At 69.8% G+C, this 57,671-nt stretch carries 50 protein-coding genes and 1 pseudogene (2 of these 51 cut by a window edge); 39 read left to right on the plus strand and 12 right to left on the minus strand.

Annotation, left to right across the window (positions count from 1 at the left end):
- Positions 1-551: the 5' end (the start) of an APC family permease gene (locus tag RM1_RS10795; RefSeq protein WP_083576661.1), read on the minus strand. The gene continues 1,255 nt to the left of window position 1, outside the view; the window shows 551 of its 1,806 coding nt (coding positions 1-551); it begins with the start codon at positions 549-551; its stop codon lies off the left edge, out of view.
- 208 nt (positions 552-759) lie between these two features.
- Positions 760-1,974, minus strand: coding sequence for a calcium:cation antiporter family protein (locus RM1_RS10800; RefSeq protein ID WP_072751293.1), 1,215 nt, complete (start codon positions 1,972-1,974; stop codon positions 760-762).
- Positions 1,975-2,432: 458 nt separating this feature from the next.
- Between RM1_RS10800 and RM1_RS10805 the strand changes: the two genes are divergently transcribed.
- The 17 genes from RM1_RS10805 to RM1_RS10885 all read left to right on the plus strand — a co-directional run bounded on the left by RM1_RS10805 (position 2,433) and on the right by RM1_RS10885 (position 20,184).
- On the plus strand, positions 2,433-2,840 hold the full coding sequence (locus RM1_RS10805) for a YciI family protein (RefSeq protein ID WP_072751294.1): 408 nt from the start codon (positions 2,433-2,435) through the stop codon (positions 2,838-2,840).
- Between the two features lie 8 nt (positions 2,841-2,848).
- Positions 2,849-3,991 carry an RNA polymerase sigma factor gene (locus RM1_RS10810; protein WP_072751295.1) on the plus strand — a complete coding sequence of 381 codons (1,143 nt, stop codon included), beginning with the start codon at positions 2,849-2,851 and terminating at the stop codon, positions 3,989-3,991.
- A gap of 63 nt (positions 3,992-4,054) precedes the next feature.
- The gene (locus tag RM1_RS26105; RefSeq protein WP_143069446.1) at positions 4,055-5,347 is read left to right on the plus strand and encodes a hypothetical protein; all 1,293 of its coding nucleotides are present in this window, start codon (positions 4,055-4,057) and stop codon (positions 5,345-5,347) included.
- 43 nt (positions 5,348-5,390) lie between these two features.
- Positions 5,391-7,448 (plus strand): DUF222 domain-containing protein, encoded by a 2,058-nt coding sequence (locus tag RM1_RS10820; RefSeq protein ID WP_072751297.1) that lies wholly within the window; start codon positions 5,391-5,393, stop codon positions 7,446-7,448.
- A 19-nt stretch (positions 7,449-7,467) separates the two neighbouring features.
- Entirely contained in the window at positions 7,468-7,920 is a 453-nt protein-coding gene (locus RM1_RS10825) for a YbaY family lipoprotein (RefSeq protein WP_092667821.1), read from the plus strand.
- A gap of 8 nt (positions 7,921-7,928) precedes the next feature.
- The gene (pdxT, locus tag RM1_RS10830; RefSeq protein WP_425528696.1) at positions 7,929-8,567 is read left to right on the plus strand and encodes a pyridoxal 5'-phosphate synthase glutaminase subunit PdxT; all 639 of its coding nucleotides are present in this window, start codon (positions 7,929-7,931) and stop codon (positions 8,565-8,567) included.
- 80 nt (positions 8,568-8,647) lie between these two features.
- Positions 8,648-9,400, plus strand: coding sequence for a YebC/PmpR family DNA-binding transcriptional regulator (locus RM1_RS10835; protein WP_027499612.1), 753 nt, complete (start codon positions 8,648-8,650; stop codon positions 9,398-9,400).
- 2 nt (positions 9,401-9,402) lie between these two features.
- The gene (locus tag RM1_RS10840) at positions 9,403-9,813 is read left to right on the plus strand and encodes a hypothetical protein (RefSeq protein WP_072751298.1); all 411 of its coding nucleotides are present in this window, start codon (positions 9,403-9,405) and stop codon (positions 9,811-9,813) included.
- A gap of 93 nt (positions 9,814-9,906) precedes the next feature.
- Entirely contained in the window at positions 9,907-10,491 is a 585-nt protein-coding gene (gene ruvC, locus RM1_RS10845; protein ID WP_072751299.1) for a crossover junction endodeoxyribonuclease RuvC, read from the plus strand.
- Complete coding sequence (gene ruvA / locus RM1_RS10850) at positions 10,488-11,087, plus strand: Holliday junction branch migration protein RuvA (RefSeq protein WP_072751300.1); 600 nt, start codon at positions 10,488-10,490, stop codon at positions 11,085-11,087. Before ruvC ends, ruvA begins: the two co-directional genes overlap by 4 nt.
- An 8-nt stretch (positions 11,088-11,095) precedes the next feature.
- Positions 11,096-12,169: a Holliday junction branch migration DNA helicase RuvB gene (gene ruvB / locus RM1_RS10855; protein WP_072751420.1), complete on the plus strand. Its 1,074-nt coding sequence runs from the start codon at positions 11,096-11,098 to the stop codon at positions 12,167-12,169.
- 73 nt (positions 12,170-12,242) lie between these two features.
- Positions 12,243-12,611 carry a preprotein translocase subunit YajC gene (yajC, locus tag RM1_RS10860; RefSeq protein WP_072751301.1) on the plus strand — a complete coding sequence of 123 codons (369 nt, stop codon included), beginning with the start codon at positions 12,243-12,245 and terminating at the stop codon, positions 12,609-12,611.
- Between the two features lie 105 nt (positions 12,612-12,716).
- Positions 12,717-14,381, plus strand: a complete 1,665-nt coding sequence (gene secD, locus RM1_RS10865) for a protein translocase subunit SecD (protein ID WP_072751302.1) — start codon at positions 12,717-12,719, stop codon at positions 14,379-14,381.
- Positions 14,382-14,383: 2 nt separating this feature from the next.
- Positions 14,384-15,559, plus strand: coding sequence for a protein translocase subunit SecF (gene secF / locus RM1_RS10870; RefSeq protein WP_245816214.1), 1,176 nt, complete (start codon positions 14,384-14,386; stop codon positions 15,557-15,559).
- Position 15,560: 1 nt separating this feature from the next.
- On the plus strand, positions 15,561-17,276 hold the full coding sequence (locus RM1_RS10875; protein WP_072751304.1) for an ABC transporter substrate-binding protein: 1,716 nt from the start codon (positions 15,561-15,563) through the stop codon (positions 17,274-17,276).
- Positions 17,273-17,806, plus strand: coding sequence for an adenine phosphoribosyltransferase (locus tag RM1_RS10880; RefSeq protein WP_245816215.1), 534 nt, complete (start codon positions 17,273-17,275; stop codon positions 17,804-17,806). The genes RM1_RS10875 and RM1_RS10880 overlap by 4 nt, the downstream gene beginning before the upstream one ends.
- Before the next feature lie 47 nt (positions 17,807-17,853).
- Positions 17,854-20,184: a RelA/SpoT family protein gene (locus RM1_RS10885; protein WP_072751306.1), complete on the plus strand. Its 2,331-nt coding sequence runs from the start codon at positions 17,854-17,856 to the stop codon at positions 20,182-20,184.
- Positions 20,185-20,252: 68 nt separating this feature from the next.
- On the opposite strand, the gene RM1_RS10890 is transcribed toward RM1_RS10885, so the two are convergent.
- The gene (locus RM1_RS10890) at positions 20,253-21,053 is read right to left on the minus strand and encodes a peptidylprolyl isomerase (RefSeq protein WP_072751307.1); all 801 of its coding nucleotides are present in this window, start codon (positions 21,051-21,053) and stop codon (positions 20,253-20,255) included.
- A complete protein-coding gene (locus RM1_RS10895) occupies positions 21,050-21,922 on the minus strand; it encodes a peptidylprolyl isomerase (RefSeq protein ID WP_072751308.1) in 873 nt (290 codons plus the stop codon). Before RM1_RS10895 ends, RM1_RS10890 begins: the two co-directional genes overlap by 4 nt.
- A gap of 188 nt (positions 21,923-22,110) precedes the next feature.
- Here RM1_RS10895 and RM1_RS10900 point away from each other — a divergent pair, with 188 nt between their 5' ends.
- From RM1_RS10900 to RM1_RS10915, 4 genes are read left to right on the plus strand one after another with little or no spacing between them, the layout of a single operon-like run.
- Positions 22,111-22,791 carry an MBL fold metallo-hydrolase gene (locus RM1_RS10900; protein WP_072751309.1) on the plus strand — a complete coding sequence of 227 codons (681 nt, stop codon included), beginning with the start codon at positions 22,111-22,113 and terminating at the stop codon, positions 22,789-22,791.
- A 15-nt stretch (positions 22,792-22,806) separates the two neighbouring features.
- Positions 22,807-24,087 (plus strand): histidine--tRNA ligase, encoded by a 1,281-nt coding sequence (hisS, locus tag RM1_RS10905; RefSeq protein WP_072751310.1) that lies wholly within the window; start codon positions 22,807-22,809, stop codon positions 24,085-24,087.
- A gap of 13 nt (positions 24,088-24,100) precedes the next feature.
- Positions 24,101-24,709 (plus strand): hypothetical protein, encoded by a 609-nt coding sequence (locus tag RM1_RS10910; RefSeq protein WP_245816216.1) that lies wholly within the window; start codon positions 24,101-24,103, stop codon positions 24,707-24,709.
- Positions 24,710-24,716: 7 nt separating this feature from the next.
- On the plus strand, positions 24,717-25,313 hold the full coding sequence (locus RM1_RS10915) for a CHAP domain-containing protein (protein WP_072751312.1): 597 nt from the start codon (positions 24,717-24,719) through the stop codon (positions 25,311-25,313).
- Between the two features lie 146 nt (positions 25,314-25,459).
- On the opposite strand, the gene RM1_RS10920 is transcribed toward RM1_RS10915, so the two are convergent.
- The 3 genes from RM1_RS10920 to RM1_RS10930 are packed head-to-tail and all read right to left on the minus strand — an operon-like array spanning position 25,460 to position 28,460.
- Positions 25,460-26,152: a TetR/AcrR family transcriptional regulator gene (locus tag RM1_RS10920; RefSeq protein WP_072751313.1), complete on the minus strand. Its 693-nt coding sequence runs from the start codon at positions 26,150-26,152 to the stop codon at positions 25,460-25,462.
- Complete coding sequence (locus tag RM1_RS10925) at positions 26,149-27,003, minus strand: Fic/DOC family protein (RefSeq protein WP_072751314.1); 855 nt, start codon at positions 27,001-27,003, stop codon at positions 26,149-26,151. Before RM1_RS10925 ends, RM1_RS10920 begins: the two co-directional genes overlap by 4 nt.
- The gene (locus RM1_RS10930; protein WP_245816217.1) at positions 27,000-28,460 is read right to left on the minus strand and encodes a putative nucleotidyltransferase substrate binding domain-containing protein; all 1,461 of its coding nucleotides are present in this window, start codon (positions 28,458-28,460) and stop codon (positions 27,000-27,002) included. The genes RM1_RS10925 and RM1_RS10930 overlap by 4 nt, the downstream gene beginning before the upstream one ends.
- Before the next feature lie 197 nt (positions 28,461-28,657).
- Here RM1_RS10930 and RM1_RS10935 point away from each other — a divergent pair, with 197 nt between their 5' ends.
- From RM1_RS10935 to RM1_RS10960, 6 genes are all read left to right on the plus strand, one after another.
- Positions 28,658-30,175, plus strand: coding sequence for an amino acid permease (locus RM1_RS10935; protein WP_072751315.1), 1,518 nt, complete (start codon positions 28,658-28,660; stop codon positions 30,173-30,175).
- The gene (locus RM1_RS10940; protein WP_072751422.1) at positions 30,172-31,017 is read left to right on the plus strand and encodes an urea amidolyase associated protein UAAP1; all 846 of its coding nucleotides are present in this window, start codon (positions 30,172-30,174) and stop codon (positions 31,015-31,017) included. Before RM1_RS10935 ends, RM1_RS10940 begins: the two co-directional genes overlap by 4 nt.
- Positions 31,014-31,670, plus strand: coding sequence for an urea amidolyase associated protein UAAP2 (locus RM1_RS10945; RefSeq protein ID WP_072751316.1), 657 nt, complete (start codon positions 31,014-31,016; stop codon positions 31,668-31,670). Before RM1_RS10940 ends, RM1_RS10945 begins: the two co-directional genes overlap by 4 nt.
- A gap of 26 nt (positions 31,671-31,696) precedes the next feature.
- Positions 31,697-33,673 carry a 5-oxoprolinase/urea amidolyase family protein gene (locus tag RM1_RS10950; protein ID WP_425528698.1) on the plus strand — a complete coding sequence of 659 codons (1,977 nt, stop codon included), beginning with the start codon at positions 31,697-31,699 and terminating at the stop codon, positions 33,671-33,673.
- Entirely contained in the window at positions 33,619-35,346 is a 1,728-nt protein-coding gene (gene atzF / locus RM1_RS10955; RefSeq protein WP_072751318.1) for an allophanate hydrolase, read from the plus strand. The genes RM1_RS10950 and atzF overlap by 55 nt, the downstream gene beginning before the upstream one ends.
- Before the next feature lie 77 nt (positions 35,347-35,423).
- Positions 35,424-35,690, plus strand: a complete 267-nt coding sequence (locus RM1_RS10960; RefSeq protein ID WP_072751319.1) for a DUF1876 domain-containing protein — start codon at positions 35,424-35,426, stop codon at positions 35,688-35,690.
- Positions 35,691-35,702: 12 nt separating this feature from the next.
- Here the strand turns inward: RM1_RS10960 and RM1_RS10965 are convergent, their stop codons facing one another.
- Together RM1_RS10965 and RM1_RS10970 are read right to left on the minus strand one after the other, a co-directional pair.
- Positions 35,703-37,343 carry an FAD-dependent monooxygenase gene (locus tag RM1_RS10965; protein ID WP_072751320.1) on the minus strand — a complete coding sequence of 547 codons (1,641 nt, stop codon included), beginning with the start codon at positions 37,341-37,343 and terminating at the stop codon, positions 35,703-35,705.
- Between the two features lie 12 nt (positions 37,344-37,355).
- Positions 37,356-38,270, minus strand: coding sequence for a DUF5995 family protein (locus tag RM1_RS10970; protein WP_072751321.1), 915 nt, complete (start codon positions 38,268-38,270; stop codon positions 37,356-37,358).
- Positions 38,271-38,357: 87 nt separating this feature from the next.
- Between RM1_RS10970 and RM1_RS10975 the strand changes: the two genes are divergently transcribed.
- The 3 genes from RM1_RS10975 (at position 38,358) to RM1_RS10985 (ending at position 41,596) form a co-directional block, all read left to right on the plus strand.
- On the plus strand, positions 38,358-39,386 hold the full coding sequence (locus RM1_RS10975) for an Rv2578c family radical SAM protein (RefSeq protein ID WP_072751322.1): 1,029 nt from the start codon (positions 38,358-38,360) through the stop codon (positions 39,384-39,386).
- A 58-nt stretch (positions 39,387-39,444) separates the two neighbouring features.
- Complete coding sequence (locus tag RM1_RS10980) at positions 39,445-40,383, plus strand: hypothetical protein (RefSeq protein ID WP_143069444.1); 939 nt, start codon at positions 39,445-39,447, stop codon at positions 40,381-40,383.
- Positions 40,384-40,525: 142 nt separating this feature from the next.
- The gene (locus tag RM1_RS10985) at positions 40,526-41,596 is read left to right on the plus strand and encodes an AI-2E family transporter (RefSeq protein ID WP_072751423.1); all 1,071 of its coding nucleotides are present in this window, start codon (positions 40,526-40,528) and stop codon (positions 41,594-41,596) included.
- Between the two features lie 25 nt (positions 41,597-41,621).
- On the opposite strand, the gene ypfJ is transcribed toward RM1_RS10985, so the two are convergent.
- A complete protein-coding gene (ypfJ, locus tag RM1_RS10990; protein ID WP_072751324.1) occupies positions 41,622-42,563 on the minus strand; it encodes a KPN_02809 family neutral zinc metallopeptidase in 942 nt (313 codons plus the stop codon).
- Between the two features lie 152 nt (positions 42,564-42,715).
- Here ypfJ and aspS point away from each other — a divergent pair, with 152 nt between their 5' ends.
- Complete coding sequence (aspS, locus tag RM1_RS10995; protein WP_072751325.1) at positions 42,716-44,521, plus strand: aspartate--tRNA ligase; 1,806 nt, start codon at positions 42,716-42,718, stop codon at positions 44,519-44,521.
- A 213-nt stretch (positions 44,522-44,734) separates the two neighbouring features.
- Positions 44,735-45,922: a phosphotransferase family protein gene (locus tag RM1_RS11000; RefSeq protein ID WP_072751326.1), complete on the plus strand. Its 1,188-nt coding sequence runs from the start codon at positions 44,735-44,737 to the stop codon at positions 45,920-45,922.
- Between the two features lie 53 nt (positions 45,923-45,975).
- Here RM1_RS11000 and RM1_RS11005 read toward each other — a convergent pair whose 3' ends face one another.
- Positions 45,976-47,718, minus strand: coding sequence for an alkaline phosphatase D family protein (locus RM1_RS11005; protein ID WP_072751327.1), 1,743 nt, complete (start codon positions 47,716-47,718; stop codon positions 45,976-45,978).
- 89 nt (positions 47,719-47,807) lie between these two features.
- A complete protein-coding gene (locus RM1_RS11010; RefSeq protein ID WP_245816219.1) occupies positions 47,808-49,523 on the minus strand; it encodes an alkaline phosphatase D family protein in 1,716 nt (571 codons plus the stop codon).
- Between the two features lie 139 nt (positions 49,524-49,662).
- On the opposite strand from RM1_RS11010, the gene RM1_RS11015 reads away from it, so the two are divergent.
- The 7 genes and pseudogenes from RM1_RS11015 to aroC form a co-directional block, all read left to right on the plus strand.
- Complete coding sequence (locus tag RM1_RS11015) at positions 49,663-51,063, plus strand: replication-associated recombination protein A (protein ID WP_072751328.1); 1,401 nt, start codon at positions 49,663-49,665, stop codon at positions 51,061-51,063.
- Between the two features lie 88 nt (positions 51,064-51,151).
- Positions 51,152-53,818 carry an alanine--tRNA ligase gene (gene alaS, locus RM1_RS11020; RefSeq protein ID WP_072751329.1) on the plus strand — a complete coding sequence of 889 codons (2,667 nt, stop codon included), beginning with the start codon at positions 51,152-51,154 and terminating at the stop codon, positions 53,816-53,818.
- Positions 53,815-54,324 (plus strand): Holliday junction resolvase RuvX, encoded by a 510-nt coding sequence (gene ruvX, locus RM1_RS11025; protein ID WP_027499653.1) that lies wholly within the window; start codon positions 53,815-53,817, stop codon positions 54,322-54,324. The genes alaS and ruvX overlap by 4 nt, the downstream gene beginning before the upstream one ends.
- 23 nt (positions 54,325-54,347) lie before the next feature.
- Positions 54,348-55,556, plus strand: a pseudogene (locus RM1_RS11030) (endolytic transglycosylase MltG); the annotation flags it as partial.
- A complete protein-coding gene (locus tag RM1_RS11035) occupies positions 55,546-56,370 on the plus strand; it encodes a shikimate dehydrogenase (RefSeq protein WP_072751331.1) in 825 nt (274 codons plus the stop codon). The pseudogene RM1_RS11030 and the gene RM1_RS11035, both read left to right, overlap by 11 nt.
- Before the next feature lie 100 nt (positions 56,371-56,470).
- Entirely contained in the window at positions 56,471-57,052 is a 582-nt protein-coding gene (locus tag RM1_RS11040; protein WP_083576660.1) for a prepilin peptidase, read from the plus strand.
- Positions 57,053-57,098: 46 nt separating this feature from the next.
- Positions 57,099-57,671, plus strand: partial view of a chorismate synthase gene (gene aroC, locus RM1_RS11045; protein ID WP_177188120.1) — the start only. Its footprint extends 627 nt past the window's final position; the window shows 573 of its 1,200 coding nt (coding positions 1-573); it begins with the start codon at positions 57,099-57,101; its stop codon lies off the right edge, out of view.

Genomic DNA, 57,671 nt, shown 5'->3' on the forward strand with positions numbered 1-57,671 from the left:
CTGGAGAATGCCTTGAGCAGCAACAAGACCCCGACGGTCTGGACGTTGGCGGCGACAGCGGTGCCCTCGGTGACGCTCAGTGGTTCCGAGCGGAGGAGGCCGGCGACGATCACGGTGAAGATGCTGACGACGAAGATCGCGGTGGGGATCATGAATGCCCTTGCGCTGTCCGCGATCCCGCGCAGGTTCAGCGCCGTGATCCCGGCCAGGACGGCCAGGCAGATCCAGACGGTGTGGGGGAGCAGGGCGGGAAACGCGGAGGTCAGGGCTGCGACGCCCGCGGCGATGGAGACCGCGACGTTGAGGATGTAGTCGATCACCAGGGAGGCAGCCGCGACGAGCCCGGTGCGGTGGCCCAGTCGGGCCCGGGCCACGGCGTACGCGCCGCCACCGTTCGGGAAGGCGGCGATGAGCTGACGGTAGGACGCGACGAGCACCGCGAGCAGCGCCGCGATGGCGAGGGTGACGGGCAGCGTGAAGCCGAGCCCGGCGCCGCCTGCGACCGCGAGGACGAGCACGATCGCCTCCGGTCCATAGGACACCGACGCCATGGCGTCCAGGGAGAGCCCGGCCAGTCCGGTGGAGACCGAGAGCTTGTGTCGATCGGTCTTTCGCTTGGGGCGTCCGGTGCGGGGTGCCCGGATGAGCAGTGCGTTGGTCACCGAGCGAGTGTGGTCCCGGATCGGATGTGTACCAGCGGTCTTGATGTTTCCCTTATGCCCTCGGCCGGGCTCTTGATGCGGCGTGGACGCCGAAGGGTCAACGGTGACCGTTGCCGTTTCGGGTGAACGGCGCGGTCAAGGTGGGAACGAGCTGCCGGTGGTTGACCGCCAACGCGACCGCCGCGACGACCGCATAGACACCGCACAGGATCATTCGCCCGTGGGTCGAGGTGATCGCGAACTGGATGATGAACAGCGCCAACAGTGTCCAGGCGGACCGGCGGTGGAACCGCAGGGCAAGGATCAGGGCGACCCCCATCATCGTCTGCGTGGCGGTCAGCAACATCTCTTCGATCTGACGCCCGTCGAGCATCAGGGCGGGGCCGCCACCGCCCGCGAGATAAGCCAGCGGTAGTGATCCCACCAGCAGGGTCCACTGGTTGACCTTCGACGAGATCAGCATCGCGATCGCGGCCGTTCCCTTGCCGCGTGCCGCGAAGATGATCGCGATGGTGAACTCGGGCGCCTCGGTGGCGAGTGGGGCGACCCACTGCACGAGCAGGAACTGATCAACGCCGAGTTCGGTACCGGCATGGACGAGGCTGTTCGCGAAGGGTTCCGCGCAGGCGACGATTACCGCGGCCGCGACGGCGAACATCGAGATCACCGTCGTGCGGCGCGTCCGGTCCGGCAATGTGCCGATCGCGGCGGCGGTCCCGATCAGGTCGGGTTCCTCGACGTCCCCGCGGGTCAGTCTGTAGAGGTAGAAGCCGAACCAGGCCAGGAGGGCGGCACCGAACACGAGGTGGATCTGACCGGTCGCCGGGATGACGAACGCCGCGACGCCCGCGACGAGCAGGAACCCGAGCTCCACACGATTGTCGGACTCGAGGGCCAGAGCCGTGACCGGTTTGCCGGTGACCCGCTTTGCGGCCGCGATCGAGATCAGTACGACCAGGGGCCAGCCGATGCCCATCAGCAGCCGGTTCGAGCCGGTCATGTTGGCCGCCGCGTACTGCACGTAGGCGGGGTCGTGCCCGGCGGTATAGGCGAAGTAGAGATCGACCGCGTACTCGGGGAGCACCACGACCAGGGCGAGGACGGCGATCGCAAGGCCGCCTGAGACGTCGATCTGGGCGGCCTCGGCGGCCCAGGCGAGCAGGAAGCTCGCCGCGACCACGGCGGCCCCGTAGATCAGCAGGGCCGCTATCGGATTCGGGTGCATGCCCCAGAGCCGGAGTGCGAGTGCGGGAAGAATGAACACCGCAGTGATTCCCAGTGATCGCGGCAACACGGCGCGGCGGGTCGGAATATCGGGTGTCTCTGTTCTCGTCGAATTCGGTGAAATGGTTCTCAGGCCTTCGGGTCAACGGCCGCGGACTCGCCCGATCGTGAAAGAGAGTCTTCGGCCAACGGTGGAGTCGGTCCGAAGGTCTCGCTCGCCGAACAGCTTTCGCGTGTGCTGTTCGGTGGATGACCGGGCGCGTCGTGGCGCCAGCATGTCGACCATCCGCCTCTGCCCGACCCTGTCGGGATGTTCAGAGTGAACTACTCCCCTTCGTTTTCGAATGCTAGCGGGGTTCTTTCGGAAGGCAAATTCGTGGTATCGGCTGAATTCGGAATTCGGTCGTGCATTCAATTCCGATTCGGTCGCCCGCAAAAGTCCGTCCGGCCGTTGTCCCGCGCCGCGATGTCGAGAACCCGCGAGCGGCTCCGTCCCAGTGGTGAATGCGACCACAATGGGTCGCACCAGCACAGAGGAGAACCACCATGGCCAAGTACCTGTTGCTCAAGCACTACCGCGGCGCCCCGGCTTCGGTCAACGACGTGCCGATGGACCGGTGGACGCCCGACGAGATCTCGGACCACGTGCAGTACATGCAGGACTTCGCGGATCGGCTCGAGGGGACCGGCGAGTTCGTCGACGGTCAGGCGCTCGCCCCCGAGGGGACGTGGGTCCGGTACGACGGCGAGGGTCGTCCGCCCGTCACCGACGGCCCGTTCGCCGAGACCAAGGACCTCATCGCCGGCTGGATGGTGATCGACGTCGACAGTCACGAGCGCGCCGTCGAACTGGCCGGGGAGCTGTCGGCCGCACCCGGGGCGGGCGGCAGGCCGATCCACGAGTGGCTCGAGGTGCGCCCGTTCCTGACCGCGCCGCCCACCATCACGGAGTGACCGGTCCTGTGGACGAGGTCCTGCTCCGGAGCCTCACGCCACACGTCCTCGGGATCCTCGTCCACCGCGGAGCCGACTTCGCGGCGGCCGAGGATGCCGTGCAGGACGCGTTGCTCGAGGCGGTCCGTGTCTGGCCGGCTAACCCTCCGCGGGACCCGAAGGGCTGGCTGGTCACGGTGGCCTGGCGCAAGTTCCTCGATGCGACCCGGGCGGACGCCGCCCGCCGCCGACGCGAGGACGTCGTGGAGGCGGAGGCGGCGCCCGGGTCCGCGCCCGCGGTGGACGACACGCTCCAGCTCTACTTCCTGTGTGCCCACCCGTCGTTGACGCCGTCGTCGGCGGTAGCGCTCACGCTGCGTGCCGTCGGCGGGCTGACCACGCGGCAGATCACCCAGGCCTACCTGGTGCCCGAGGCGACCATGGCGCAGCGCATCAGCCGGGCCAAGCGCACCGTCTCCGGCGTGCGGTTCGACCAGCCCGGCGACGTCGCGACCGTCCTGCGCGTCCTCTACCTGGTCTTCAACGAGGGCTACTCCGGCGATGTCGATCTCGCCGCCGAGGCCATCCGGCTCACCCGGCAGCTCGCCGCCGCGATCGATCACCCCGAGGTGGCCGGGCTGCTCGCGCTCATGCTGCTCCACCACGCCAGGCGCGCAGCCAGGACCGCGCCCGACGGCAGTCTGGTGCCGCTGGCCGAGCAGGACCGCGGCCGGTGGGACACCGCGTCGATCGCCGAGGGCATCGGCATCCTGCAGGCGGCCCTCGCCCGTGACCGGTTGGGGGAGTACCAGGCCCAGGCCGCCATCGCGGCACTGCACGCCGACGCGCCCACCGCCGAGGAGACCGACTGGGTGCAGATCGTCGAGTGGTACGACGAGCTCGTGCGCCTGACCGACAGTCCGGTCGTCCGGCTCAACCGCGCGGTGGCAGTCGGCGAGGCCGACGGGCCGCGTGCCGGCCTGGCGGCGCTCGCGGTGCTGGACGACACTCTGCCCCGGCATGCCGCGGTGGCCGCGTACTTCCACGAGCGCGACGGCGACCTGGCGACGGCGGCACGGCTCTACGTCGAGGCGGCTGGGAAGGCAACCAATCTCGCCGAGCGTGACCATCTGACGCGCCAGGCCGCCCGGCTCAACGCCCGCCCTGGGTAACGTCGGCGGCGATTGCGACGAAATGGACATCGCGAGACGTACTCGCGCTGGGGGGGAGTGTCCGTGGGCAGGCGGGGCGGGGGAGTCGGCGTCGACGTCGTGGTGATCGGTGCGGTGGTCGCCGTCGGGGTGGTGGTGGCCGGGCTCGTGAACGACATTGGCCGTGTGGACTATTCGGCGCAGATCCCCGGTTGCGACGTCGTCGTACCGCCGTCGGAGATCCGGCGCATCAACTTTTCCGCTGTCGGCATGTCGGTTGGCTATGACAACCCGGACTATCCGTGGTTCTCTGGCCCCAAGGCCAGTGCGATGTCGGATGCGCTGAAGGCCGCGCTGCCACCAGGCGTGGATGTCGAATTCGGTACTCCGGCGGACTCGCTTCTCTTTGAGCCGATTCTGGACTGGCACCGGCCGGACTCAGCTGGCGCAGTGGACGGACTCAGCGGTTGGACCAAGGCGGAGGGCACGTTGATCCGGGGTGCGACATCCAGTTCGCTCTCGGTTGAGGTTCGTCTTTCCGACGCGCAGGCGCCGCCTTGTATCGCCGGACATCTCGACCGCCGGGTGAAACGCTCTGACGGAACGATCATCGACGTCCGGGAACAGTGGGTTGAATTCGGCGGTATCGGCAACCCGGCCAGAACTGTCACGGCATACCTCACCGATGGCACGACAATTCAAGCACTGTCCGGATTTGTGATGAGGGATGGAGACGCCGAGAAGGCCTACAGCGGAAGGGAATCGTTAGCCGTTGACGAGCTCACCGCGCTTGTGACGGCACCGGGTTTGCGTGTGACGGCACCAGTCCCGGACGGGATGCCAGCACCTCCGGAGGCCTGCTCAGCGGGTGCAAGTGGGGACGGCCCGGAGATCGACCGGGAGATCATCGATCGACTCAACCGCTCGCTCGATGATCGATGGCGAACCGAACTCGCGGGAATCGCCACTCTCGATCGCCCCCTTGGCTCGTTGCAACTATCGGACTTCGACAACCTGGGTGCGTGCGAAGAGCTGACGGCGGATGTTGCAGGATCCACGAGCCGCATGAACATTTCGATTACGGGTGGGGTGGCGTTGCCGACCGAGGTCGACGCTCCCGACCCAATCGTCGATGGGCTACGGAGGTCAACCAGAGTCCTACCGGATGGATCGGTGGTCCAGCGAGTGGAGAAGTTCCCCACACCTGAGCCGACAGATCCGGGCGACCTGCCCAGTCTTGACGAGGTTCGGTCGGTGACCGTGATTCGGCCCTCCGGCACACAGGTTTCGGTGTCGTCGTCCGCTCAACCACCGGCCGTTCAGCTGACGCTCGACCAGCTCGAATCCCTTGCGACTACTCCCGGATTGGAGCTGTAACTCCTCCTGATTCGTGTCGGTGGCCGCGCGTAGGCTAGTACACATGTTCGATCCCGAGGGGTTTCGAGGTAGTGCGGGTGAGGGTGCCTGCGGCGAACCTGTCGTGGACTTCGAGAACGGGACCGACGCACTGGCTGCGTTGCAGGGGTTTGCGCGGGCGGAGAACGTCGCTGCGGCGCACAAGGTGTTGACGGCGGCGGCGTTTGCGCGGCGGCAGTTCGCCTGCGAGGTGGATCTGTTCGGGGAGGAGTTCGCCTACCGTGCCGGGCGGTCCGCGGAGATGGAGACCGCCCTCGCATTGGGGGTGAGCGCGTGCACGGCGGAACGGTATGTGGCGGTGGGCAATGCACTGGATCTGCGGCTTCCGTTGATCCGTGCGGTGTTCGTGTCGGGTCGGGTGGATTTTCCGCGGGTGTTCGCGATCGTTGACGCTGTCGCGGAGATTTCCGATGCGACCCTTGCCCGGATGGAGCCGCATCTCGCGGATGCGGCTTTGTATCTGACGCCGCGGAAGTTGGTGGCGGAGGTGATGCGGGAGTTGATCCGCATCAACCCGGCCGAGGCGGAGGAACTGCGCAGGCAGCGCGAACGGCATTCTCGGCGGGTGTCGGTGACCGCGGACCTGCACGGCATGGCCCAGGTGTACGCCACACTCACCGCAGCGGAGGGCCGAACCCTCGACAGTCTGATCCGGGAGATGGCGGGCACCGTGTGCCGGGAGGACCCGCGGACGGTCGACAATCTGCGGACGGATGCGTTCATGGCGTTGGTGCATGGCGAGAGCTATCTGCACTGCCGGTGTGGGCGTGATGTTTGCCCGACGGCGCATTTGCCGCGTCCGGAGCGGCCGAAGTCTGAGGTTCATATCCATATCGACCTCGACACGCTGTTGCGGTTGGCCGACAATCCCAGTCACCTCGAGGGCCACGGGCCGATCGATCCGGAGTTGGCGAGGTTGCTGGCGGGTGATGCGACCTGGCAGGCGGTGATCGCCGACGCCAGGCGTATCCACGCCGATCGAAACCACGCTGTGGGCGATGAGAGTGTTACCGGCGGCCAAGGCGACTCCGACAGGGTTGGAGGCACCGATCGTGGCAACGGCGACTGCGGCATCGACTCTGACGGCCATCGTGCAGAGGGGGTGTTCGAGCCGGAGGGCGACGAGCGTCCCCGTGATGCGCGGAGTGCTCGGTATAGGCACGGTGGCCCTGCGGACGTTGATCCACAGGAGCAGGCGAACGGCGATCCGCCCCGAGAACCGAAGAGTGGCAATGGTTCAGGGGACAGCTCTGCCTGGACCTCACCTCCTGGAGCCCCGGCCCGCTATCGACTCCGACGCCGACAGGCGGGGCAACTGCCTCCACGACACGACCCACCGACGCATCGTTCGCAATCGCCTGGTGGTGGCACTCGTGGTCCGCGGGTCGCCGACATCCTCGACGCGATCGCCGCCAAACCCGCGCTCCTCGACGGCCAGTACCCCGACGGGCACGGCGGCTACGACCACCCGCCCCGCGGCGCGCTGACCTACCGACCCAGCAACGCCGTCCGCGCCGCCGTCTTCGACAAGTACGACACCTGCACCTTCCCCGGCTGCACCGTCAAAGCCCGCGACTGCCAGTTCGACCACATCGTCGAGTTCGACCCCGACAACCCCCACGCAGGCGGCTGGACCGTCGAGAGCAACGGCCAACCCGCCTGCACCCGTCACCACCAGGCCAAGACCGACCGACTCTTCCGCGTCGTCCGCCTCGACGGCGATGCCACCGTCTGGATGGGCGCGCACGGCACCATCGGCGTCACCCTGCCGCTCCCGGCCGAACAGCGCCCGAGCGCCCGTGCCGAGAAGGCCGCGGCCCGACCGGCCCCACCAACCTCGAGTCCGGCACCGCCGTCGACCGAACCTCCCGACCTCGGGATCTACGAACCGACCTGGTGGGAAACCCACATGAGGCCCGTGGACCTACCCCCGACGCTCGCCGACCTCGCCGGCATCACCGACCCCGACCACCTCGCCCTGTGCAACCAACTCCGCACCCACCACGCCGAACACCAGGCGATCCTGGGCGAACGCCACCGCCACCAGCCCCCACCGTTCTGACCATCCGTATCCTCGACCTGTGCAGACGAGACGAATTCTGGAACTGACCCTCGGTGCTGCGGCACTGATCGCGGTCGTCGCGGCGGTGGTGGTGTCGATCGGGTCGACGCCGGAGATCGCGCATGCCGAGAGCGTGGACGACACGCTCACCGTCTCCGGGAACGTCTCGTACCGCGAGCGGATCGCCTTCCCTGAGAACGCCGTCGTGACCGTGCGCCTCGAGGACATCTCCCTGGCAGACGCACCGTCGACCCTGCTCGCCGAGCAGCGCATCGAGGACGCAACCGGCGTGCCGGTGCCGTTCGAGCTCGCCGCCTACCGCGGTGCCATCGACCCGAGGGCGCGCCTGGCCGTCCGCGCGCAGATCGAGGTCGACGGCGCGCTGCGCTGGACCACCGACACGGTCCACCCGATCCCGGTCGAGGGTGTCGTCCCCGCGCAGGAGCTCATCCTCGTGGCGGTCCCGCAGTGAGCGTCGACATGATCGAACGGACCTCGGCCACCATGACACCCACCATCGGCGTGCTGGCGCTGCAGGGAGATGTGCGCGAACACCTTGCCGCGCTGGAGGCGTCGGGTGCCCGCGGCATCGGCGTGCGCAGGGTCTCGGAGCTCGACGCGGTGGACGGTCTCGTCATCCCCGGCGGTGAGTCCACCACCATGAGCCGTCTGCTCACGGTGTTCGAGTTGCTCGAACCGCTGCGCGCCCGGCTGCGCGACGGCATGCCCGCATACGGGTCCTGCGCGGGCATGATCCTGTTGGCGGGCGAGGTGCTCGACACCCGCCCGGATGCCCAGTGCCTGAGCGGAATCGACATCACGGTGCGACGCAACGCCTTCGGTCGTCAGGTCGACTCCTTCGAGGAGGACCTCGACTTCGCAGGCATCGAGGGCGCCCCGATGCGGGCGGTGTTCATCCGTGCGCCCTGGGTGGAACGGGTCGGCCCCGGCGTCGAGGTGCTGGCCACGGTGCCAGAGGGCCCGGCCGCGGGACGGGTCGTCGCGGTCCGCGAGGGCAACGTTCTCGCGACCTCATTTCACCCCGAGGTGACCGGCGACAGGCGCGTCCATCAGCTTTTTGTCGACATGGTGCGGGAAGTCGCGGTGGCCCGCGCGTAAACTGGCGCTACTGTGTGCTCCCCGCTGCAGCGTGCTCCGCTGTCGCGTGCGCATCTACGAACGGGAAGAGGGAACTACGCATGAGCGGCCACTCCAAATGGGCCACCACCAAGCACAAGAAGGCTGCGATCGACGCCAAGCGCGGCAAATCCTTCGCGAAGCTGATCAAGAACATCGAGGTGGCGGCGCGGACCGGTGGTGGTGACCCCGCGGGTAACCCGACCCTGTACGACGCCATCCAGAAGGCGAAGAAGACGTCCGTCCCCAACGACAACATCGAGCGTGCCCGCAAGCGCGGCGCGGGCGAAGAGGCCGGCGGCGCGGACTGGCAGACCATCATGTACGAGGGCTACGGGCCCAACGGTGTGGCGCTGCTCGTCGAGTGTCTGACCGACAACCGGAACCGCGCGGCGGGCGAGGTTCGTACCGCGATGACGCGCAACGGCGGCAACCTCGCCGACCCGGGTTCGGTGGCGTACCTGTTCACCCGCAAGGGCGTCGTGGTGCTCGAGAAGAACGGCCGCACCGAGGACGAGATCCTCGAGGTGGTCCTCGAGGCCGGAGCCGAGGAGATCAACGACCTCGGCGACTCCTTCGAGATCGTCTCCGAGGCCGCCGACCTGATCGCCGTCCGGACCGCCCTCGTCGACGCGGGCATCGACTACGAGTCGGCCGACCCCGACTTCCGTGCCTCGGTCGAGGTGGAGGTCGACGCCGACGGCGCTCGCAAGGTGTTCAAGCTCGTCGATGCGCTCGAGGACTCCGACGACGTGCAGAACGTCTACACCAACGTCGACGTCTCCGACGAGGTCCTCGCCGAGCTCGACGCCTGATCGTGCGGTTTCGCGACGACCGCGACGTGAAGTGGCGGGTCGGCAGGCGTTGGCTGCCGTGGCGACGGCGGACGAAGGTCCCCGAATGGGGAAGCAGCCTCGACAGCAACGGGCTGGGTGACGACCTGATCAGCGCGATCATCGCCATCGTCCTCGCGGTGCTGATGCTGCCGGTCCTGCTGCTGGCGTTGCTCGTCGGCCTCGAGTTCCTGCTGCTGCTCCTGCTGGTGCCGGTGTGGGTGGGGGTCCGGGTGCTGTTCGGCCTGCCGTGGACCGTCGTGGTCCGTCGCGACGGCAAGGTCGTGCACGAGGAGCAGATCCGCGGGTGGCGGGCGTCGGAGGCCCGAATCGATGCCATCGGCGCCCAACTGCGGGAAGGTCGCGGCATCGCCGCGATCCGCGCGAACAGGTGATCGCCGGCCGGCCGTGTCGCCACCCGACCGGCCGGCCCACAGCGGCTAGACTCTCGAACAGCTGTTCGTAGTGCTGGGACGAGAGGTGATCGCGTGCGCGTGTTCGGGGTGGATCCAGGCCTGACCCGATGCGGGTTCGGGGTGGTCGACTCCGGTCGCGGCCGGACGGTTGCCCCGGTGGCCGTCGATGTCATCCGTACGCCGCCGGAGATGGAACTGTCGCAGCGGCTGCTGCGGATCTCGAACGCGGCCGAGGAATGGCTGGACCTGTACAAGCCGACGGTCCTCGCCGTCGAGCGGGTCTTCTCGCAGCACAACGTCCGCACCGCGATGGGCACGGCCCAGGCGGGCGGCGTCGTCGCGCTCGCCGCGGCGCGTCGCGGGATCGACGTCTGCTTCCACACGCCCAGCCAGGTGAAATCGGCGGTCGCGGGCAACGGCGCCGCGGACAAGAAGCAGGTCACCGCGATGGTGACGAAGATCCTCGGGCTGGCCGTCGCGCCGAAGCCCGCCGACGCCGCCGACGCGCTCGCGATCGCGATCTGTCATTGCTGGCGTGCCCCGATGCTGTCGCGGATGGCACAGGCGGAGCAGGCCGCCGCCGAGCAGAAGCGGCGCTACGAGGCCAGACTCGCGGAACTGAACAAGACCCGGCTCAAGAAGGCAGGTACCCCATGATCGCCTCCATTCGCGGCGAGGTGCTCGAGATCGCGCTCGATCACGTGGTGCTCGAGGCGGCGGGGGTCGGCTACCGGCTCAACGCCACCCCGGCCACGATCGGCACCCTCCAGCGCGGAACCGAGGTCCGGCTCGTCACCGCGATGATCGTCCGCGAGGACTCGATGACCCTGTACGGGTTCCACGACGTCGAATCGCGGGATCTGTTCGGCCTGCTGCAGACGGTGTCCGGGGTCGGGCCGCGGCTGGCGATGGCGACGCTGGCCGTCCTCGAGCCGGAGGCGCTGCGCAAGGCGCTCGCCGAGGGCAACGTCACCGCCCTGACCCGGGTGCCGGGCATCGGCAAGCGTGGTGCCGAGCGGATGGTCGTGGAGCTCCGGGACAAGGTGGAGGCCGTCGCCGTCTCGTCCGACCCCGGCGCGCCCGCGGTGGTGCCGGGCCTCGTCCGCGAGCAGATCGTCGAGGCCCTGGTCGGCCTCGGCTTCCCGGCGAAGTCCGCCGAACAGGCGACTGACACCGTGTTGGCCGCGGATCCGGAGGCCGGCACCTCGGCGGCGCTGCGCTCGGCGTTGTCCCTGCTGGGTAAGACCCGGTGACCGAGGAGATGGGGGACTCGGCCGGGCTGGAATCGTCCGTCACCGCGAACTTCGTCGCGGCCGACAGCGACATCGAGGCCAGTCTCCGGCCCACCAGCCTGACCGATTTCATCGGCCAGCCGCGGGTGCGTGAGCAGCTCCAGCTCGTGCTCACGGGCGCCAAGCTGCGCGGCGGGACGCCCGACCACATCCTGATGTCCGGGCCTCCCGGTCTCGGCAAGACCAGCATGGCGATGATCATCGCCTCGGAGCTGGGTACCTCGCTTCGGCTCACCTCAGGTCCTGCGCTCGAGCGAGCGGGCGACCTCGCCGCCATGCTGAGCAACCTCGTCGAGGGCGACGTACTGTTCATCGACGAGATCCACCGGATCGCGCGGCCTGCCGAGGAGATGCTCTACCTGGCCATGGAGGACTTCCGGGTGGACGTCGTCGTGGGCAAGGGGCCGGGCGCGACCTCGATCCCGCTGGAGGTCGCACCGTTCACCCTGGTCGGCGCGACCACGCGGTCAGGAGCGCTGACCGGGCCGCTGCGGGACCGGTTCGGATTCACCGCCCACATGGATTTCTACGATCCGCCGGAGTTGCAGCGGATCCTGCTGCGGTCGGCGGGGATCCTCGGCGTCGACCTGGGGGAGGAGGCCAGCGCCGAGATCGCAGGCCGATCCCGTGGCACGCCCCGAATCGCGAACCGGCTGCTGCGCCGGGTTCGGGACTACGCGGACGTGCGGGCCGACGGCGTGATCACCCGCGATGTCGCCAGGGCGGCGCTGGCGGTGTACGACGTCGACCAACTCGGCCTCGACCGCCTCGACCGGTCGGTGCTCAGCGCGCTGGTCCGAAGCTTCGGCGGTGGACCCGTCGGCGTGTCGACCCTCGCCGTCGCGGTCGGCGAGGAGCCGGGCACCGTGGAGGAGGTCTGCGAGCCGTTTCTCGTGCGTGCGGGGATGATCGCCAGGACACCGCGGGGCCGGGTGGCGACCGCGGCGGCGTGGGAACAGCTAGGCCTGACGCCGCCGCCGGAGGCCGCGGCGGGCGGCATCGACGTGCGTGTCAACGAACCGCCGCAAGGTCTGTTTGACTAGTGGCACACTGGAGTACTGCGCCGGTCTGTTCCGGATCGCGCGCGTCGACGACCCTTGAGGACTGAACTCAACGATGGAACTGCTCTTTCCGCTCCTGATTCTCGCCCTGCTCGTGCCCATGTTCCTGGGCATCCGCCGCCAGAAGAAGGAGATGGCGAAGACTGCCGAGCTGCAGGACTCGCTCACCGTCGGTGACCGCGTGCTCACCACCTCCGGGTTGCATGCGACCGTGGTCGCCCTCGGTGACGGCACCGTCGACCTCGAGGTCGCGCCCGGAATCACCACCACCTGGTCGCGGATGGTGATCCGTGAACTCCTCGTCGAGGACGACGAGGAGTTCGAGGAGGACGATGTCGACGAGATCGTCGACGAAATTCCTGACACCGAGGCCCCCGTCGAGGAGACTCCCGAGGAGACCAAGCGTCGCTTGGACAACGAATGAGTTGACTTCCGGACCGCTGCCGAGTGATCCCCGCTCGGCAGCGTTCGCGTGCAGGGCCTCGAACCCGACCATCGCACGACACACGTACTAGGAGAACTACGGATCGTGGCACCTTCGACTGGAGCCGTACGACCAGCACGCTCGCTCGTGATCTTCGGGCTGATCGTCGCTGCGCTGTACGCGCTCGTCTTCTTCACCGGGGACAAGTCCCCGACGCCGAAGCTCGGCATCGACCTGCAGGGTGGCACCCGTGTCACCCTGACCGCGCGCACCCCCGACGGCAGCAAGCCCAGCCAGGACAGTCTGCGTCGCGCGCAGGAGATCATCGAGACCCGAGTGAACGGACTCGGTGTCTCCGGCTCCGAGGTCGTCATCGACGGCGACAACCTGGTGATCACGGTCCCCGGCGACGACAGCTCGCAGGCCCGCACGCTCGGCCAGACGGCTCGGCTGTACATCCGCCCCGTGCAGAGCTCCGCCGTGTCCTCGAACGCGAAGGCACAGGCCCCGCAGGCCGAGACGCCGGCCCCGGCGCCCGCGCCGCAGAACCGGCCCTTCCCGGCCCAGGAACCGGGAACCCCGGCTCCGCCGAGCGAGACCCCCGCGCCCCCCGCGGACCAGGGCGCGGCGTCGACCGAGGATCAGGCGGCCGCCGAGATCGCCGAGGCGAAGAAGACCCGGCAGAGCACGGACCCGGCGGTGCAGCAGCAGGCGATGGCGACGCTCGACTGCAATGCCAGCGACCCGCTGCAGGGCAACGACGATCCGGCGCTGCCGCTGGTGGCCTGCTCGACGGACGGCACCACGGTCTATCTCCTCGGACCGAGCATCATCGACGGCCAGGAGATAGCGGACGCGACCTCTGCCTTCAACTCGCAGCAGTCCCGTAACGAGGTGTCGCTGACCTTCAAGTCGAGCGGCAGCACCACCTGGGCGCAGTTCACCGCCGCCAACATCGGCAAGCAGGCCGCGTTCACGCTCGACTCCAAGGTCGTCAGCGCGCCGGTCGTCCAGGGCGCCACCCCTGCGGGCAGCGCTACCTCGATCACCGGTGACTTCACGTCGGCGTCGGCGAAGGAACTCGCGAACACCCTGAAGTACGGCTCGCTGCCGCTCTCCTTCCAGGCTTCCGAGGCCGAGACCGTCTCCGCGACGCTTGGTCTCGCCTCCCTCGAGGCGGGCCTGATCGCGGGCGCGATCGGCCTCGTGCTGGTGCTGCTCTACTGCCTCATCTACTACCGGATGCTCGGCGTGCTCACCGCGCTCTCGCTGGTGCTGTCCGGCGTGATGGTGTACGCGATCATGGTGCTGCTCGGGCGGTACATCGGCTTCACCCTCGATCTCGCCGGCATCGCGGGTCTGATCATCGGTATCGGCATGACAGCCGACTCGTTCGTCGTGTACTTCGAACGCATCAAGGACGAGATCAGGGAGGGCCGCAGCTTCCGCTCGGCGGTGCCGCGCGGTTGGGCCCGCGCCAAGCGGACCATCCTGTCCGGCAACGCGGTGAGCTTCATTGCGGCCGCCGTGCTGTACGTCCTCGCGGTCGGCCAGGTGCGTGGCTTCGCGTTCACCCTCGGCCTGACGACCATCCTCGACGTCATCGTCGTGTTCCTGGTGACGCATCCGCTGGTCCACCTGGCATCGAAGTCCGACTTCTGGTCGAAGCCGAGCATCAACGGTCTCGGAGCGGTGCAGCAGGTTGCCCGTGAACGCAAGACCGCCGCGTCCGCGCGCACCAGCGTCGGCGCGCAGGCGAAGGAGGCCTGACTGTGACCACATCTGAAGATCTGTCGTTGTCCGATTCCTCGGCCGACCAGGCGAAGCTGCCCAGGCACAGCCTGCTCTCGCGGCTCTACACGGGCACCGGTGCCTTCGAGGTCGTCGGCAGGCGCAAGTTCTACTACGGACTGGTCGGCGTCATCCTGCTGATCTCGATCGCCAGCATCCTGATTCGCGGGTTCACCCTCGGCATCGACTTCGAGGGCGGCACCCGGATCCAGTTCCCGGCCGCCGACAACGTCACGACCGAGCAGGTCGAGCAGGTCTACACGGAGAGCATGGGCGAGCCGCCGGTCTCCGTGCAAACCGTCGGATCCGGCTCCAGCGCCACCATCCAGATCCGCTCGGAAGCGCTCGACGCACGCGAGGTCGTGGTCGTGCAGGACGCGCTGTACGACGCCTTCCAGCCGGAGGACAAGAACGGCACTCCCAGCAAGAACGCGATCAGCGTCGCCGACGTGAGCGAGACCTGGGGCAGCCAGATCACCCAGAAGGCGCTCATCGCGCTTGTGGTGTTCCTGGTCATCGTCAGCATCTACATCGGCATCCGGTTCGAACGCGACATGGCGATCGCCGCCATCGTGGCGCTCTTCTTCGACATGATCGTGACGGCGGGCGTCTACGCGCTGGTCGGCCTCGAGGTCACGCCTGCCACGGTCATCGGCTTGCTCACGATTCTCGGCTTCTCGCTGTACGACACCGTTGTGGTGTTCGACAAGGTGGAGGAGAACACCCGCGGGGTGCTGCACCTGACCAGGCGGACCTATGCCGAGCAGGCCAACCTGGCCGTCAACCAGACGCTGATGCGCTCGATCAACACCACCGTGATCAGCGTGTTGCCGGTGATCGGACTGCTCGTCGTTGCGGTCGGGCTGCTCGGCGTCGGCACGCTCAAGGACCTCGCCGTCGTCCAGCTGGTCGGCATCATCGTCGGCGCCTTCTCCTCGATCTTCTTCGCGACGCCGTTGTTGGTCTCGATCAAGGAGCGTTGGGGACCCGTGGCAGCGCACACCAAGAAGGTGCTCGCCCGTCGGGAGGCCCGGACCGAGGGCGCATCCGCACCCGCCCCGGCCGCGGAGGCCTCCGCCGTCGCGTCCCGTGTCACCGCGTCGGGCCCGCAGCCCGGTGCCCGACCGACGGGGAAGCGCGACAAGAAGAGGCGCTGACATGGGTACCGGCGTACGACGGGCAGGCAAGGCCCGCGGTGTGAGGGTCGGCGCCGCAGGCGTGATCGCGATGATCGCGGCGGCGGCCGTCGGCTGCGGGAGCGCCGAGGATCAGGTCCAGTCCATCGGGTACGCCGTCGACAACGTGTTGACCACCTACAACGCGAACACGGTCGACGGTGCGGCATCGGGTGCGCGGCAAGCGTTCTCGCGGGTACTCACCGGCCTGAGCTACATCGGGCCGGAGGGCAGCGCCCTGTCCGACGGCGACGTCGGCACCGCGGCCCCGGCGCCCGGCGACGCACTCACCATCGCGGTCAAGCTGAACCCGCAGGCCGTGTACTCGGACGGCGTGCCGACGTCCTGCGACGATCTGGTGCTGGCCTGGGCGGCGGGCAGCGGTCGCTTCCCGATGTTCCGGGCGGCGAACAACGCCGGCTACGCGGACATCGACCGGGTCGACTGCCAGTCCGGGTCCAAGGATGCGACCGTCGTGTTCCGGCCCGGCCGGGCGTTCGCCGATTGGCGGGCGCTGTTCGGGGCCACCGCGTTGATGCCTGCGCACGTGGCGGCAAGGGCCGCGGGGGTGCCGGACCTGGTGGGTGCTGTCCACTCGAACGACGTGCCCGCGCTCGAGCGGGTCGCCGAGTTCTGGAACAACGGCTGGAAGCTGGTCCCGGACCAGCTCGATCTCACGCTCTTTCCCTCCTCGGGGCCGTATCGGGTCGAGTCCTTCACGACGGACGGCGGACTCGTGCTGGTCGCGAACGATCGGTGGTGGGGCAACAAGCCGGCAACCCCGCAGATCGTGGTGTGGCCGAAGGGAACCGACCTCGAGTCCAAGACCGCCTCCGGTGAGATCGACGTGATCGACGCGGGCGCGGGGTCGATGCCGGGGCTGTCCCCTGGCGACGGCTTCTCCTCGGTGACGGCGCCGTCCAGGAGCAGTGAGCAGCTGGTGCTCGCGACGTCCGGGGTCTTCGAATCCGCCGATGCGCGCCGGGCGCTCGCCCTGTGCGTGCCCCGTCAGCAGCTCTTCGATCGGCTCGGGCATCCGGACTTCGACAAGCAGTCGGGCCTCGGATCGGGCGTGCTGAGTTCGCGGATCGTGCAGCCGGACATGCTGATCTACCCCTCGGTCGCAGCGACGGAGGGCGGTCGCTATCTGCACCCCGACGTGCCTGCCGCCGTCGCCGCGCGAAATGCGTCTGGCCAGGGCCCGATCACGGTCAGGATCGGCTATCTGGGCCCGGACACCCGCCGTGCCGACACCGTCAAGGCGATCGCCGAGGCGTGCGCACCCGCCGACATCACCGTCGTGGACGCCGGTTCGCCCGAGTTCACCCCGACGGCGCTCGGTGCGGGCGGCCTCGACGCCATCCTCGGCGGAACCGCGTCCGCGCAGGGCGCCGCGGGAACGGACTCGGAGGTGCCGCCGGTGTACTCGCTGGTCGGGGGCAACGGCACGAACTTCGGTGGCTACCGCAACGGCCGCATCACCGCGATCGCGGAGCAATTGGCCGTTGACACGGCGGAGGGCAGCAGGCTGAACCTGTCGACGGAGGCCGAGGGCATCCTGTGGAACGACCTGCCGTCGATCCCGTTGTTCAACGAGCCGAGGACCACGGTCTTCGCGGACGGCCTGCACGCCGCGGTGCCGAACCCGACGGTGTCCGGTGTGGGTTGGAACATGGACAGGTGGATACTTCTCCGGTGACCGCATTGACGACGGCGTCCGAGGATGTCGCACGACTGACCCGTTGGGCCGACGACTTCCCGGAGCCGGGCGTGAGGTTCGCCGATCTGACCCCGGTGTTCGCCGACGCCAAGGCCTTTCGTGATGTCATCGATGCGCTTGTCGAGGTCGGTGACGGCGCCGACCTGGTCGCAGGCATCGATGCAAGGGGATTCCTCCTCGGTGCCGGTGCGGCCCTCGCGCTGGACGCGGGCGTGCTCGCGGTCCGCAAGGCGGGGAAGCTGCCGCCGCCGGTGCTCACCCGGGAGTACCAGCTCGAGTACGGCACAGCGTCCCTGGAGATCCCGGCCGACGGGATCGAGCTCGCCGGTCGCCGGGTGCTGGTGATCGACGACGTCCTGGCCACCGGCGGCACCCTGGCCGCGGCGGCGGACCTGCTCACCACCGCGGGCGCCGAGGTGGTCGGGATCGCGGTGGTGCTCGAGATCGAGTCGCTCGGCGGTCGGTCGCGGCTCGCGGGCCACCCGGTCACGTCGCTGCTGCGGGTCTGAGGACTAAAGTTTCCGGTGAGGCGACCGACAGCGCGGGAGGTGACGCAATGACCCAGAACCTCGACCGGTCGCAGTCCGGGACCGGGGCCCCTGCGGCCCCGCAGGAGGGTGCCGCGCCCGCGGTGCCCACCTCGGCTTCCAGGCGGGTGCGGGCCCGGCTGGCGCGCCGCATGACCGGGCAGCGCAACGCCACCATCAAACCGGTGCTCGAGCCGCTGGTCGGCGTGCACAAGGAGCTGTACCCGAAGGCGAACCTGGCGCCGCTGCAGCGCGCCTATGACGTCGCGGAGGAGCGCCACTCCAGTCAGAAGCGCAAGTCCGGCGATCCCTACATCACGCACCCGCTGGCGGTGGCGAACATCCTCGCCGAGCTCGGCATGGACACCACGACGCTCGTCGCGGCGTTGCTGCACGACACGGTGGAGGACACCGGGTACTCGCTCGATCAGCTCACCGAGGAGTTCGGTGAAGAGGTAGCGCACCTGGTCGACGGCGTCACCAAGCTCGACAAGGTGGTGCTCGGCAGCGCCGCGGAGGGCGAGACCATCCGCAAGATGATCATCGCGATGGCCCGCGACCCGCGGGTGCTGGTGATCAAGGTCGCCGACCGGCTGCACAACATGCGCACCATGCGCTTCCTGCCTCCCGAGAAGCAGGCGCGCAAGGCCAAGGAGACCCTGGAAGTCATTGCGCCGCTTGCGCATCGGCTCGGCATGGCCACGGTCAAGTGGGAACTCGAGGACCTCTCGTTCGCGATCCTGCACCCGAAGAAGTATGAGGAGATCGTGCGCCTCGTCGCGGACCGGGCGCCGTCTCGCGACACCTACCTGGCGAAGGTACGGGCGGAGATCAACGCCACCCTCGCCGCGTCACGGATCAACGCCGTCGTCGAGGGCAGGCCCAAGCACTACTGGTCGATCTATCAGAAGATGATCGTCAAGGGCCGCGACTTCGACGACATCCACGATCTGGTCGGGGTGCGGATCCTGTGCGACGAGATCCGGGACTGTTATGCCGCGGTCGGCGTCGTGCACTCGCTCTGGCAGCCGATGGCGGGCCGGTTCAAGGACTACATCGCGCAACCCCGGTACGGGGTGTACCAGTCGCTGCACACGACCGTGGTCGGCCCGGAGGGCAAGCCGCTGGAGGTGCAGATCCGCACCAGGGACATGCACCGCACCGCGGAGTTCGGCATCGCCGCGCACTGGCGCTACAAGGAGACCAAGGGCAGGCACTCCGGTGACGCCGCCGAGGTCGACGACATGGCGTGGATGCGGCAGCTGCTCGACTGGCAGCGTGAGGCGGCCGATCCGGGGGAGTTCCTCGAATCGCTGCGCTACGACCTTGCGGTCAAGGAGATCTTCGTCTTCACGCCGAAGGGCGACGTCGTGACGCTGCCCGCAGGTTCGACGCCGGTGGACTTCGCGTACGCGGTGCACACCGAGGTCGGGCACCGGTGCATCGGTGCCAGGGTGAACGGTCGGCTCGTCGCGCTCGAGCGCACGCTCGAGAACGGTGAGGTGGTGGAGGTGTTCACCTCCAAGGCCGCCAACGCCGGCCCGAGCCGCGACTGGCAGGGCTTCGTCGTCTCGCCCCGGGCGAAGACCAAGATCCGCCAGTGGTTCGCCAAGGAGCGCCGCGAGGAGGCCCTCGAGGCGGGCAAGGACGCGATCGCCAAGGAGGTCCGCCGCGGCGGGCTGCCGTTGCAGCGCCTGCTCAGCGCCGAGTCGATGTCGGCCATCGCGCACGAACTGCGCTATGTCGACGTGTCCGCGCTGTACACGGCGGTCGGCGAGCACAACGTGTCGGCGCAGCACGTGGTGCAGCGGTTGGTCGCGAATCTCGGCGGCGTCGAGTCCGCCGAGGAGGAGCTGGCCGAGCGGTCGACGCCGTCGACCATCCCGATGCGGCAGCGCCGCACGACCGACGCCGGTGTGCTGGTGCCCGGTGCTGAAGGCACGGTGGCCAAGCTCGCGAAGTGCTGCACCCCGGTGCCGGGCGACGAGATCATGGGCTTCGTGACCCGCGGCGGCGCGGTGAGCGTGCACCGTACCGATTGCACCAACGCCGGCTCGCTGCGCGAGCAGTCCGAGCGGATCATCGAGGTGCAGTGGGCGCCGTCGCCGTCCTCGGTGTTCCTGGTCGCGATCCAGATCGAGGCCCTCGACCGGCACCGGCTGCTCTCCGATGTGACCAAGGCGCTGGCGGACGAGAAGGTGAACATCCTCTCGGCATCGGTGACGACCTCGGGCGACCGCGTCGCGATCAGCCGTTTCACCTTCGAGATGGGCGACCCCAAGCACCTCGGGCACGTGCTCAACGTGGTGCGCAACGTCGAGGGCGTCTACGACGTCTACCGGGTGACGAGTGCGGCCTAGGCGGCTGCGCCGCCCGTGCGCGGTTGACGAGTCCTGAGACTCGTCAACCGCGCACGGGCGCGGAGCGCCTAGCTGACCTTGACGGTCTCGATCTGCACCGGGGTGTTCGGCTTGCCGCCGCCCGCGGACATGGAGCCGTCGTCGCCCTCGGCGGCAATCTTCTCGATGGTGGCCAGGCCCTCGTCGGAGATGGTGCCGAACAGAGTGTACTGCGGGGGCAGCACCGAGTCCTCGTACACGAGGAAGAACTGGCTCCCGTTGGTGCCGCCGGGGCCCGAGTTGGCCATCGCGATCGTCCCGCGCGGGTACAGCATGCCCTGCTGGGCGGCCGGGTCGCCCTCGGCGAAGGCTGTGGTCGGGTACTCGTTCGCGAAGCGGTAGCCGGGGCCGCCGTTTCCGGCGCCCGAGGGATCGCCGCACTGCAGCACCTGCAGCCCCGGGCTGGTCACCAGCCGGTGGCACGGGGTGTCGTCGAAGTAGCCCTGCTGGGCCAGGCTGACGAAGCTGTTGACCGTGCACGGCGCCTCGGTGCGGTCGAGGGTGAGCCCGATCGGGCCCTGCGAGGTCGCCATCGCGACGCCGACGGTGCCTGCGGTGGAGACGCCGTCCGTGCTCGGCGCCTCGACCGGCTTGGACGACTTGCTCGACGGCGGGTACGCGCAGGACACGGTCGCCGAGGCAGGCGCGGCGGGGGCAGGCAGCGGCGGGTACGCGGACAGGTCCGGCGCCTGGCTCGGCTGGCTTGCCAGCGTCCGCGTCGTCGGCGGGGTGGAGGAGCTGTCGTCGCTCGAGCAGGCGCTCGACGCCAGCAGCAGGCAGATGCCCGCCGCGGCAAGCACGCCCCTTCGGACGCTCACCGGGGCCCTCATGCCGCCACGCTCGCGGTCGTGATCTTGATCGGGAGGTTCGGCTTGCCGCCGCCGGCGGACATCGAACCGTCGTCGCCTGCCGCCGCGACCTTCTCGATCGTCGCCAGGCCCTCGTCGGAGATGGTGCCGAACACCGTGTACATCGGGGGCAGCGGCGAGTCGTCGTAGACCAGGAAGAACTGGCTGCCGTTGCTGCCGGGCTGGCCGGTGTTCGCCATCGCGATGGTGCCGCGCGGGTAGGTGACGGGCTCCCCGAGGTTCGGGTCGTCGGGGTTGTACTGATCGGTCGGGAACTCGTTCTCGTAGCCGTAGCCCGGGCCGCCGGTACCCATTCCGGTGGGGTCGCCGCACTGCAGGATCTTCAGCCCGGAGGTGCTCAGGCGGTGGCACGGGGTGTCGTTGAGGTAGCCCTGCTGCACGAGGCTGACCATGCTGTTGACGGTGCAGGGCGACTTCGCGCGGTCGAGTGTGAGCCCGATCGGGCCCTGGTCGCTCTCGAGGTTCACCGTGACGGTGCCCTCGGCGGACACGCCGGTTCCTGCGGGGAGGTTCGCGGGCTTGGCGGGCGGTGTGCCGTCCGGCGTGTAGGCGCAGTCGACCGTCGCGGGCAGTGCCTGGGACCGGCCGGCAGGCATGACGCCCGGAGTCTGCGTCTCCGCGGCGGCGGTCGAGGTGTCCGAGCCCTCGGATGCATCGTCGCCATTGGTCAGGGAGTAGATGAAGGCGCCTGCGGCGACCACGAGTACGACCCCGAGGGCGGATGCCCCGATGGTCATCTGCTTGCGCTTGCGGGCCCGCTCGGCTCGGTGCTCGAGTTGCCGCTCCAGCTTCCGCTTGGCGGCCTGGCGGCGCTGCTCATTGGTCGGCACTGCTGCATACCTCTTCTCCTCGGGCGAAGCCTCGGGCATTGTCGCGGTCTCGGGCGAAGCCTCGGGCTCGCAGTATGGCTGCGTCTGGTCGCTGAGTGAGTCTGCCATCTGATCCTGAGAAGAAGCCGCATAGGCTGTATCCGGTCCTACAGCCCGGACCGACACCCACGTCATTAGGAGCGATCGCCGTGCTCGTCACCGGATTCCCGGCCGGAGCCTTTCAGACGAACTGCTACATCCTCGCCAAGGACGGCGCGAGCGAGTGCATCGTCGTCGACCCCGGTCAGAACGCGGCCGAGCCGCTCTTCGAGTTCCTCGCGCAGTCGTCGCTGACGCCGACGGCCGTCCTGCTCACCCACGGCCACCTCGACCACACCTGGTCGGTGGAACCGGTCTGCGAGAAGTTCGGCATTCCCGCCTACATCCACCCGGAGGACCGCTACATGCTCAGCGACCCGCTGCGGGGGACCGGGCCCGCGCTGGCCGCGATGCTGGGCGACGCGGAGTTCCACGAGCCGCGGGAGGTGATCGAGCTGGCCGACGGCGACGTCCTCGAGCTGGCAGGGATGTCGATCACCGTCGATCACACCCCTGGCCACACCCAGGGGTCGGTGGTGCTCCGGACGGTGGCCGAGACCGATGACGGGCCGGTGCAGATCGCGCTGACCGGCGACACCCTGTTCAGCGGGTCCATCGGCCGCAGTGACCTGCCGGGTGGCGATCACGAGCAGCTGCTCCGGTCGATCGCGGCGAAGCTGCTGGTCCTCGCCGACGACACCGCGGTGCTGCCGGGTCACGGCGGGTCGACCTCGATCGGACAGGAACGGGCGTCCAACCCGTTCCTGGTTGGACTGGCCGGATCGAAGTAGGGGAAAGTAGAAACCGTGAGCAAGCCCAGCAACAGCGCATTCTCCGCCCCCAAGGGCGTTCCCGACTACGTGCCGCCTGCGTCCGCGGAGTTCGTCGCTGTCCGCGACGGTCTGACCCGCGCCGCGCGTCTCGCGGGCTACGGCCACATCGAGCTGCCCATCTTCGAGGACACCGGGCTGTTCGCTCGCGGCGTCGGTGAGTCGACCGATGTGGTCAGCAAGGAGATGTACACCTTCGCCGATCGTGGCGACCGCTCGGTGACGCTGCGGCCGGAGGGCACCGCGGGCGTGATGCGCGCGGTGATCGAGCACGCTCTCGACCGCGGACAGCTCCCGGTCAAGCTCAGCTACTCGGGACCGTTCTTCCGGTACGAGCGACCGCAGGCGGGCCGCTACCGACAGCTGCAGCAGGTGGGCGTCGAAGCGATCGGTGTCGACGACCCGGCGCTGGACGCCGAGGTGATCGCCATCGCGGACGCAGGCTTCCGCAGCCTCGGCCTCGAGGGCTTCCGGTTGGAGATCACCTCGCTCGGCGACGACACCTGCCGCCCCCAATACCGGGAGCTGTTGCAGGAGTTCCTGTTCGGCCTCGACCTCGACGAGGACACCCGCAGGCGTGCAGAGATCAACCCGCTGCGGGTGCTCGACGACAAGCGGCCGCACATCAAGGAGATGACCGCGGACGCGCCGCTGATGCTCGACCACCTCTCGCAGGAGGCCAAGGCGCACTTCGAGGAGGTGCTCGCACACCTGGACGCGCTCGGTGTCCCGTACGTCGTGAACCCGCGGATGGTGCGTGGCCTGGACTACTACACGAAGACCACCTTCGAGTTCGTGCACGACGGCCTCGGCGCCCAGTCGGGCATCGGCGGTGGTGGTCGCTACGACGGCCTGATGGAGCAGCTCGGTGGGCAGCCGTTGTCGGGCATCGGTTTCGGGCTCGGCGTCGACCGCACCGTGCTGGCGCTGGCGGCCGAGGGCAAGACCGCCGGTAGCCCGGCGCGCTGCGAGGTGTTCGGGGTTCCCCTCGGCGACGAGGCGAAGGCACAGATGGTCGTGATCGCGGCGCAACTGCGCGCGGCCGGGATCCGGGTCGACATGGCCTACGGCGGCCGCGGCGTCAAGGGTGCGATGAAGGCAGCCGATCGCTCGGGGGCGAAGATCGCCCTCGTGCTCGGCGAGCGGGACATCGTGGACGGCGTGATCGGCGTCAAGGACCTCGCGACGGGTGACCAGCGGCAGGTCCAGCTCGGCGAGGTGGTCACCGAGGTCGGGGCGATCCTTGCCGACGGGTGACCCCGCCGGGGCGGTGCCCCTCGATCTCATCCCGTCGTCGCTGATCGCGCCCCGGCTGCGCAAGCTCGCGCTGTTCGCCGTCCTGCTCGGCGTCGTGGTCGCGGTGGTCGTCGGCTTCTTCGCCTCGGCCGGAGTGGCCGTGCTGGTCGGTGCGATCATCGCGGTGCCGACGGCGTTGTCGGCGCTGCTGACCATGCGTCGGCGAATCTGGCTGACGGGCACCACGATCCATGCCCGGCACGGACTGCGCACCAGGTCGGTGGATGCGAGCCGGACGGTGAGTGCCGAGGTTGTGGTGCGTGCCGCACGGGTCAGCCAGGTCGGTGTCCGGATCGGCGACGGCAACGCTCTCGTCTCGATCCCGTTGGCCCTGTACACCGACGACGGTGGGCGCGAACTCGACCTGCTCGGGCTGCGGGCGCTGGCCGATGCGCTGAACGCGGGCGAACTGGCCCCGGCGGTGGCCATCGCCTCGGTCCTGATCGGGCAGCTGCGCGCCGAGGCTCGCGGGGCCGGGCTGGAGGAGCGGCCGCTCTACCGGGCGGTGCTGACCGCGCGCGAGGCGGGCCGGGTGCCGCAGACCGTTCTCAGCGACCACGAGGTCGCCGGGTTGGCGGACTGATCCGGCCATGACCGTGCCAGAGTCCTCCCGCCGCCGTCGTCTCACCGTCTGGATCGTGGCCGGCCTCGCCGCGCTCGCCGTCGTCGTGGTCGGGGTGCTGTGGGCGGCACCGACCCGCTATCTGCCCTGGGACACCACCGATTTCCCGGCGGTCGACCTGGCGGCGTTGACGCCGGCCCAGGCGCGGGTCGTCACCCTCCTCGAGGACGAGCACCGGAGCCAACGCCCGGGCACGTTCTACGCCGAAGGGGTCGAGGAACCCTGGTGCGCGGACTTCGTGAGCTGGATCATGCGGGAGGCGCAGCAGCCGCTGTCGAATCCGAACTCCGGTCACTGGCGGATTCCAGGGGTGTACACGCTGCAGGCGTACTACGAATCGCAGGGCCGGTTCGAGCCGGTCGACGGCGGCTACCGCCCGACGGTCGGCGACGTCGTGCTCTACAACAACCGCAGCTGGGTCGGCCAGCACACCAACATCATCGTGGCGGTCGACGGCGACACCGCAACGACGGTCGGAGGCAACGAGTTCGGCCGGATCCGGGTGCACACGCTCGACTGGTCGAGCGACTCCGCAGTGGTCGGGTTCGGCCGGCTCGCTTCCTGACCGGCTCCCGTCGCCACGCATGTCTTGGGTGTGGAGCCGCCACGGTCGGGGGTCGGGGCGGCGCCACACGTCATTGGTACTGCAGCGCCGCGCCGATCGAAAGCGTTTCCCTTCGAAATGGGGGAACGACTAGGGGAACGCCGCGATTAGGGGATTTGCCCCGGCGCAGTCGACCGGACAGTGTCCAGCAACCGCTGCGCTTGGGCCCGAAGGGATTCGGCGTCGTGCCGGCCCAGCACCCGGAGACCGGCCTCGGCAAGCTGAACAGGGGACTGCTCGACGGTGCCGGTGCCGCCGCCCTCGGCGTCGCTGCGCTCGTTGATCACCGTTTCCACGATCCGGAACGGCAGGCCCGCACGGGACTCGTCGTCGGAACCGAGTTCCGTGAGCACCCCGGCCGCGAGCTCACGGTACCGGCGGCGCAGCTGCTGGCGTTCCGCCCGGAACCGGGAGAAGCGCTCGGTGCGCAGCTCGGGCAGCAGGTATAGGGCGCCGAGGTTCCACCGCCCCGCCATCAGCTGGCCGCTGTCGAAAAGGAGCAACGCGTACAACCGCACCGCCGCGGGCTCCGTTGTCGCCGCGAGTCGGTTGGCCAGCTCAAGCGGGGCGGTCACGGTCTGCTCGAGCAGGGCCGCCAGGATGTCGTCCTTGGTGGCGAAGTGGTGGTACAGCGACGCCTGCCGCATCCCGACCGTCTCGGCGATCTGCCGGGTCGAGGTCGACGAGAATCCCTTGGTGGTGAACAATTCCGCGGCGGCGTCGAGGATCTCGGCCTGTGCGGTGGGGCCGGGCCTGCGCTGTTTCGTCAGGCGGGGTCGTCCCGGGCCGGCGTTGGTCACGCTTCCATCCTGTCAGTACGTGGGGCGAGTGCGCGGCTGAAGATCGGGATCAGCGGTCGGGGTGAGGGTTCACCGGAGCGACGGAACGGCGCCGAGTCCCTCGAGGCATCAGTCCAGTCGCGGGCGCTCACCGCGGACAGATCGAGCCGGAACGGGGTCAGCGCCGCCAACTGGTGCAGGAACAGCGTCGCGGTCCGGCCGTTGCCCTCGCGGAACGGGTGGGCGTGGTTGAGGGTGGCGTAGATCCGCGCGAGCGTGAAGGCGAGCGCGCCCCGGTCGGGTGTCGTCCAGTCGGCGTCGGCGATGTACCCGGCGACGAGGCCGAGGTAGTCGTCGATCGCGGGGACCGGGGCGAACTCGTTGCCGCGCTTGGTGATGTCGACGAACCGCGTCTGCCCGGCCCACGCGAACACGTCGCCGAACACGTGCTGGTGCAGTTCGCGCAGGTGGGTACCGTCGAAGCCGGAACCGACCTCCGGCCGGCCGTCGTGCACCTGGAGGATGCGAACGGCGGTCGCGGTGAACTCGATCGAACGCAGTGCGGCGCCGTCTCGGTAGTCGAAGTTGTTCCGCAGCACCCGGGTTCCCGGGACCAGGTACGGGTGACGCCGCAGGATCAGGCGCCGACGTGGCGGCACGGCGACGCGGAAGGTGTCGGCCTCGGCGCGGCAGTTCATCAGGTAGCTGCCGACGGTGAGCTCGCTGAGCAACACGGCGACGAGATCAGCGATCTGGTCCGGGCGCGGTTCCCAGCCCTCGAGGCACTCGGCCGCGACGGTCTGGTCCACCGCGCGCGTCTGTCGTTCGTCGAGCCGGGTGAACAGGGCAGGCCAGCGCTCCGAGGTGTTCATGCGCCGGGGCCTGCGTAGGCGAGCTTGCGCTGCACTCCCGCTATCTCGCGGACGGCGTTCGCGAGCAGGCTGCGGTAGAGCGGGGTGAGCGAGGCGATGGTGAGCTCGTCGGTGATCGGTAACCCCTGTTCGAGTTGCTCGCACTGGTGGCGCAGCCGGATCTGTTGCAGGACGTCGAAGGATTCCGCCAGGATCCGGGCGTCGTCGTCCGGTAGGAATCCGGTGCCGGCCGCGGCCTGCAGGCGCGCGGGGGTCGAACCGCCGCCGAGCCCGGCGGCCAGGCCCGCCCAGCGTGCGATGTTGACGATCGGCATCACACCCTGCGATTTCAGGTTCACCGAATCGGTCCGCCGGGTGAGGATCTGGCGCAGCGAGTGGATGCGGACCTTGTCCTCGACCGCCTCGCGGAGCAGGAGCTTCATCGCCGCGGGGGTGGCGCGGGTTCGCGCGGAGACCGGAGCGGACAGGTCGAGGTCGTCGTCTCCCCAGGTGACCCGGCTGTCGGTGAGCAGGGAGATCATCAGGACCCCCTTGTCCTCGTACGGATCCGCGATCCACCGCTCCGCGGCCTGCGACCATGCCCCTGCGGACCGCGCGAAACGCGGTCGCGCGGCGGTGGCACCCTTCTCGTCGGACGGGAAGCCGCACCGGTCGAGGAGGCGGTGCACCCGTGCGGCCGCGGCCATCAGTTCCGTGTCGGTGTCCGGCCGCTCGTCCTCGTCCGCCCACACCAGGGCGCTGTCGACGTCGGAGCCGGGCATCGCCTCGCGGCGGGCGACGCTGCCGAGCGAGAGCCACGTGAACGGTGTGCGGCCGGACCGGGCGGACCCGGTCTCGAGGTGCAGGGCCTGCGCGGCTGCGGCGTCGACGATCACCGAGAGGATCGCGGAGACGTCGAGCGGTGCGACCCTGGCCCGCCAGAGACCGAGCACCAGCTCGGGCACCTGGGCGGTCGCCGAGACCAGCGCGTCCGGGGTGTCGGACCTGGACACGGCGGCGCGGAGCAAGAACCCGCTGCGGGTCGCGGTGGCCAGCAGGTCGCCGTCCTCGAGGACGCCGAGCAGCGCACCCGTCTCGGACAGCACCGGCATGTGCCGCACCCCCCGCTCGAGCATGTCCATCAGGACGTCCGCGCCGAGCCGGTCCGCGGACACGGTGCGGGCGGGCGCCGTCATCACGGCCGACACCGGCGTGTGGGTGCCGAGCCCGGCGGCCACCACCCGCCTGCGCAGGTCGCCATCGGTGAAGATCCCGTGCGAGCCGCCGCCGAGCGGGACGAGGACGTAGCGGCGACCCTCGCGGGTCATCAGCTCGGCCGCCTCGCGCGCGGTGCTGTCGGGGGCACAGGTCAGCGCTGGTCCGCGCAGCAGCTCGCCTGCCCGGCGCATCGCCGGGTCGCGGACGACCAGCGGGGCGACGGATGCCCCGCCACCGTCCTTCCCCTGCACGGCTCTCATGGGCACATCCTCTCAGGACTCGATCCTCCGGTGCCGCAGGCGGCGACGGTGAGCAGTCCGCAATACCGGCGTAACGAATGACATTGAGACGCAACGGAAAGCTCGAACCTCGAAACGTGCGGGACACCCATGCGCACCGGCCGGACGGAAAACTGTCAACTGACAGATACTCCGCCGCCCGCCTCGCAGGAGAGCCCATGACGACCGTCGCTTCTCAGTCCAAGGACCACGACGACCTGGCGGAATTCGGGTACGAACAACAGCTGCATCGGTCGCTGGGCAAATTCGCCTCCTTCGCGGCCGGCTTCTCCTTCGTCTCGATCCTGACCACCATCTTTCAGCTGTTCGGTCTCGGTTTCAGCTTCGCAGGACCAGCGTTCTTCTGGGCCTGGCCGTGCGTGTTCATCGGCCAGTTCATGGTTGCCCTCTGCTTCGCCGAACTCGCCGCCCGATACCCGATCTCGGGCGCGATCTACCAGTGGTCGCGGCGAATGGGCGGCGAGCTCGTCGGGTGGTTCGCCGGCTGGTTCATGATCCTGGCCCAGATCGTCACGGCCTCCGCCGCGGCCATCGCGCTGCAGGTCGTGCTGCCGACGGTGTGGAGCGGATTCCAGATCGTCGGCGAGGACAGCGCCCTGACCTCCCCGAGCGGCGCCGCGAACGCGGTCCTGCTCGGCTCCGTGCTGCTGGTGCTGACGACCACCATCAACTGCATCGGCGTCAACTGGATGTCGCGGATCAACAACATCGGTGTCACCTGCGAGATCATCGGCGTCATCGCGGTTGTCGGGATGTTCTTCACCCACGCCCAGCGCGGGCCCGACGTCGTGTTCGACACGGGCGAGGCCGGCACCCAGCCGGGGTACATCTGGGCCTGGATCGTCTCCGGGCTGATGGCCGCCTACGTGATGGTCGGGTTCGGATCGGCGGGTGAACTCGCGGAGGAGACCCGCAACCCACGCCGGGTCGCTCCCCGCACCATCCGGCTCGCACTCTCGGTCTCCGCCATCGGCGGCGGCCTGATGATCGTCGGCGCGTTGATGGCGGCGCCGAGCCTGACCGACGGCCGCCTCGCAACCGAGGGCCTGCCGTACGTGCTGACCTCGATCCTGTCCTCGCCGTGGGGAACGTTGCTGCTGATCGACGTCGCCATCGCGGTGTTCGTGTGCACCCTCGCCATCCAGACCGCGGCCTCGCGGCTGATGTTCTCGATGGCCCGCGACGGCCGACTGCCCGCCTCGCCGGTGCTGGCCCGGGTCAATCCCCGCACGGGGACCCCGATCGCGCCCTCCGTCCTGATCGGCGTGCTGTGCGTCGCGGTGCTGGCCGTCAACGTCGGCAACTCCGCGATCTTCACCACCCTCTCGAGCGTGTGCATCGTGCTGATCTACCTGGCCTACCTCATGGTGACCGTGCCGTTGCTGGTGCGCAGGCTCGGTGGCTGGCCGAGCGGCGGGCCGCAGGTGGACGCGGAGGGCCGTCCGCTGTTCTCGCTCGGGAAGTTCGGGATCCCCGTCAACGTCGCGGCGGTCCTCTACGGCGCGCTCATGGTCGTCAACCTGTCCTGGCCACGCGCGGAGATCTTCAACCCGACAGGCGAATTCCCCCTCCTGCAATGGGCCGCGCCGCTCACCGTCGCGGCGGTGGTGCTCGTCGGAGCCCTCTGCTACCCGCGCGGCAAGACCGTACCGAACCCCGTCACGATCGGAGCCTGACAGTGACCACAACGAACACCACGACCGCTGCCCGTGCGCACGCCCGCGCACAGGCGGGCGAGATCACCGATTCGATGCCGGTGCTGCCGGCCTCCCGGTGGCCCGGCCCACCCGATGGTGTGCCAGCCGAAAGCCTGACCTGGGCGGAGACCGTAGCGGGCGGCCGCTACACCTCGAAGGTGCTGGCCAGGGGCACCAGGCTGCGGCTGCGCGACCTCGCCGGGTCCGCCTGCGCGAACCTGCTGCTCTACCGCGCCGACGCGCCGTGGGAACGGCTCAACGCGGCCGACACGGTGAAGGTGCCATGGCAGGCCTACCTCGGTACCGGGCATCCACTGCTCTCCGATCAGGGGCGGGTCCTTGCCACGATCGTCGCCGACACCTCGGGCCGCCACGACGCCTTCTGCGGCACCAGCAGCCTGGCCGACAACCTCGCACGGTACGGAGAGGGTGCCGCGCATTCGGGCGCCCCGGCCGGCCGAGAGCTGCTGACGCTCGCCGCCGCGAAGCACGGCCTGACCCAGCGCGACCTGCCACCCGCGCTGAGCTTCTTCCACGGCGTCCGGGTCGAGGCGGACGGCGCCCTGACCAGCATCGGGAATGCCGGGGCCGGAGCGGAACTCGAGCTGCTGATCCACCTGCCGGTGATCGTGCTCATCGCGAACACCGCGCACCCGCTCGACCCCGCGCCGACGTACCCGACCACCTCCCTCGAGGTGCTCGCATGGGAGGCGGTTGCCGATCTCGGCGCCCTGACCAACGAGGACCCCGAGTACCGGCGGGCTGTCCTCAACAGCGAGGACGCCTGGGCCGCAGCACAGTTCGGAAAGGACGCGAAATGACCTCCACGCTCGACATCCCCGCCCTCGTCCCCGGCGCCGTCGTCCTCGACGAGACCGTCGGCGCACGCGGACCGTGGTCGGCGATCGTTCGCGCCGGCGACGTGCTGACCATCGTCGACCTGCACGGAAACCAGGCCGTCGACACCCTCTTCTATGCCGCCGACGACCACGCAGTGCGGTACTCGGCCGCGGCCACCGTCGCCGCGCAGCGCAATCTCTTCCTCTCCACGGGAAGCGTGTTGCGGGCCGACGATTCGAGCGCGCTCATGACGATCGTCGCGGACGAGGTGGGCAACCACGACACCGTCGGCGGCGCCTGCTCGCAGGAGTCGAACACGCTGCGCTACGGCCACCACACCAAGCACCAGCATGCCTGCGTGGAGAACTTCCTGGCCGAGGGCGCGAAATGGGGACTGGGGAAACGTGATCTGGTCTCCAACATCAACTTCTTCATGAACGTGCCGGTCGACGCCGACGGCACCCTCGGGATCGTCGACGGGCTGTCCGCGCCCGGCAAGCGGCTGGCCCTGCGGGCCGAGGTGGACGCCCTGGTCCTGGTCTCGAACTGCCCGCAGATCAACAACCCCTGCAACGGCTTCGATCCGACCGAGGTCCGGATGATCGTCACCCGGCCGACCGGGGTGAACCGGTGAACGCGGTCACCGTGGAGCGGCCTGGAATGCTGACGGCCGTGCAGGACTGGCCCGGTCGGGTGGGGTACTGGCAGATCGGGGTGCCGCCGTCCGGACCGATGGACGACCTGTCCTTCCGGCTCGGGAACGTCGCGCTCGGCAACGACGAGGGCGCTCCGGGGCTCGAGTGCACGATGGCGGGCCCGGCCCTGCGGTTCGCCGAATCGACCACCGTCTGTGTCACCGGGGCGCCAACCGCCGTCACTGTCGACGGGCGGCCCGTCCCGTCCTGGCAGGCGGTCGCCGTGCCCGCCGGCGGCGTCCTCGATGTCGGCGCGGTCAGCGGTCCCGGCCTGCGGATCTACGTCCTGGTCCGGGGCGGATTGAGCGTGCCGGACTACCTGGGCAGCGCCGCGACGTTCACCCTCGGTCGGTTCGGCGGTCACGAGGGCCGGACCCTGCGCGAGGGCGACGTGCTCGTCGCGGGCGGCGGGGCATCGAACCCGGCCGCCGCCCAACCCGTTCCGATGGAGCACCGGCCGGTGATCGGGGGTCACTGGGAGATCGCGGTCACCGAGGGGCCGCACGGGGCGCCGGAGTTCTTCACCAGGGAGGACATCGACACCCTGCTGGCCACCGACTACGAGGTGCACTTCAACTCGGACCGCACCGGCGTCCGGTTGATCGGGCCGAAGCCGGACTGGGCGCGCGCCGACGGCGGCGAGGCGGGGCTGCATCCGTCCAACATCCACGACAACGCCTATTCGGTCGGGGCGCTCGATTTCACCGGCGACACCCCCATCCTGCTCGGGCCCGACGGCCCCAGCCTCGGCGGTTTCGTCTGCCCGGTCACCGTGGTGGCGGCGGAACGATGGAAGCTCGGGCAGCTCAGCCCGGGGGACACCATTCGATTCGTTCCCATCCGCACGGCCCACGCTGCGTCGAGAAGCGAACTGGGACTTGGGCGCCGGGCCAGCCTGTCGACGGTCTTCGGTCGGGGCGGCGACGGCGACGACGGAGTGATCGCAAGGCGGGACGGATCGACCCAGGTCACCTACCGGCGCTCCGGCGACGACAACGTGCTCGTCGAGTACGGCGACATGAGCCTCGACCTGGCGTTGCGGGCGCGGGCGCACGCCCTGCATCAGCGGCTCGAGGCGGAGAAGCCGGCCGGTCTGCTCGACCTGACCCCCGGTATCCGGTCGCTGCAGGTCCGGGTCGACCCCGACGTGCTTCCGGTCCGGAAGCTGATGGGCCTGCTCGCCGAGGCCGAGGACCAGCTCCCCGAGGCCTCGGAACTGGTGGTGCCGAGCCGAGAGGTCAGGATGCCGTTGTCCTGGGACGACCCTTCCACCCGCGAGGCGATCAAGCGGTACATGCACGGCGTCAGGGCCGACGCGCCCTGGTGCCCCTGGAACATCGAGTTCATCCGGCGGATGAACGGTCTGGAATCGGTCGACGACGTCTTCGAGACCGTCTTCGGCGCACAGTATCTGGTCCTCGGGCTCGGCGACGTCTACCTCGGAGCGCCGGTGGCGACCCCGCTCGACCCGAGGCACCGGCTGGTCACCACCAAGTACAACCCGGCCAGGACCTGGACGCCGGAGAACGCGGTCGGGATCGGCGGCGCCTACCTCTGCATCTACGGGATGGAGGGCCCCGGCGGTTACCAGTTCGTCGGCCGCACCACCCAGGTGTGGAATCACCGGCACCCGCAGCGGTCGGGACCGTTCGAGGACGGCACCCCGTGGCTGCTGCGATTCTTCGACCGGATCAGTTGGTACCCCGTCGAACCCGACGAGCTGCTGGAGCTGCGGGCCGAGACGGCCGCGGGCGGAGCGGGCGGGGTCCAGATCGTCGACGGCAGCTTCTCGCTCGCCGAGCACGACCGGTTCCTCGCGGAGAACGCCGAGTCGATCGCCGGGTTCCGGGCCACCCAGGCCCGGGCGTTCGGGGCCGAACGCGAGGCATGGTCCGCGGCGGGGGAGTTCGCCAAGACCGAGGCAAAGGAGGTGGCCGCGTGACGGCGGTGGAACGGGTCAGGGCGGCGTATCGCGCGATCGAGGCGGCCGACCGGCCGGAGATCTGGATCCACCTGCGCCCTGAGTCGGAGGCGCTGGCGGAGGCGGAGGCGGTTGACCGGCGCGCCGACGCACCGACGTTGCGTGGCACGGTGCTGGCGGTCAAGGACAACGTCGACGTGGCGGGGATGCCGACCACCGCCGCCTGCCCGGAATTCGCCTTCGTGCCGGAGTCGGACGCCGAGTCGGTTGCCGCGCTGCGGCAGGCGGGCGCGGTGGTGATCGGGAAGACGAATCTCGACCAGTTCGCGACCGGTCTCGTCGGCACCAGGAGTCCATACGGCGCGGTGCGCGATTCGCGTCGCCCCGAGTACATCTCGGGCGGCTCCAGCTCGGGCTCCGCCGTGGCGGTCGCGCTCGGGCTGGTTGACCTCGCGGTCGGCACCGACACCGCCGGATCGGGCCGGGTGCCCGCCGCCCTGCAGGGGATCGTCGGGATCAAACCGACCTATGGGGTCGTCTCCGCCGAGGGTGTGGTGCCCGCGTGCGCGTCCTACGACTGCGTGACGATCTTCGCGCCCGACCTGCACTCGGCGACGCGGGCGATGGCCGTGCTCGCCGCGGGCGCGCCGGGCCGGGCATGGCCCGCGGACGTCCGGCTGGCCGCGCCGTCGCGTCCGCGGGTGGCCGTGCCGCGCGAGCTGCCCGGCCTCGATGACGATTGGTCGGCGGCGTTCGGCGCGGCGGTCGACGCGCTCGCCGAATCCGGCGCCGAGATCGTGGAGATCGATCTCGGCCCGTTCCTCGAGGCCGCCAGGCTCCTCTACGACGGGGCGTTGGTGGCAGAGCGATACGCGGCAGTCGGGGAGTTCGTGCGTTCGCGGCCCGACGCCGTCGACCCCACCGTGCGGGCGATCGTCGCGCCTGCGGGCGAAATCGAGGCGCATCGGCTGATCGCCGACCGGAATCGCCTGCACCGGTTGCGGGCAGAGGCGATGGTGCGGTTGGCGGGCATCGACGCCCTGATGATCCCCACCGCACCGGAGCATCCGACCATCGCCGAGGTCGCGGCCGACCCGATCGGGGTGAACTCACGGATGGGGACCTACACCAACTTCTGCAACCTTTTCGACCTCTGCGCGGTGGCGGTGCCCGCCGGGACCGCGGGACCGGCGCATTTCGGGGTGACCGTGCTCGCCCGCGCCTTCGAGGATGCGGTCGCGGCGGACATCGCGGGGATGGTGAGCGGTTCGGTGGGCGAGGGGTGGTCCGCCGCGGCGGCGCCGTCGGTCGAACTGGCGGTGTTCGGCGCCCACCTGCTCGGCCAGCCGCTCGAGCATCAGCTCACCGCGCTCGGCGCCCGCTGGCTCGGGCCGGTGTGGACCGCGCCGAACTACCGGCTCACGGCCTTGGACACCGTGCCCCGCAAGCCCGGACTGATCCGGGTGGCGGACGGTGGGGTGTCGATCGCGGGGGAGAAGTGGCGGCTCTCCCCAGCCGCCCTCGGGCGCTTCCTCGCCGAGCTGCCGACGCCGATGCAGCTCGGCTCGGTCGAGTTCGACGACGGCAGCTGGGGGACCGGATTCGGGTGCGATCACGCCGCGGCGGCCGGTGGTCGCGACATCAGCGAGTACGGCGGTTGGAAGGCGGCGCTGGCGGCGGGGGCGCTCGGCTGAAGACTGGTGTTCTCGCACCCTCGACGGGTGGCCGCGCGCCTGCAATTGTTGAGGTGTGACTCGAGGAGGCGAGCAGGATGGACGTGAAGCAGTGGTCGGTGAGCGTCGTCATCGACGAGCACGAAGGCCGAACACGGGCCAAGGCCCGGCTGAGCGCAGGCGACAAACCTGAGATGGTCGGCGTCGGGCTGGCCAGGCTGAACCCGGAGGACGCCGATGTACCGGCGATAGGCGACGAGCTGGCGTCCGCGCGTGCACTGGCGGACCTGTCCCACCAACTGATCGAGGCCACCGCGGCCGATATCGAGGAGGTCACCAAGCAGCCGTCGAATCTCTTCAGCTGAGGCAGGCCGCGATCAGCGCAGGGTGCTGCCCAGATTGTCGGCGAGAGCGGCGAAGGTGATCTCGTCCGATCGGAACCCGACGTAGCCGTCCGGGCGCACGAGGTACCCGGTTCGGTCGCCTGCGCCGTAGCCGGCGGCGAACCTGCCGTCGGCGTCGCGCATGGTGATCCCCGATACGCCGGGCAGGTCGGCCTCCCTTGCGACGATGAGGCGGCTGCGCACGGCAGGCCCGAAACGGTCGGTCACCTCGGCGGCGAGCGCGAGCTGCGTCTCGGCGCCCTGCGCGTCGGAGGCCCACAGCAGCAGCGTGTGGCCGGGGTGACGGAAGAGTTCGTGCAGGCGGATCGGGAACGCCACGCTGTCCTGTCGCAGGCCCGCGGCATCGGGCGCGCGATCGCCCGGGCGGGGGACCGCGTCGGCAGGCCCGGACCCGATGCCGACCAACGGGCTCGAGGGATAACCGACGAGCAGCTGTGCCTCCCGCACGATCGCCTCGGCGGGGTCGGCCATGTCCGCGCCGATGCCCTCCCGCGCGCTCTTGACGGTGCGCCCGACCACCTCCTCGCCGACGGGGTGCCGTTCCTCGTGATAGCTGTCGAGCAGAGCAGGCGCCGCCGATCCGGTCACCGCCAGCGCCAGCTTCCAGCCGAGGTTGTATGCGTCCTGGACGCCGGTGTTCATGCCCTGCGCGCCGGTGGGCGGGTGGATGTGCGCGGCGTCGCCTGCCAGGAACACCCGACCGACGCCGTACCGGCCCGCCAGCCGATGGCTGATCCGGAAGACGGAGGACCACCGCAGGCTGCTCGCGGTCGTCGGCTGGGGTGAGAGCCGGTCGAGCACGGCCTGCACGTGTCGCAGCTCGGGCCGTCGCCCGCCCTCGAGGCCGTGCGCTATCTCACCGGAACCCGCCGGGGCACTGGCGAGTTCGTCGGGAACCAGCATCGAGACCCGGTAGCGCCTGTGGCCGGGCAGCGGGATGCAGACCAGCAGGTCGTCCGTGACGCCGTCGGTCTGATGCATGGCACGGACGCCGTACCCGGTTGGCATGGTCCAGTCCACCTCGACGTCCGCGAGCATGTACTCCTCGGCGAAGGCGCCGCCCTCGAACGAGATGCCCAACCCCTTGCGAACCAGGCTGTGCGCGCCGTCGCAGCCGACGAGGTACTGCGACTCGACGGTGAACTCCCCGAACCCGTCCCTGACCGTGGCGCGAACCCCGGACGGATCCTGTTCGAACCCGGTGAGTTCGGTGCCCCTGGTGACCTGGCCGCCGAGGCCGTCCAGCGCCTCGCCGAGGACCCGTTCGGTCTCGTACTGCGGGAGCGCGAGGAATCCGTACGGGACCTCGGGGGGCAGGGTGAGGTCGAGCTGGGCGACATTGGCGCCGTTGACGTACACGAGCTGACCGCGCATCGTGGTCGCCGCGTCGAGCGCGGGGCGGGCCACTCCCATCGCGTCCCAGACCTCGACGGTGCGGGGTTGGATGCCGACGGCCTTCGCGTAGGGAGCGCGCTCGGTGAGACGGTCGACGACGATGACGTCGACCCCGCGCCAGCGCAGCTCCACCGCGAGGGTCAATCCGACCGGGCCGGCCCCGACGATCAGCACATCGGCCGTCACGGGTGCCACCTGCGGTTCGACTGCCGAGGTCATCCTCGGATTCTGTCAGAGCCCGCCGAGTCGGGTGAGCAATTCGATCGCACCGTCGGCGGTGGCCCAGAGCGCCTCCATCTCCGCGGTCGCGGCGGGCGCTGTCTGCGGATTCTGCAGGGCGAATCCGTTGGCGAGGGTGAGGGTGTTGTACCCGCTGTCGGCGGCGCGCAGCAGCAGCTCGGAGGCGACGCCCTCGCCCGCGAGCCGATCGAGACCCTCACCGAGGAAGTAGAACCGCCACAGGGGGCCGAGGTCGGCGCCGTAGGCGGCATTCGTCCTGGTGACGATCGTGTCCCCGTCGGTGGCGATGGAGTCGACGATCTTGTAGTAGTCGGCCACGTTCCGCTCGGTGGTGCCGGTCGTGGCGACGGCCCGGGCGAGGTCGACCGTCAGGTGCGCGTTGTAGCCGATCATGGCGACCCGGGCGGGGGACATGGTGCAGTCCCGACTCAGTGCGAAATAGCGCCCCCAGGCGGGTTCGGTTGGGGCGCCGGTGAACTCGGCATGCACGTTGTCGAGGTAGCGGCGCAGCAGATCGGTGCTGATCGCGTGGGCCCACTCGGGGGTGACGAAGGCGGCGCTGTCGCGTTGCAGCGGCATGACGGCCCGCTGTACGACGGCGTCGAGTCCGATGCCGAACAGTCCGCGCCGGTCGCCATGCGAGACGAGGATGTCGGAGATCCGTTGCTGGCGGACCACCTCCTCCTCGAGTCGGTCCATCGATGCGGTCGCGGTGATCGTGGACGTGTCGGACAGTGCGGCGACGGTGCCCGCCTCGGCGGCGGACAGCGGGGTGCCGCAGGCCGAGGCAGGCAGGGGATCGGCTGCCGCGGGCTGGGCGAGGGCGATCGAGGCGAGGAGCGTGATCGAGGAGAGGGCGGCGAGGCGGGAGACGGACGTGCGGGCGGTGGTCCGGCGCAGGCTCATCGCCGGAGTGTAACGACCGTGGTGCGGCGGCGCCGGTTGTCCGGGAGCGCACTTGACAGCGCCTAGAACACGTGTTCGACTCTCTGTATGCGATGGCAGGGGCAGGCTCTCGACGCCGACGACGGCGCCCTTCCCGGACTCGCCCGGGCCGGGCTCGTCCGCACTGTACAGACGCCCGAGTTCGAGGGCATCACCTTCCACGAAGTGCTCTGCAAGTCCGCGCTGAACAAGATGCCCGACGAGTCCACGCTGCCATTTCGTTTCACGGTCAATGCGTTTCGCGGCTGCTCCCACGCGTGCCGTTACTGCTTCGCCAGGCCGACCCATGAGTACCTCGACCTGGACGCGGGCCGTGATTTCGACAGTCAGGTCGTGGTGAAGACCAATATCGCCGCCGTGCTCAGGCGCGAGCTGGCCCGTCGGTCGTGGAAGCGAGAGCATGTCGCGCTCGGGACCAACACGGATCCCTACCAGCGGGCCGAGGGGCGTTACCGGCTGATGCCCGGGATCATCGGGGCGCTCGCGGAGTCGGGGACGCCGTTCTCGATCCTCACCAAGGGCACCCTCCTGCGTAGGGACCTGCCCCTGCTCACGCTGGCGGCGCGCCAGGTTCCGGTGGGGATCGGGGTCTCGCTCGCGATCGGGGACCCGGACCTGCAGAAGGCAATCGAACCGGGCACGCCGTCGCCGAAGGCCCGGCTGGAGCTGATCAGGGCGATCACCGATGCGGGATTCGACTGCAACGTGATGGTGGCACCGGTGATCCCGTATCTCACCGACACGACTCGACATCTCGATGCGCTGCTCGGCGCGATCGCGGAGGCGGGCGCGACGGGGGTGACGGTGTTCCCGATGCACCTTCGGGGCAGTACCAGGGGCTGGTTCCTGAACTGGCTGGCCGAGGAACACCCCGCGCTGATCCGCAGGTACCGGCAGCTCTACGGCCGAGGCGCGTACGTGACCCCGGAGTATCAAACGTGGCTGCGCGAGCGGGTGCGACCCATCGTCGAGAAGTACGGGCTCGGCGGTCGCTCGGAGCACCGACAGGAGTCCGCGCCCGCGCGCGCTCGCGAGCTTGTCGGGGCAGGCGCCGCGCCCGCGCTGACGCTGTTCTGACGCGGCGCCGAAACCTATAGTGGTAGTAGGGAAATAGTTTTCTTCAAAGGTCGGCAAGATGTCCGGGTGCTCCCGCTCGGGGTTGGTTCGCGGGGCGGTGGGTGGCGTGCTCGCGGCAGCGATCTGCGCGGGCCTCACCCCCGGTGAGACGGCAGCTCCCGGCTGGTCGGCCGCACCCGCGCACTCGGCGTTCAAAGCCGAGGATGACGGCCCCTGCGGGCCGTTCCCGGATGCGTTGGCGACCGCGGTCGAGCGGGCGGCGGCGGACGGTGACATCGTCGGGATCGCCTTCGTGGACCGAGAGGCGGACGTCTACCTCGGCGCGGGCGACACCGAGGTGAGCTTCCCGGCGGCGTCCCTGACGAAGCTGTTCATCGCCGACGACTATCTCCATCGCAGAGCGGCGACGGCGACGGCGATCGACCGCGAGATGCTGGCCGGTGTCGTGTCCATGCTGGCCACCTCAGATGACGGCGGGGCCGAACTGCTGTGGACGCTCGGCGGCGGTCCGGCAGTGGTCGAGCGCGTCGCCGAGCGATACGCGCTGTCCGCGACCTCGGCGGCCGACGCATGGTGGGACACCGCAGTCACGGCCGCCGACGTCGCCCGCTACTACGACGGCCTGCTCTCCGGGCGAGGCGGCCTCTCGGCGCCCGCGCGGCAGATCATGATCGCCGGGTTGCAGGCGACCACGCCCGTGGCCGCAGACGGATTCGACCAGGATTTCGGGGTCTGGGCGACGCTGGAGCGGTTGGGCGGACCGGGACTCAAGCAGGGCTGGATGACGACGGGGGACAGGACGATCCGGCACTCGACGGGGTTCGGGGGACGGGACCACCGATACGTCCTGGTGGAGCTCGCGGCCCTCGACCCCGGGTCGCCGTCCGTCGCCGACGACATCGCGAACGCGGGCGCGAGTGCCAGGGCCACCGCGATCGTCGAGGCCGCGTTGCCCGCGAGGATCGCCGAGACCGCCGCTTGCGTCAGCACGCCGTGACGGCCGCTTTGGCGCCCGCACCATCGGGGTCGGCGAGTACATTCCGCTGTAGCGGCACGACCATCCGACCACGGAGTGTGCGATGACCGACGACAGCGAACCGAACGCGGAGCGGGTGCCCGCACCGGTGGCCGATGAGGGCATGTCCACCTATCGCCGATGGCTGCGGACCGCGATCATCTACGTCCTGCTCGCCGTTGCGGGCTACCAGGTGCTCGGCTGGCTGCTGCACAACCTGCGCGGGTTCCTCGGCATGCTCTTCCTCGCGTGGCTCTTCAGCGTCACCATCGAACCGGTGGTCGACTGGTTCGAACGTCGTGGCTGGCGCCGCGGCGCGGGCACCGGGCTGGTGCTGGTCTCGCTGCTGCTGTTCGCTATCGGGTTCCTGGCGGTGTTCGGCGCGCTGCTGGCGGAGCAGCTCGCCCAGCTGCTCACCGCGCTGCCGGGGGCCGTCACGCGGCTGACGGAGTGGGCCAACCGGACCTTCGACACCAACTTCTCGACCGGAGAGGACCTCCTCAAGCTCACCCCGGACACCATTCGCGAACTCGCGCAACGCTTCACGCCGGGTGTGCTCGGGGTGGTCTCGTCCCTGCTCGGGGTCGTGTTCCAGGCGATGACCCTGCTGCTGTTCGTGTTCTACATGTCGGCGCAGGGCCCGGCTCTGCGCCGGACGATCTCGAGCTGGTTCCCGGCCCGGCAGCAGCAGGTCATCTCCACCGTCTGGGAGATCTCCGTGGAGAAGGCAGGCGGCTATGTGGTGTCCCGATTGATCCTGGCGGCGGTGAGCACCGTGGGCACCGGCATCTTCCTGATGGTGATCGGGGTGCCGTACTGGCTCCCGCTGGCCATCTGGACCGGTGTGGTCTCGCAGTTCATCCCGACCCTCGGCACCTACCTGGCAATCGCGTTGCCCGCGATCATCGCCGCCGCGGCGCAGCCGATCGACGGGGTGTGGGTGGTGGCCTTCGGGACGGCGTACCAGCAGGTCGAGAACTACCTGCTGCATCCTCGGATCACCTCCAAGACCGTGTCGATCCACCCCGCGGTCGCCTTCGGCTCGGTGATCGTCGGGGCGTCGCTGTTCGGGGCGATCGGCGCGCTGGTGTCCGTCCCGGTCGTCGCGGTGATCCAGTCGCTGGTCGAAACCTACGGTCGCCGTTACGAACTCATCCACGATCTCCAGACCGAACCCGTCCCGCCAGCCGAGTAGCAGCGGGTGGACGCGTCGGGGCCGGTCAGCGGTTGAGCGCGGTCGGGTTGTTGAGGTCGCGGGCCGCGTAGGTGTTGCAGGCGCTGACCTGGCCGGTCTGGTAGCCGGTGGCGAACCACTTCATTCGCTGATCGGAGGAGCCGTGGGTCCAGCCCTCCGGGTTCACCCGGCCGCTCGTGGCCTGCTGGATCCTGTCGTCACCCACCGAGGAGGCGGCGGACAGGGCGTCCCGGATGTCGTTCTCGCTCAGCTTCTTGAGGAACGGTGCACCGCCGTCGGGGGCCGGCTTGGTGTCCGCGTAGTGCGCCCAGACGCCCGCATAGCAGTCGGCCTGCAGTTCGGTCCGCACCGCTCCGGACGTGGCGCCCTTCGGGTCCGCCTGCGCCCGGCCGATGTCGCCGAGCTGGTTCTGGATGTGGTGGCCGATCTCGTGCGCGACCACGTACTCCTGCGCGAGCGGGCCCGCGCTCGAGCCGAACTGGTCCACCAGCAGCTGGAAGAAGCTGGTGTCGAAGTAGGCGGTGGAATCGGCCGGGCAGTAGAACGGGCCGACGTCGCTGGTGGCGTTGCCGCAGCCGGTGTTCACCGCGCCGGAGAAAAGCATGACGCCGGGCTGTGCGTAGCGGACACCGGTCTGCTTCTGGAGTTCCTCGCCCCACACCGAGTCGAGGCTCGCCGTGGTGAACGCGACCCGGCAGTTCACGTCGCGGTTCGCGTCCGCGCCGGTCTGGCAGTTCTCCAGCTCCGAGATCGAGCCGGTCCCCAGCTGGGCGGAGTCGGAGGCGCCGGTCAGCCCGCCGAGCAGCGAGCCCGGGTTGCCGCCGAGCAGCAGTGCGAGCACGAGCACCACCAGTCCGCCCAGGCCGCCACCGAGCGCGGCCTTGCCGCCCCGACCGCCGCCGCCGCGGTGGCCGCCGCCGACCGTCACGCGCCCCGAGTCCATCCGCGCACCCTCGTTGAAGGTCATCGTCGTCGCTTTCGTTCGAAGTCGAGGAACTGCGGATACAGCTTTACACGCGATCGCGCGCAAAGTTCCGACTGCGCGGTTATGTCTTCTGCATGTCTCTCCGTAGGATCGCACCAACTGAGAAGTCGCTGGATAACTGTGGAAGGAACCCCGTGCTGCGCACCCACCTCGCCGGCTCGCTGCGAGCCGAGCACGCCGATCAAACCGTCACCCTCACCGGATGGGTTGCCAGGCGTCGCGATCACGGCGGAGTGATCTTCATCGATCTGCGCGACGCCTCCGGGGTGTCCCAGGTGGTCTTCCGTGAGGGCGAGGTCGCCGAGCAGGCCCATCGCCTGCGCGCCGAGTACTGCGTCAAGATCACCGGCAGCGTCGAGGTCCGGCCGCAGGGCAACCAGAACTTCGAGATCCCGACCGGTGCGATCGAGGTCAACGCGACCACGCTCGAGGTGCTCAACGAGAGCGCCCCGCTGCCGTTCCAGCTCGACGACCAGGTCGGCGAGGAGGCGCGCCTCAAGCACCGCTACCTCGACCTGCGTCGCGAGGGTCCCGGCCACGCGATCCGGCTCCGCTCCAAGGTCAACGCGGCCGCCCGCGAGGTGCTGGCACACCACGAGTTCATCGAGGTCGAGACCCCCACCCTGACCCGTTCCACCCCCGAGGGCGCCCGCGACTTCCTGGTTCCCGCGCGCCTGCAGCCGGGTAGTTTCTACGCGCTGCCGCAGAGCCCGCAGCTGTTCAAGCAGCTGCTGATGGTCGGTGGCATCGAGCGCTACTACCAGATCGCGCGTTGCTACCGGGACGAGGACTTCCGCGCCGATCGGCAGCCGGAGTTCACCCAGCTCGACATCGAGATGAGCTTCGTCGAGCAGGACGACGTCATCCACCTCGCCGAGGAGATCCTCGCCAACGTGTGGAAGCTGATCGGTCACCAGATCAGCACCCCGATCAAGAGGATGACCTACGCGGAGGCGATGCGTCGCTTCGGTTCCGACAAGCCGGACCTGCGTTTCGGGCTCGAGCTCGTGGAGTGCATGGAGTTCTTCAAGGACACCACCTTCCGGGTCTTCCAGGCCGAGTACGTCGGCGCCGTTGTGATGCCGGGAGGGGCGAGTCAGCCGAGGCGTCAGCTCGACGGCTGGCAGGAATGGGCCAAGCAGCGCGGCGCCAAGGGACTGGCGTATGTCCTCATCGGTGAGGACGGGGAGCTGACCGGGCCGGTCGCCAAGAACCTGACCGATGCCGAACGCGAGGGCCTCGCCGCCCACGTCGGTGCCAAGCCGGGCGACTGCATCTTCTTCGCGGCGGGCCCGACGAAGCAGATGCGCGCCCTGCTGGGTGCCGCCCGCGGCGAGATCGCGCGCAAGCAGGACCTCATCGACCCGAACGCGTGGGCCTTCGTGTGGGTCGTCGACGCGCCGATGTTCGAGCCGACAGCCGACGCCACCGCCAGCGGCGACGTCGCCCTCGGCTACAGCGCATGGACCGCCGTGCACCACGCCTTCACCTCGCCCAAGCCCGAGTCGATGGACACCTTCGACACCGATCCCGCCAACGCGCTGGCCTACGCATACGACATCGTCTGCAACGGCAACGAGATCGGTGGCGGCAGTATTCGTATCCACCGCAAGGACATTCAGGAACGCGTCTTCAAGGTGATGGGGATCGACCACGAGGAGGCGGAGGACAAGTTCGGCTTCCTCATCGACGCCTTCTCGTACGGCGCGCCCCCGCACGGCGGCATCGCGTTCGGCTGGGACCGCATCACCGCGCTGCTCGCCGGGATGGACTCGATCCGCGAGGTCATCGCGTTCCCCAAGTCGGGCGGCGGAGTCGACCCGCTCACCGACGCGCCCGCGCCGATCACCCCGCTGCAGCGCAAGGAGTCGGGCATCGACGCCAAGCCCGAGCCAAAGGGCAAGCCGGAGGAGTCGCAGGCAGACACCGCGGCCTCCTGAACGGGCCAGGGAACCCGACCGGCCGCACCTGTGGGTGCCCGGTCCGGTCGGGTCCCGTCCCGGCGGGGCCGGGCACCGCGGACGAAGTCCCGATGAATATTCCATACAGATCGGTCTGTTTCTGCAGGTCCGCACCGCGGGCCCCTCGGTAGCGGACCGGACGGGCGACCGAGGGGACCCGCGTCGGGTCCCGGGCGGGTAGGTTGGACGGCGATGACCGCACTATTGGCCGACCCCGTTTCAGAGGTAGTCGCAGCAGCCGAGCAGCTGCTGGAGCGACGTACCGGAGCTCCGGTCACCCTCGTTGACCCCATCGACCTCGGCGGCAGCGGCCGCACGGTCGTGTTGCGCGTCCGCTGCGCCGAGAATCCCTTCTCGCTGCCGCGCACGTTGGTGATCAAGCAGGTCCGTGAGCTGTCCCCGGAAGCCGAGGCCAGGCGCATCGCCGCCTACGCGGCGCAGCCCGACGAAGAGCCGCGCGTTGTGGACACCGCCTTCCTCCGCGAGGCCGTCTCGTACCAGTTCGCGACCGCGCTGGCGACCGACAGCAGGCCTGGCCCTGAGCTGATCGCCTACGACCTCGATGCCCGACTGCTGGTGCTCACCGACCTCGGTGACGCCACCCCGATCGCCGAACTGCTCCAGCAGGCCGACGAGGCGGCGGTCACCAACTCGCTGATGGCGTTGGCCCAGGCGATCGGCCGGATGCACGCCGCCACCGTGGGACGCGAGGAGGACTTCACCGCGCTGCTGCGCCGCGCCGACGTGCCGCACTTCGGCAACAGCATCTCCGAGCAGGTGGTCGCCTCCGCGCCGAAGGTGCCCGCGTTGCTGCGGCGCGAGCTCGGCATCGAGGTCGGCCAGGACATCGTCGATCTCGTCGGGCGGGCAGCGCGACTGTTCGACGGCGGCCGCTACCGCGCCTTCAGTCCGTCGGACCTGTGCCCGGACAACATCATCGTCAACGATGCAGGGGTCCGCTTCCTGGACTACGAGTGGGGCGGGTTCCGCGACGCGACGCTCGACATCGCCTACGCCCTCGTGTCGTTTCCCGGCTGCCTGTGCGGGGTCGAGCTGTCGCCGGAACGCTCGGCGGCGATGGCCGAGGCCTGGCGCGCCGAGGTCGTCGGCATGTGGCCGCAGCTCGCGGACGACGAGGTGCTCTGCGCCAGGATGCTCGAGGCCCAGCTGATCTGGGTCTGGCTCTCGACCTACTGGTTCCTGCCCGACGATCACGAGCGGATCGCCGCTGCCAGGGAGCATCACCTGTCGTTGCCGCGATCGAAGGCGCTGATCGCGCGGTGGAACACGCTCGCGGCCTGTGCCGACCACGCCGGGTCTCCCGACGTTGCCGCGCACGCCCGTGAGGTCGCGGACCGGCTCGCGACGTACTGGATGTAAGCACGACGAGGCCCGGTCCGCCCCGCGTCATCGCGCGGGGCGGACCGGTGCGCTCAGGCGCCGGGCCGGTAGGAGGCGGCGTCGAGCGGTGCGCCGACCGGGATCGCCCGCTGGGCGCCGTCCGCGACCCGGTAGCTCGCCGCATGGCGCACGGTTGCGCGCGGGTCGATCGGGTCGCTGATGTAGTACCAGTCCATCTGCGAACCCGCGGTCGCGATCTCGAAGACCCCGTATCCGTGTGAGTCGAGTTCGACGTACCGGACGTGCCGGTTGACCGCCTTGAATCCCTCCTCCGCCGCGACGCTGACGGTCCTCGGCGGCACGCCGAGCGTTTCGTCGATGTTCGGGGAGGTCACCGACGGCACCACGAACTCGGTGCCCACCGTGGGACCGCCGGGGTAGTTCGCGGCGTCGACCGGCAGGTCGCAGGCCCAGGAGGTGTGGATGTCACCGGTCAGGAAGACCGTGTTGTCGACACCCGCGGTCGTGATCGCGTCGAACAGTCGGCGACGGTCGGCGGAGTAGCCGTCCCACTGGTCGGTGTTGTACGGAACACCGGCGTCGGGCAGCCCGACCATATCGGTCAGCGCCGCGGTGGTCTTGGTGTCCAGCGGCGGGAACAGGCAGGGCGCGATCATCACGGGGTTGCCGACCACCTTCCACCGGGTCGGCGACGACACGATGCCCTTGGTGAGCCAGTCCATCTGGGCGCGGCCGGTGATCGTCCGGTCGGGGGAGTCCACCTTGCGCCAACCGGCCCCGGACGAGGCCGGCTCGTCGCGGTAGGTGCGCAGGTCGAGCATCGAGATCTCCGCCAGGTTGCCGAAGCGGAAACGCCGGTACAGCGTCACCTCGGTACCGGACCCGGTGACCCGCACCGGCATCCATTCGAAGTAGGCGCGCGCGGAGTTGGCCTTGCGGGTGGCCCAGTTGCCCTCGGTGGCGGGGTCGTGGTTCTCCGCGCCGCCGTCGAAGGAGTTGTCCGCGGACTCGTGGTCGTCCCAGGTCGCGATGAACGGCAGTCGGGCGTGCAGGGCCATCAGGTCCGGGTCGGTCTTGTACTGGGCGTGCCGGATCCGGTAGTCGGCGAGGGAGACGATCTCGTGGGCGGGCTCGTGCGGACGGACGGATCCGTTGCGTCCTCCGTATTCGCCCCGGCCGTACTCGTAGATGTAGTCGCCGAGGTGCAGGATCGCGTCGAGGTCCTCGCGCTGCGCGAGGTGGCGGTACGCGCCGAAATAGCCGGCCTCCCAGTTGGAACAGGACACCACGCCGAACCGCAGTCGCGCCAGGTCCGCGTCGGTTGCCGGTGCCGTCCGAGTGCGCCCGATGGGGGACACCTGGCCTGCGACCGCGCCGCCGCGGGCGGTGAAGCGGTAGTGGTAGGCGGTCGCGGGCTTCAGCCCGGTGACGTCGACCTTGACGGTGTGGTCGGTACCGGCGTCGGCGGACACCGTGCCGCTGCGCACCACGGCGGCGAAGCCGGGATCGGTCGCGACCTGCCAATCCAACGAGATCGCTTCTCCCGCACCGGAGCCGGGCAGCGCGTCGGCGGACGGGGTGACGCGGGTCCAGATGATGACGCGGTCGGGGAGCGGGTCGCCGGAGGCGACGCCGTGCGCGAAGCCGACGGCGGGTGCGGCGGGTGCCGCGGCGGCAGCACCCGCGGCCGCGACGGTGATGCCCGCACCTGCGAGCGCGGCGGAACTCTTCAGCAGGGTCCGCCTGCTCACGCTCGGCAGGGTGGGGTGATCGGGAAGGCAGTTGTCAGACACCCGAGGATTCCAGCCGAACATGGACGCGTGTTCAATCGATACCGGGCCCGATCGCACAGTGTTCACCTGACGTTTGCCGTCAGGTCGTCCGGGTACGGGCGGACGGGAGTTCATGCGCCCGGTCGGTGAGCGGCGGGGTCGAGCGGTGTGCCGACCGGGAGCGTGCGCTGGGCGCCGTCCGCGACCCGGAAGCTCGCCCCGTGGCGCACGGTCGCGCGGGGGTCGATCGGATCGCTGATGTAGTACCAGTCCATTTGTGAACCGGCGGTGGCGATCTCGAACACCCCGTACCCGTGCGAGTCGAAGTCGAGGTACCGGATGTGCCGGTTCACCGCCTTGTACGCCTCCTCGGCCGCGAGGCTGGCGGTCCGCGGCGGCACGCCAAGCGAGTCGTCCATGTTCGGGGAGGTCACCGACGGCACCACCAGTTCGGTGCCGATCGTGGCGCCGCCCGGGTAGTTCGCGGCGTCGACCGGTAGGTCGCAGGCCCAGGAGGTATGGACATCGCCCGTCAGGAAGACCGTGTTGTCGACGCCCGCCGTGGCGATGGCGTCGTACAGTCGACGGCGGTCGGCGGCGTAGCCGTCCCACGAGTCGGTGCCGTAGGGAATGCCCGACTGGGGCAGTCCGATCAAGTCGGTGAGTGCCTTGGTGGTCCTGGGGTCCAGTGGCGGGATCAGGGTGGGTGCGATCATCACTGGGTTGCCAACCACCTTCCACCGGGTCGGCGAGGACACGATGCCCTTGGTGAGCCAGTCCATCTGGGCGCGGCCGGTGATGGTCCGGTCGGGGGAGTCCACCTCGCGCCCGGCGGTGGCGGTGGTCTGCTCGTCGCGGTAGGTGCGCAGGTCGAGCATGGAGATCTCGGCGAGGTTGCCGAACCGGAAGCGCCGGTAGGTCGTCACCTCGGTGCCGCCGCCGGTGGGCCGCACCGGCATCCACTCGAAGTACGCCCGCGTCGAGTTGGCCTTGCGGGTGGCCCAGTCGCCCTCGGTCGCCGGGTTGTGGTTCTCGGCGCCACTCTTGTAGGCGTTGTCAGCGGACTCGTGGTCGTCCCAGGTCGCGATGAACGGGATCCGGGCGTGCAGTGCCATCAGGTCAGGGTCGGTCTTGTACTGCGCGTGCCGGATTCGATAGTCGGCGAGGGAGACGATCTCGTGGGCAGGCTCGTGCGGACGGACGGATCCGTTGCGCGCTCCGTACTCGCCGCGGCCGTATTCGTAGATGTAGTCGCCGAGGTGCAGGATCGCGTCGAGGTCCTCGCGCTGCGCGAGGTGGCGGTACGCGGAGAAGTAGCCGGCCTCCCAGTTCGAGCAGGACACCACGCCGAACCGCAGCCGCTGGATGTCCGCGTCGTTCGCGGGTGCGGTGAGGGTGCGCCCGACGGGGGACACCTGGCCTGCGACGGCGCCGCTGTGGGCGGTGAAGCGGTAGTGGTAGGCGGTGGCGGGTTCGAGGCCCGTCACGTCGACCTTCGCGGTGTGATCGGTATCGGCATCCACGGTCACGGTGCCACTGCGGACGACGGCGGCGAAGGCGGGATCGCGGGCCATCTGCCATTTCAACGAGATCGTCTCTCCGACACCGGAGCCGGGCAGCGCGTCGGCGGATGGCGTGACGCGGGTCCAGATGATGACGCGGTCGGGGAGCGGGTCGCCCGAGGCGACGCCGTGCGCGAAGCCGACGGCGGGTGCGGCCGCGGCCGCGGCAGTGCCCGCGGCCGCGACGGTCAGGCCCGCGCCTGCGAGCGCGGCTGAGCTCTTCAGCAGGGTCCGCCTGCTCAGGCTCGGCAGAGTGGTGCGGTCGGGAAGCCAGTTGTCAGACACCCGAGGATCACAACCGAACTTGGACGGGTGTTCAATTCGCAGCGGGGTCGATCGCACAGTGTTCATCTGACGTTCGCTGCCATGTCGTCCTGGCGCGGTCGGGGGCGCCCACGTCGGTGCGCTTTAGTAGCGTCGACGCGTGAGCGATTGGCTGGGAACTTCCGACGGCGGCGCGGACGCGGGGCTGTTCGCCGCCCCTGGGGAAACCGCGGATCAGGCCGGGCCGCTGACCGCGGGCCTGCCGCCGGTGCGCCCGGACGCGCCGCTCGCGGTTCGGATGCGCCCGGTGAACCTCGACGAGGTGGTCGGGCAGGGACATCTGCTGGGACCGGGCGCGCCGCTGCGCAGGCTCGTGGACGGCTCGGGCGCGGCGTCGGTGATGCTCTACGGTCCGCCCGGCACCGGAAAGACCACCCTCGCCTCGCTGATCTCTCGTGCGACCGGCCGCAGGTTCGAGGCGTTGTCCGCGCTGTCAGCGGGGGTGAAGGACGTCCGCGCGGTGATCGACCTGGCCCGCAGGCGACTCACCGCGGGGGAGCAGACGGTGCTCTTCATCGACGAGGTGCACCGATTCTCCAAGACGCAGCAGGACGCGCTCCTCGCCGCGGTGGAGAACCGGATCGTGCTGTTGGTCGCGGCCACCACCGAGAACCCCTCGTTCTCGGTGGTCTCGCCGCTGCTGTCCCGGTCGCTGGTCCTGCAGTTGCACTCGCTCACCGAGGCAGACATCCGCGCGCTGCTCGATCGGGCCGTTGCGGATCCGCGCGGGCTGGGCGGTTCGGTCAGTCTCACGGACGAGGCGCGTGATCATCTCGTGCGGCTGGCGGCGGGTGACGCCCGGCGAGCCCTGACCGCGCTGGAGGCGGCCGCGGGCGCGGCGCTCGATTCGCCCGCCGAGGACGGCTCGGCCGTGGTCGACCTCGAGACCGTCGAGGCGAGCGTAGACAAGGCGGCCGTCCGCTACGACCGCGACGGCGACCAGCACTACGACGTGATCAGCGCCTTCATCAAGTCGATCCGCGGCTCGGACGTGGACGCCGCGCTGCACTACCTGGCCCGGATGATCACCGCGGGCGAGGACCCCCGCTTCATCGCCCGCCGGTTGGTGGTGCACGCGAGCGAGGACATCGGCATGGCCGATCCGACCGCGCTGCAGACCGCGACCGCGGCCGCGCAGGCCGTCCAGCTCATCGGTATGCCGGAGGCCCGGCTCGCATTGGCACAGGCCACGATCCACCTGGCGACCGCGCCGAAGTCGGGAGCGGTGATCGCCGCCCTCGGCGCGGCCATGGCCGATGTGTCCGCGGGGAAGTCGGGGCTGGTGCCGCCGCACCTGAGGGACGGGCACTACGCGGGCGCCGAGAAACTGGGCAACGCGGTCGGGTATCGCTACCCCCACAACGCGGCCGACGGCGTGTTGCCGCAGCAGTACCCGCCGGACGAGCTGATCGGCGTCGACTACTACCAGCCGACCGGGCATGGCGCCGAGCGTGAGATCGCCGCGCGGGTGGGCAAGTTGCGGCGGATCGTGCGGGGCTGACGCGGCCCCCGAGCGCTGCGCACCCCGGCATCCTCGGCACGTTAAGCTGGATATTCATCCGCGACGCCCATGAAGTAAGGACCGGTTAGTGCAGACCCACGAGATCCGCAGGCGATTCCTCGACCACTTCGTCAAGGCGGGTCACACCGAGGTGGCCAGTGCCTCGCTGATCTTCGACGACCCGAACCTGCTGTTCGTCAACGCGGGCATGGTGCAGTTCAAGCCGTTCTTCCTCGGCCAGCAGACCCCGCCGTACGACACCGCGACCAGCGTGCAGAAGTGCGTGCGCACCGGCGATATCGAGAACGTGGGCGTCACCACCCGGCACAACACCTTCTTCCAGATGGCGGGCAACTTCAGCTTCGGCGACTACTTCAAGCGCGGTGCGATCAAGCACGCGTGGGCGCTGCTGACGAACAGCGTCGAGGACGGCGGCTACGGCTTCGATCCCGAGCGCCTGTGGGTCACCGTCTACCTCGACGACGACGAGGCCCGCGACATCTGGAAGGAAGAGGCCGGCATTCCGGACGAGCGCATCCAGCGCCGCGGCATGGCCGACAACTACTGGTCGATGGGTGTGCCCGGCCCGTGCGGCCCCTGCTCTGAGATCTACTACGACCGCGGCCCCGAGTACGGAGTCGAGGGCGGCCCGGAGGCCGACGAGGACCGCTACCTCGAGATCTGGAACCTCGTGTTCATGCAGAACGAGCGCGGCGACGGTACCGGCAAGGACAGCTTCGAGATCCTCGGCCCGCTGCCCAAGCAGAACATCGACACCGGCATGGGTGTCGAGCGCGTCGCGTTCCTGCTGCAGGACGTCGACAACGTGTACGAGACCGACCTGGTGCGCCCCGTGATCACGAAGGCCGAGGAGCTGACCGGCCGCGCCTACGGCACCGACCACGAGTCCGACGTCCGGTTCCGCGTCATCGCCGACCACGCCCGCACCGCCGTGATGCTCATCGCGGACGGCGTCAACCCCGGCAACGAGGGCCGCGGCTACGTGCTGCGCCGGCTGCTGCGCCGCATCGTGCGCTCCGCGAAGCTGCTCGGCGCCGACAAGCCGAGCATGAGCGAGTTCGTCACCGTCGTCCGCGACACCATGTCGCCGTCCTACCCGGTCCTCGACACCGACTTCGACCGGATCCTCGGCGTCGCGGTCGGCGAGGAGACCGCGTTCCTGCGTACCCTCGCGTCCGGATCGAAGATGTTCGAGTCCGAGGCGGACGAGGTCAAGGCCGCGGGCAAGAAGGTCTTCGGCGGCAGCGAGGCGTTTGTCCTGCACGACACCTACGGCTTCCCGATCGACCTGACCCTCGAGATGGCCGCCGAGGCCGGCCTGTCCGTCGACGAGGACGGCTTCCGCTCGCTGATGGCCGAGCAGCGCAAGCGTGCCAAGGAGGACGCCCAGTCCCGCAAGCACGCGCACGCCGACCTGAGCATCTACAAGGAGTTCGTCGACCGAGGCGAGACCGAGTTCACCGGCTTCGCCGAACTGACCACCGAGGCAACGGTTCTCGCACTGATCTCCGGCGGCGTCCGGGTGCCGACGGCGACCGCGGGTCAGGAGGTCGAGGTGATCCTCGACCGCACCCCGCTGTACGCGGAATCCGGTGGCCAGATCGCCGACATCGGTGTCATCACCGGACCCGGCCTGCGGGTGCGGGTGCGGGACGTGCAGAAGATCGCGAAGAAGGTCTGGGTCCACAAGGTCACCGTCGAGGAGGGCCAGCTGACGGAGGGTGACGCGATCCTCGCGCAGGTCGACGCGGCCTGGCGGTCCGGCGCCACCCAGGGTCACTCCGGCACGCACATGGTGCATGCGGCGCTGCGGCAGGTGCTCGGCCCGAACACCACCCAGAAGGGTTCGCTGAACAAGCCCGGTTACCTGCGGTTCGACTTCGCCTGGCAGAACCAGCTGTCGGCTCATCAGCTCGCCGACATCGAGGCCGTCGCCAACGAGGCCGTCGCCGCGAACCACACCGTCAACACGTTCGTCACCGACCTGAACAAGGCCAAGTCGATGGGCGCGATGGCCCTGTTCGGCGAGAACTACGGCGACGAGGTCCGGGTCGTCGAGATCGGCGGACCGTTCTCGATGGAACTCTGCGGCGGCACCCACGTGCAGTCGTCGGCACAGATCGGTCAGATCACCATTCTCGGCGAGTCGTCGGTCGGCTCCGGGGCGCGCCGCGTCGAGGCGTTCGTCGGGCTCGACTCCTACCGCTACCTCGCGAAGGAGCGCGCGCTGCTCGCCGGTGTCGCGACCGCGCTGAAGGTGCCGTCCGATGAGGTACCCGGCCGCGTCGAGCAGCTCGTCGAGCGGCTCAAGGTCGCGGAGAAGGAACTCGAGGCGACCAAGGCTGCGGCCGTGCTGGCGTCGGCCGGGACGTTCGTCGACAAGGCCGAGCGGATCGGTGGCCTGCTGCTGGTGGCCGAAGCGGCCCCTGCCGGTGTCGCGGGCAACGACCTGCGCACCCTGGTCACCGACATCCGCGGACGGTTCGGCACCGAACCCGCCGTCGTCGTGCTCCTCGGTGATGCCGACGGCAAGGTGCCGTTCGTGGTCACCGCCAACAAGGCGGCCCAGGATCTCGGTGTGAAGGCGGGCGACCTGGTCGCCGCGTTCGGGCCGAGCATCGGTGGTCGCGGAGGCGGTAAGCCGGAGATGGCCCAGGGCTCGGGCACCGACGCGGCGGGCATCCCGGCCGCGCTCTCGGCGGTGCGCGCCCGCGTCGCCGAGATGGCCGGGTGAGCGAGGCCGATCAGCCCGGCGACCTGGGGCGGGGTCGCCGGATCGGGGTCGATGTCGGCAGCGTCCGGATCGGCGTCGCCGCCAGCGATCCGGACGGGATCCTGGCCACCCCGGTGGAGACCGTGCCGAGGGCCAAGTCCCGCGCCGACAGGTCGGACATCGAGCGACTCGCCGCGATTGTCGCGGAATACGAGGCCGTCGAGGTTATCGTCGGATTGCCGCGGACGCTGCGAGGGGAGAGCGGTTCCGCGGCCGGACTCGCCTCGAAGTTCGCCGCGCAGCTCCGGGACAGGTTGGCGCCCATCCCGGTTCGCATGACCGATGAACGCTTCACGACCGTGACCGCGTCCAGGGCCCTGCGTGAGAGCGGGGTCAAGGCCAAGGGACAGCGGTCGGTGATCGACCAGGCCGCGGCCGTGGCGATCTTGCAAGGATGGTTGGACCAGCGCAGCAGGGCACTGCACTCGGAGCAGTCCCTGCCCTCACAGATGGAGGACGGCCAGTGACCGATACCCGGTCGAGGGGGCCCGAGTTGAGGTCGACCCGCGCGGACGAGCGTCGCGCGCGGGAGGCCGCCGCGGGACGCAAGGGCAGGGGCAAGGCCGTGGTCGCGATCGCCGGGGTCGGCGCCCTCGCGCTGGTCGTTGGTGTCGGCTACGTCGGCGGCAAGAAGCTCCTCGGCGGCGTTGACGTGCCCGAGGACTACGCGGCCGGTCAGTCGGGGGCCGATGTCGTCGTGCAGGTGCACCCTGGTGACACCGCCGACCAGATCGCCACCGAGATGGCCGAGAAGGACGTCGTGAAGAGCGCGTCCGCGTTCTTCAATGCGGCGGTCCAGAACGACGCCATGTCGTCGGTGCAGCCCGGCTTCTACAACCTCAAGTCCCAGGTCCCGGCCTCGCAGGCCGTCGCGGGCCTGGTCGACCCGAATTCCCGCGTCGGTGCGCTGGTGATCTCCGAGGGTCGTCAGCTGCACGACACCAGGGACGTGAACACCGGCGCCACCAAGCGCGGCATCTACACCCTCATCTCCGAGGCGAGCTGCCTGCCGACCGCCTCGGGCCAGCAGCAGTGCGTGAGCGTCGAGGACCTCAAGGCTGCGGGTGCCAACCCGAACCTCGCCGCGCTCGGGGTGCCGGACTGGGCGGCCGCCCGGGTCAAGTCGGTCCCGGACCGAACCCGCCAGCTCGAGGGCCTGATCGCCGCGGGTAAGTGGGACTTCGACCCGAGGGAATCGGCGGCAGAGATCCTGACGACCCTCGTCAGCGGGAGCGCGGCCAAGTACGAGGAGACCGGCATCGACCGGGCGGGGAACGCCGTCGGCCTGAGCCCCTACGACCTGCTCGTCGCGGCCTCGCTGGTCGAGCGGGAGTCGCTGCCGGACGACTTCGGCAAGGTCGCGCGCGTGATCGTCAACCGGCTCGCCGTGCCGCAGCGGCTCGAGCTCGATTCGACGGTCAACTACGCCCTTGACACCACGGAGCTCGCGACGACCGACGGCGACCGCGCGAAGGTCACCCCGTGGAACACCTACGCGATGGACGGACTGCCCGCCACCCCGATCTCGTCACCGAGCATCGGCGCGGTGGAGTCCGTCGAGAAGGCGCCCGCGGGTGACTGGCTGTACTTCGTCACGATCGACAGCAAGGGCACCACGCTGTTCACCAAGAGCTACACCGAGCACCTCGAGAACAGCAAGAAGGCACTGGCGAGCGGGATTCTCGACAGTGGACGCTGATCTGCCACGCAAGGCGGCGGTCCTCGGCAAGCCGATCGGGCACTCCAAGTCGCCGCTGCTGCACCTGGCGGCGTACCGGGCACTCGGCCTGACCGACTGGACCTACGACCGGATCGAATGCACCGGCGAGCAGTTGCCGGGGCTCGTCGGTGGGCTCGGCCCGGAATGGGTCGGGCTCTCGGTGACGATGCCGGGCAAGGTCGCCGCGCTCGAGTTCGCGACCGAACGGACCGAGCGCGCCGTGCAGGTCGGCTCGGCCAACACCCTGGTCCGGGTGCCGGGCGGCTGGCGGGCCGACTGCACCGACGTCGACGGCGTGACCGGCGCCCTCGCCGAGGTCGGCGTCACCGATCTGGGCGGCGCGACCGCGGTCGTGATCGGCGCAGGCGGCACCTCGCGACCGGCGCTGCGGGCGCTGGCGGACCTCGGCGTCGATGCGGTGACGGTCGTCGCCCGCTCCGCCGACCGGGCGGCGGCCTCGCTGGCCTGCGCGGCGGAGATGGGCCTGCGTGCCCGCCACCTGGGCTTCGATGCCGACGCGCTGGCCGCAGTCTGTGCTGACGCTGCGACGGTGGTCAGCACGGTGCCTGCGGACGCGATTGCGCCGTTCGCGAGCGCGGTGGCGCAGGCGCCCGTCGTGTTCGACGCGATCTACGATCCCTGGCCGACGCCGCTCGCAGCCGCGGTCGAGGCGGCCGGCGGGACCGTCGTCGACGGCCTGCGGATGCTGCTGAACCAGGCGTTCGGACAGGTCGAGCAGTTCACCGGCCGTCCGGCCCCGCGCGCGGAGATGGCGGCCGTGGTCGCGCGCTGACGCGCCGCAATCCCTCCACAGCGTCGGATTCATCCCCAGGACGACCGGGATCGGGGTTTCCTGAGGCCGTGGCGGCGCAGGCCGATGAGAGCGTCGGGGCATGGCGATCGGATTGCTCGGCCTGGCTGGATTGCTCACCGGCGTCGCGACGCGTCGGTTCCTGCGCCGCTTCACCCGGGCTGCGCCGCCCTGGTGGGTGGCTGTGCTCGCCGTCGGTTTCGTCGCGGCCGGGCTCGCCTGCCCACCGCTGCCGGCCGCCGCGGCCTGCGCGCTGCTCTGGTGGTGCGTCTGCCTCTCCGCGGTCGACCTGGGGGAGCGCAGGCTGCCGAACGAGCTCACCCTGCCGGGCGCATGCGCGGTGTTCCTGGTCTCGGTACTGCTTGGCCGGGGGATGGCGGCCCTGGTGGGGGCGGCGATGCTGGCCGGCCTCTACCTCGTCGTGCACCTGGTGTCCCCGGCCACGATGGGCGGCGGGGACGTGAAGCTGGCCCTCGGGCTCGGTGCAGCGACGGGTGCGGCTGGCGCCCAGGCGTGGCTGGCTGCGACGGTCGGTGCGGTGGCGCTGACGGCGGCGGCAGGCGGGTGCGCCCTTGCCCTCGGGCGGGGCCGCCGCACACTCGCGCACGGGCCGTCGATGTGCCTGTCGACGCTGTTGGCGTTGAGCCTGGCAGGGGGCGGCTAGCCGGGGACCGGGCCGGTGTGCGTTGACGACCATGTTTCGTGAAAAGATGGGCGGCGTGCTGCGCTGGATAACTGCCGGAGAATCCCATGGTCCCGCCCTCGTCGCCCTCCTTGATGGGATGGTCGCCGGGGTCGAGGTGACCTCCGAGGACATTGCTTCCCAACTCGCCCGCCGTCGCCTCGGCTACGGCCGCGGTGCCCGCATGAGCTTCGAGAAGGACGTCGTGACGGTGGTCGGCGGCGTCCGGCACGGTCGCACGATGGGCGGCCCCGTCGCCATCGAGGTCGCGAACAGCGAGTGGCCCAAGTGGGAGACGGTCATGTCCTCCGACCCGGTGGACGAGGCGCTGCTCAAGGACCTCGCGCGCAACGCGCCGCTGACCCGCCCGCGCCCGGGCCACGCCGACTACTCCGGCATGCTCAAGTACGGATTCGACGACGCCCGTCCCGTCCTGGAGCGGGCCAGTGCCCGCGAGACCGCGGCCAGGGTCGCGGCAGGAACCGTTGCCCGCGCCTTCCTGCGCCAGGTTTTCGGCGTAGAGGTGATCTCCCACGTGATCTCCATCGGTGCCGCCTCGGGCCCCGCCGATTCCCCGGTCCCCGGTCCCGATGACCTCGAG

The organism is Rhodococcus maanshanensis NBRC 100610, assembly GCF_001894865.1.
Lineage (GTDB): Bacteria > Actinomycetota > Actinomycetes > Mycobacteriales > Mycobacteriaceae > Rhodococcus_G > Rhodococcus_G maanshanensis.

Coding starts and splice junctions, on each gene's coding strand:
- RM1_RS10875 (WP_072751304.1), top strand. CDS start 15,561: ATGGGTACCGGCGTACGACGGGCAGGCAAGGCCCGCGGTGTGAGGGTC.
- RM1_RS10885 (WP_072751306.1), top strand. CDS start 17,854: ATGACCCAGAACCTCGACCGGTCGCAGTCCGGGACCGGGGCCCCTGCG.
- RM1_RS10970 (WP_072751321.1), bottom strand. CDS start 38,270: ATGAGCCTGCGCCGGACCACCGCCCGCACGTCCGTCTCCCGCCTCGCC.
- RM1_RS10925 (WP_072751314.1), bottom strand. CDS start 27,003: ATGAACACCTCGGAGCGCTGGCCTGCCCTGTTCACCCGGCTCGACGAA.
- RM1_RS11005 (WP_072751327.1), bottom strand. CDS start 47,718: ATGTTCGGCTGGAATCCTCGGGTGTCTGACAACTGCCTTCCCGATCAC.
- RM1_RS10945 (WP_072751316.1), top strand. CDS start 31,014: ATGACCTCCACGCTCGACATCCCCGCCCTCGTCCCCGGCGCCGTCGTC.
- RM1_RS10950 (WP_425528698.1), top strand. CDS start 31,697: ATGCTGACGGCCGTGCAGGACTGGCCCGGTCGGGTGGGGTACTGGCAG.
- RM1_RS10965 (WP_072751320.1), bottom strand. CDS start 37,343: ATGACCTCGGCAGTCGAACCGCAGGTGGCACCCGTGACGGCCGATGTG.
- RM1_RS10935 (WP_072751315.1), top strand. CDS start 28,658: ATGACGACCGTCGCTTCTCAGTCCAAGGACCACGACGACCTGGCGGAA.
- ruvB (WP_072751420.1), top strand. CDS start 11,096: ATGGGGGACTCGGCCGGGCTGGAATCGTCCGTCACCGCGAACTTCGTC.
- pdxT (WP_425528696.1), top strand. CDS start 7,929: ATGATCGAACGGACCTCGGCCACCATGACACCCACCATCGGCGTGCTG.
- ypfJ (WP_072751324.1), bottom strand. CDS start 42,563: ATGACCTTCAACGAGGGTGCGCGGATGGACTCGGGGCGCGTGACGGTC.
- RM1_RS11040 (WP_083576660.1), top strand. CDS start 56,471: ATGGCGATCGGATTGCTCGGCCTGGCTGGATTGCTCACCGGCGTCGCG.
- RM1_RS10805 (WP_072751294.1), top strand. CDS start 2,433: ATGGCCAAGTACCTGTTGCTCAAGCACTACCGCGGCGCCCCGGCTTCG.
- yajC (WP_072751301.1), top strand. CDS start 12,243: ATGGAACTGCTCTTTCCGCTCCTGATTCTCGCCCTGCTCGTGCCCATG.
- atzF (WP_072751318.1), top strand. CDS start 33,619: ATGGTCCGCGGCGGGGGAGTTCGCCAAGACCGAGGCAAAGGAGGTGGC.
- RM1_RS10960 (WP_072751319.1), top strand. CDS start 35,424: ATGGACGTGAAGCAGTGGTCGGTGAGCGTCGTCATCGACGAGCACGAA.
- RM1_RS10985 (WP_072751423.1), top strand. CDS start 40,526: ATGTCCACCTATCGCCGATGGCTGCGGACCGCGATCATCTACGTCCTG.
- RM1_RS10835 (WP_027499612.1), top strand. CDS start 8,648: ATGAGCGGCCACTCCAAATGGGCCACCACCAAGCACAAGAAGGCTGCG.
- RM1_RS10915 (WP_072751312.1), top strand. CDS start 24,717: ATGACCGTGCCAGAGTCCTCCCGCCGCCGTCGTCTCACCGTCTGGATC.
- RM1_RS10890 (WP_072751307.1), bottom strand. CDS start 21,053: ATGAGGGCCCCGGTGAGCGTCCGAAGGGGCGTGCTTGCCGCGGCGGGC.
- RM1_RS10930 (WP_245816217.1), bottom strand. CDS start 28,460: ATGAGAGCCGTGCAGGGGAAGGACGGTGGCGGGGCATCCGTCGCCCCG.
- ruvA (WP_072751300.1), top strand. CDS start 10,488: ATGATCGCCTCCATTCGCGGCGAGGTGCTCGAGATCGCGCTCGATCAC.
- RM1_RS11000 (WP_072751326.1), top strand. CDS start 44,735: ATGACCGCACTATTGGCCGACCCCGTTTCAGAGGTAGTCGCAGCAGCC.
- RM1_RS10820 (WP_072751297.1), top strand. CDS start 5,391: ATGTTCGATCCCGAGGGGTTTCGAGGTAGTGCGGGTGAGGGTGCCTGC.
- RM1_RS10975 (WP_072751322.1), top strand. CDS start 38,358: ATGCGATGGCAGGGGCAGGCTCTCGACGCCGACGACGGCGCCCTTCCC.
- RM1_RS10980 (WP_143069444.1), top strand. CDS start 39,445: ATGTCCGGGTGCTCCCGCTCGGGGTTGGTTCGCGGGGCGGTGGGTGGC.